At 72.9% G+C, this 57,671-nt stretch carries 33 protein-coding genes and 2 pseudogenes (2 of these 35 cut by a window edge); 15 read left to right on the plus strand and 20 right to left on the minus strand.

The window, feature by feature from the left end:
- The 3 genes in view from N6H00_RS03380 to N6H00_RS03390 are tightly spaced (at most 42 nt apart) and all read right to left on the minus strand, a layout consistent with a single transcriptional unit that may run on beyond the window.
- A protein-coding gene (locus N6H00_RS03380; protein WP_268970018.1) for a type I polyketide synthase crosses the window boundary here: on the minus strand, nt 1–6,724 show its 5' portion. It extends 5,405 nt beyond the left edge of the window; the window shows 6,724 of its 12,129 coding nt (coding positions 1–6,724); the start codon lies at nt 6,722–6,724; its stop codon lies off the left edge, out of view.
- Between the two features lie 41 nt (nt 6,725–6,765).
- Complete coding sequence (locus tag N6H00_RS03385) at nt 6,766–13,455, minus strand: type I polyketide synthase (protein WP_268970019.1); 6,690 nt, start codon at nt 13,453–13,455, stop codon at nt 6,766–6,768.
- Between the two features lie 42 nt (nt 13,456–13,497).
- Nucleotides 13,498–20,754, minus strand: a complete 7,257-nt coding sequence (locus tag N6H00_RS03390; protein ID WP_268970020.1) for a type I polyketide synthase — start codon at nt 20,752–20,754, stop codon at nt 13,498–13,500.
- Nucleotides 20,755–20,997: 243 nt separating this feature from the next.
- Between N6H00_RS03390 and N6H00_RS03395 the strand changes: the two genes are divergently transcribed.
- The 4 genes from N6H00_RS03395 to N6H00_RS03410 all read left to right on the plus strand — a co-directional run bounded on the left by N6H00_RS03395 (nt 20,998) and on the right by N6H00_RS03410 (nt 25,358).
- A complete protein-coding gene (locus N6H00_RS03395) occupies nt 20,998–21,810 on the plus strand; it encodes an SAM-dependent methyltransferase (RefSeq protein WP_268970021.1) in 813 nt (270 codons plus the stop codon).
- 627 nt (nt 21,811–22,437) lie between these two features.
- Entirely contained in the window at nt 22,438–23,193 is a 756-nt protein-coding gene (locus N6H00_RS03400; protein ID WP_432280534.1) for an AfsR/SARP family transcriptional regulator, read from the plus strand.
- A gap of 24 nt (nt 23,194–23,217) precedes the next feature.
- Nucleotides 23,218–23,448, plus strand: coding sequence for a DUF5988 family protein (locus N6H00_RS03405; RefSeq protein WP_268970023.1), 231 nt, complete (start codon nt 23,218–23,220; stop codon nt 23,446–23,448).
- 5 nt (nt 23,449–23,453) lie between these two features.
- Complete coding sequence (locus tag N6H00_RS03410) at nt 23,454–25,358, plus strand: Xaa-Pro dipeptidyl-peptidase (RefSeq protein WP_268970024.1); 1,905 nt, start codon at nt 23,454–23,456, stop codon at nt 25,356–25,358.
- A gap of 43 nt (nt 25,359–25,401) precedes the next feature.
- Here N6H00_RS03410 and N6H00_RS03415 read toward each other — a convergent pair whose 3' ends face one another.
- Entirely contained in the window at nt 25,402–26,253 is an 852-nt protein-coding gene (locus N6H00_RS03415; RefSeq protein WP_268970025.1) for a class I SAM-dependent methyltransferase, read from the minus strand.
- A gap of 227 nt (nt 26,254–26,480) precedes the next feature.
- Between N6H00_RS03415 and N6H00_RS03420 the strand changes: the two genes are divergently transcribed.
- The gene (locus N6H00_RS03420; protein ID WP_268970026.1) at nt 26,481–27,677 is read left to right on the plus strand and encodes a CapA family protein; all 1,197 of its coding nucleotides are present in this window, start codon (nt 26,481–26,483) and stop codon (nt 27,675–27,677) included.
- A 19-nt stretch (nt 27,678–27,696) separates the two neighbouring features.
- On the opposite strand, the gene N6H00_RS03425 is transcribed toward N6H00_RS03420, so the two are convergent.
- A complete protein-coding gene (locus N6H00_RS03425) occupies nt 27,697–30,312 on the minus strand; it encodes an ATP-dependent Clp protease ATP-binding subunit (protein ID WP_268970027.1) in 2,616 nt (871 codons plus the stop codon).
- Nucleotides 30,313–30,423: 111 nt separating this feature from the next.
- Nucleotides 30,424–31,482, minus strand: coding sequence for a PP2C family protein-serine/threonine phosphatase (locus tag N6H00_RS03430; RefSeq protein ID WP_268970029.1), 1,059 nt, complete (start codon nt 31,480–31,482; stop codon nt 30,424–30,426).
- A gap of 124 nt (nt 31,483–31,606) precedes the next feature.
- Here N6H00_RS03430 and sigJ point away from each other — a divergent pair, with 124 nt between their 5' ends.
- On the plus strand, nt 31,607–32,479 hold the full coding sequence (gene sigJ, locus N6H00_RS03435; protein ID WP_268970030.1) for an RNA polymerase sigma factor SigJ: 873 nt from the start codon (nt 31,607–31,609) through the stop codon (nt 32,477–32,479).
- Nucleotides 32,480–32,549: 70 nt separating this feature from the next.
- A complete protein-coding gene (locus tag N6H00_RS03440) occupies nt 32,550–33,686 on the plus strand; it encodes an NAD(P)/FAD-dependent oxidoreductase (protein ID WP_268970031.1) in 1,137 nt (378 codons plus the stop codon).
- Here N6H00_RS03440 and N6H00_RS03445 read toward each other — a convergent pair.
- The 4 genes and pseudogenes from N6H00_RS03445 to N6H00_RS03460 all read right to left on the minus strand — a co-directional run.
- Nucleotides 33,613–33,928, minus strand: a pseudogene (locus N6H00_RS03445) (aldehyde dehydrogenase family protein); the annotation flags it as partial. The gene N6H00_RS03440 and the pseudogene N6H00_RS03445 overlap by 74 nt on opposite strands.
- Nucleotides 33,929–33,963: 35 nt before the next feature.
- Nucleotides 33,964–35,724 carry an ABC transporter permease subunit gene (locus tag N6H00_RS03450; protein ID WP_268970032.1) on the minus strand — a complete coding sequence of 587 codons (1,761 nt, stop codon included), beginning with the start codon at nt 35,722–35,724 and terminating at the stop codon, nt 33,964–33,966.
- Nucleotides 35,721–37,262, minus strand: a complete 1,542-nt coding sequence (locus tag N6H00_RS03455; protein WP_268970033.1) for an ABC transporter substrate-binding protein — start codon at nt 37,260–37,262, stop codon at nt 35,721–35,723. The genes N6H00_RS03450 and N6H00_RS03455 overlap by 4 nt, the downstream gene beginning before the upstream one ends.
- An 86-nt stretch (nt 37,263–37,348) precedes the next feature.
- The gene (locus N6H00_RS03460; protein ID WP_268970034.1) at nt 37,349–37,894 is read right to left on the minus strand and encodes a GNAT family N-acetyltransferase; all 546 of its coding nucleotides are present in this window, start codon (nt 37,892–37,894) and stop codon (nt 37,349–37,351) included.
- Nucleotides 37,895–37,966: 72 nt separating this feature from the next.
- Here N6H00_RS03460 and N6H00_RS03465 point away from each other — a divergent pair, with 72 nt between their 5' ends.
- Nucleotides 37,967–40,378, plus strand: coding sequence for a tetratricopeptide repeat protein (locus N6H00_RS03465; RefSeq protein WP_268970035.1), 2,412 nt, complete (start codon nt 37,967–37,969; stop codon nt 40,376–40,378).
- A gap of 41 nt (nt 40,379–40,419) precedes the next feature.
- Here N6H00_RS03465 and N6H00_RS03470 read toward each other — a convergent pair whose 3' ends face one another.
- From N6H00_RS03470 to N6H00_RS03490, 5 genes are all read right to left on the minus strand, one after another.
- Entirely contained in the window at nt 40,420–40,710 is a 291-nt protein-coding gene (locus N6H00_RS03470; RefSeq protein ID WP_268970036.1) for a hypothetical protein, read from the minus strand.
- Between the two features lie 109 nt (nt 40,711–40,819).
- On the minus strand, nt 40,820–41,362 hold the full coding sequence (locus N6H00_RS03475) for a hypothetical protein (RefSeq protein ID WP_268970037.1): 543 nt from the start codon (nt 41,360–41,362) through the stop codon (nt 40,820–40,822).
- A gap of 155 nt (nt 41,363–41,517) precedes the next feature.
- Nucleotides 41,518–41,844 (minus strand): MmcQ/YjbR family DNA-binding protein, encoded by a 327-nt coding sequence (locus tag N6H00_RS03480; RefSeq protein ID WP_268970038.1) that lies wholly within the window; start codon nt 41,842–41,844, stop codon nt 41,518–41,520.
- 117 nt (nt 41,845–41,961) lie between these two features.
- Nucleotides 41,962–42,888, minus strand: a complete 927-nt coding sequence (locus N6H00_RS03485) for a pseudouridine-5'-phosphate glycosidase (RefSeq protein ID WP_268970039.1) — start codon at nt 42,886–42,888, stop codon at nt 41,962–41,964.
- Entirely contained in the window at nt 42,885–44,021 is a 1,137-nt protein-coding gene (locus N6H00_RS03490; RefSeq protein ID WP_268970040.1) for a PfkB family carbohydrate kinase, read from the minus strand. The genes N6H00_RS03485 and N6H00_RS03490 overlap by 4 nt, the downstream gene beginning before the upstream one ends.
- A gap of 187 nt (nt 44,022–44,208) precedes the next feature.
- On the opposite strand from N6H00_RS03490, the gene N6H00_RS03495 reads away from it, so the two are divergent.
- The 3 genes from N6H00_RS03495 to N6H00_RS03505 all read left to right on the plus strand — a co-directional run bounded on the left by N6H00_RS03495 (nt 44,209) and on the right by N6H00_RS03505 (nt 46,876).
- Nucleotides 44,209–45,153 carry an ATP-grasp domain-containing protein gene (locus N6H00_RS03495; protein WP_268970041.1) on the plus strand — a complete coding sequence of 315 codons (945 nt, stop codon included), beginning with the start codon at nt 44,209–44,211 and terminating at the stop codon, nt 45,151–45,153.
- Nucleotides 45,150–46,001 (plus strand): ATP-grasp domain-containing protein, encoded by an 852-nt coding sequence (locus tag N6H00_RS03500; protein ID WP_268970042.1) that lies wholly within the window; start codon nt 45,150–45,152, stop codon nt 45,999–46,001. The genes N6H00_RS03495 and N6H00_RS03500 overlap by 4 nt, the downstream gene beginning before the upstream one ends.
- 119 nt (nt 46,002–46,120) lie before the next feature.
- Complete coding sequence (locus tag N6H00_RS03505; protein ID WP_268970043.1) at nt 46,121–46,876, plus strand: thioesterase II family protein; 756 nt, start codon at nt 46,121–46,123, stop codon at nt 46,874–46,876.
- Nucleotides 46,877–46,894: 18 nt separating this feature from the next.
- On the opposite strand, the gene N6H00_RS03510 is transcribed toward N6H00_RS03505, so the two are convergent.
- Nucleotides 46,895–47,104 (minus strand): hypothetical protein, encoded by a 210-nt coding sequence (locus tag N6H00_RS03510; protein WP_268970044.1) that lies wholly within the window; start codon nt 47,102–47,104, stop codon nt 46,895–46,897.
- A gap of 150 nt (nt 47,105–47,254) precedes the next feature.
- Between N6H00_RS03510 and N6H00_RS03515 the strand changes: the two genes are divergently transcribed.
- Nucleotides 47,255–48,409, plus strand: coding sequence for a baeRF10 domain-containing protein (locus N6H00_RS03515; RefSeq protein ID WP_268970045.1), 1,155 nt, complete (start codon nt 47,255–47,257; stop codon nt 48,407–48,409).
- A gap of 159 nt (nt 48,410–48,568) precedes the next feature.
- On the opposite strand, the gene N6H00_RS03520 is transcribed toward N6H00_RS03515, so the two are convergent.
- Nucleotides 48,569–49,783, minus strand: a complete 1,215-nt coding sequence (locus tag N6H00_RS03520) for a DUF4032 domain-containing protein (RefSeq protein ID WP_268970046.1) — start codon at nt 49,781–49,783, stop codon at nt 48,569–48,571.
- 139 nt (nt 49,784–49,922) lie between these two features.
- On the opposite strand from N6H00_RS03520, the gene N6H00_RS03525 reads away from it, so the two are divergent.
- A complete protein-coding gene (locus N6H00_RS03525; protein ID WP_268970047.1) occupies nt 49,923–50,699 on the plus strand; it encodes an SDR family NAD(P)-dependent oxidoreductase in 777 nt (258 codons plus the stop codon).
- A 22-nt stretch (nt 50,700–50,721) separates the two neighbouring features.
- Nucleotides 50,722–50,905 (plus strand): annotated as a pseudogene (locus N6H00_RS03530) (helix-turn-helix domain-containing protein); the annotation flags it as partial.
- A gap of 15 nt (nt 50,906–50,920) precedes the next feature.
- Here the strand turns inward: N6H00_RS03530 and N6H00_RS03535 are convergent.
- From N6H00_RS03535 to N6H00_RS03545, 3 genes are all read right to left on the minus strand, one after another.
- Nucleotides 50,921–52,789, minus strand: coding sequence for a CASTOR/POLLUX-related putative ion channel (locus tag N6H00_RS03535; RefSeq protein ID WP_268970048.1), 1,869 nt, complete (start codon nt 52,787–52,789; stop codon nt 50,921–50,923).
- Between the two features lie 83 nt (nt 52,790–52,872).
- A complete protein-coding gene (locus N6H00_RS03540) occupies nt 52,873–55,548 on the minus strand; it encodes a SpoIIE family protein phosphatase (RefSeq protein WP_443073192.1) in 2,676 nt (891 codons plus the stop codon).
- 361 nt (nt 55,549–55,909) lie between these two features.
- A complete protein-coding gene (locus N6H00_RS03545) occupies nt 55,910–56,284 on the minus strand; it encodes a hypothetical protein (RefSeq protein ID WP_268970049.1) in 375 nt (124 codons plus the stop codon).
- A gap of 181 nt (nt 56,285–56,465) precedes the next feature.
- On the opposite strand from N6H00_RS03545, the gene N6H00_RS03550 reads away from it, so the two are divergent.
- Nucleotides 56,466–57,671 carry the 5' portion of a Gfo/Idh/MocA family protein gene (locus tag N6H00_RS03550; protein ID WP_268970050.1) on the plus strand. Its footprint extends 153 nt past the window's final position, so 1,206 of the gene's 1,359 nt are visible here — the first part of the coding sequence; it begins with the start codon at nt 56,466–56,468; its stop codon lies beyond the right edge, outside the window.

Consider the following 57,671-nt stretch of genomic DNA (forward strand, 5'->3'; position numbering starts at 1 on the left):
GCCGGGGCCGCTCGGTCCGTGGCCACTCGACCGCCTCGGTCAGCAGCCGCACTCCGCCGTCGTCCCATTCCACATGCGGACTGGGTTCGTCGATGTGGAGCGAGGCGGGCAACAGCCCGTGGCGCATCGCCATCACCATCTTGATCACACCGGCCACGCCCGCGGCGGCCTGGGTGTGGCCGATGTTGGACTTGATGGAACCGAGCCACAGTGGCCGGTCCTCCGGTCGCTCCCGCCCGTAGGTGGCCAGCAGCGCCTGGGCCTCGATGGGGTCGCCCAGGGTGGTTCCCGTGCCGTGCGCCTCCACCGCGTCCACCTCGGCCGGGGACAGCCGGGCGTTCGCCAGCGCCTGGCGGATCACCCGCTGCTGCGAGGGCCCGTTCGGCGCGGTGAGCCCGTTCGACGCACCGTCCTGGTTGACCGCCGATCCCCGGATCACCGCCAGCACCTCACGGCCGTTGCGGCGGGCGTCCGACTGCCGCTCCAGGACGAGCAGGCCGATGCCCTCGCCCCAGCCGGTGCCGTCGGCCGCCGCGGCGAACGGCTTGCACCGGCCGTCCGGGGCCAGTCCGCGCTGGCGCGAGAACTCCACGAAGGTGTTGGGGGTGGCCATCACCGTCACTCCGCCGGCCAGGGCCAGGGTGCACTCGCCCTGCCGCAGGGCCTGCGCCGCCAGATGCATGGCCACCAGCGAAGAGGAGCAGGCCGTGTCCACCGTCACCGCGGGCCCCTCCAGGCCGAAGGTGAACGCCACCCGGCCGGAGGCGATGCTCGGTGTGCTGCCGGTCATCAGACGGCCCTCGACGCCCTCCGGGGTGCGGCCGAGGAAACGGCTGCCGTAGTCGTCGTACATGACCCCGGTGATCACCGCGCTCCGGCTGCCCCGCAGGCTCACCGGGTCGATGCCCGCGCTTTCGAACGCCTGCCACGCGGTCTCCAGGAGCAGCCGCTGCTGTGGGTCGGTCGCCAGTGCCTCGCGGGGGGAGATGCCGAAGAACTCGGCGTCGAACCGTGGGGCCTCGTAGAGGAATCCGCCTTCGCGGGCGTAGCTGGTGCCGGTGTGGTCGGGGTCGGGGTCGAAGAGGCCCGCGAGGTCCCAGCCGCGGTCCCCGGGGAACGCGCCGATCGCGTCCACGCCGTCGGCCACCAGCCGCCACAGCTCCTCGGGCGAGCCGGCCCCGCCCGGGTAGCGGCAGGCCATGCCGACGATGACGATGGGATCGTCGTCGGCCGCCCCGGCGGTGACCTCCGGCGGGAGCGGCGCCGCGGCCGGTGCGCCGGTCAGCCGCTCCCGCAGAAAGCCCACGAGGGCGTCGGGGGTCGGATAGTCGAAGATGACGGTGGCGGGGATCCGGATGCCGGTGGCCGCGTTGAGCCGGTTGCGCAGGTCCAGTGCGGTGAGCGAGTCGAAGCCGAGGTCCTGGAAGGCCCTGTCCGGTTCGATGGCCTCCGGTGCCGGATGGGCGAGCACGGTGGCGACCTGATCGCGCACCAGCTCTTCGACGAGACGGTCCCGTTCCCCGGCGGGCAGCCCGGCCAGCCGCTCGGACAGGGAGTGCGCCCCAGTGGTGCGCGGGGCCCGTGTGGGGACGTGCACCAGCCGTCGCAGCACGGGCGGAAGCGGCCCGGTGGCGGCCCGGGTGCGCAGCGCCGCGAGGTCGAAGCGCGCGGGGACGAGCGTGGGGTGGTCGGTGGTGAGTGCCGTGTCGAGCAGGGTCAGCGCCTGCTCGTTGGAGACGGGGGCGATACCGGAGCGGGCCATCCGGGCCAGGTCCGCGTCGTCCAGGTGGCCGGTCATGCCGCCGGCGGACGCCAGCAGCCCCCAGGCCAGCGCGTGGGACGCCCGCCCCTCGGCGTGGCGGTGTTCGGCGAGGGCGTTGAGGAACATATTGGCGGCGGCGTAGTTGGCCTGGCCGCCGTTGCCCATGATGGCGGCGGCGGAGGAGAACATCACGAACGCGGCCGGATCCATGGTCCGGGTCAGCCGGTGCAGATGCCATGCGGCGTCGAGCTTCGGGGCGAGTACGGTGTCGAGCTGCTCGGGTGTCATGGAGGTGACCACGCCGTCGTCGAGCACCCCGGCGGCGTGGACGACAGCCGTCAGCGGATGTGCTTCGGGGAGGGTGGCGAGCAGCGCGGCCAGCGCCTCGGGGTCGGCGGCGTTACACGCGGTGACGCGTACGTCCGCCGCGCCCAGCGAGGTCAGTTCGTCCGCGAAGGCGTCGATGTCCTCCGTGATGCCGCCGCGCCGGCTGACCAGCAGCAGATGGCGCACGCCGTGCGCGGTGACCAGGTGCCGGGCCACCAGCCGGCCCAGCGCTCCGGTACCTCCGGTGATCAGTGCCGTGCCGTCCGGGTCGAGGGCGCGGGCCGGGGCGTCCCGGTCGGGGCGCACCCTGACCAGACGGGGCACATGGGCCGTTCCCGCCCGTACCGCCAGCTCCGATTCGGCATCGGCCATCGCGGCCGGGAGGGCGGTGCGCAGGGCATCGCGCGACGCGGTGTCGTCGTCCAGGTCGAGCAGCCAGACGCGCTGCGGGTGTTCCGCCTGGGCGGCGCGGACCAGCCCCCATACGGGCGCGGTGGCCAGGTCGGCGGGCGCGTCCCGGGGGCCGGTGGCGACCGCGCCGCGGGTGGCGATGACCAGCCGGGCCCCGCTGAACCGCTGGTCCGTCAGCCAGGCGCGCAAGGCGCCGAGGACGGGATGGACCGCCGCGCGGACCCGGGCGGGCGTCTGGTCCGGGTCGTCCGCCGAGGTGTCCGGTGCGCCGGGGCATACCAGGACGACGACGTCGGGGACCGGCTCTCCGTCGTCGAGGGCGGCCCGCAGGGCGGCCAGATCCGGATGTGCCGGGAGGCCCAGGTCCGGCTCCCGCGCTCCGACGAGCACCCAGCGCGCCGTGGGCGCGGCCGCTTCGGCGGAGACCGGGTACGGCTGCCAGTCCAGGCGGTACAGGGGGGCGTCGGCGGTGGCGGAGCGGGCTGAGCGCCAGCGGTCGGCGGGGACCTCACGCAGCCCGAGGGAGTCGATGGTGGCCACGGGCGCGCCGTGGTCGTCGGTCAGCCTCAGGGTGACGGTGTCCGGGGCGGTCGGGGTGATGCGCACGCGGAGCCGGGTGGCACCGGGGGTGAACAGCCGCACCCCGCCGAAGGAGAACGGCAGTCGGACGGTCGCCTCCGGGCCGTCCGGCACACGGCCGCCGTGGAAAAGCTCCTCCACCGGGTGCAGGGCGCTGTCGAGCAGGGCGGGGTGTACTCCGTACGCGTCGGCCTCGCCGCGCCGTTCCGGGGCCAGTCGTACCTCGGCGAACATCTCCTCGCCGAGCCGCCACGCGGTGTGCAGTCCGCGGAAGGCGGGCCCGTAGGCGTATCCCTGGGCGGTCAGGCGCTCGTACAGGTCCGCCACGTCGACCGGGACGGCCCCGGCGGGCGGCCAGGCCGTGGTGGGCGGTTCCGCCGCGGGCGGTGGCGTGGCCGCGTCGGCCAGTACGCCGGTGGCGTGGTGGCGCCAGGCGGCCGCGGTGTCCGGGCCGTCGTCGCCGTCGTCGGCGGGACGCGAGGCGATGGTGACGGTCCGCCGCCCGGTTTCGTCGGGGGCGGTGACGGCGAGCTGGATGCGTACCGCGCCGGAGGCGGGCAGGATCAGCGGTGTCTCCAGGGTGAGGTCCTCGATCAGCTCCCGGCCGGTGTGCGCGGCGGCGAGCAGGACCAGCTCCAGCAGGGCCGTACCGGGCAGCGGGACGCTGTCCGCGATGGTGTGGTCGGCGAGCCAGCTGTGGGTGTGCGGGGACAGCCGTCCGGTGAGCAGCAGTCCGCCGTCGGGTGTCTCCACGGCGGCCTGGAGCAGGGGGTGGTCGGTGGTACGGAGGCCGACGGCGCGTACGTCGGCGGTGGCGTTCGGGGCGGGCCGCCAGTATCGCTGCCGCTGGAACCGGTAGGTGGGCAGGTCGACCCGGCCCGCGTCCTCGGGGAGGGCGGCGGCGAAGTCGACCGTGGCGCCGTCGATGTGGGTCAGGGCGAGCGCGGTCAGCAGCGTGCGGGGCTCGTCGCGGCCGGGGCGCAGGGCGGTGGCGAACACGGGGGCCGGGTCGGGGGCGTCCGAGGTGTCCTGGGCTCCGGGTGTGCCGGTGGCGAGGGCGTCCTGGGCCATGGTGGTGAGGACGGCGTCCGGGCCGAGTTCGAGGTAGCGGGTCACGCCCTCGCCGTGCAGGGTGCGCAGACCGTCGTGGAACCGTACGGGCCGGCGGACGTGGCGTACCCAGTACTCGGGGTCGCGGAGCTGTTCGGGGTCGGCCTGCCGGCCGGTGACGCCTGAGATCACCGGGATGCGCGGTGGGTGGTAGGTGAGCCGCTTGGCCACGTCGCGGAAGTCGTCGAGCATGGGGTCCAGGAGCGGTGAGTGGAAGGCGTGGCTGACGCGGAGCCGCTTGGTGCGGTGCCCCCGCTCCTTCAGGGTGCGGGCGATCTCATCGACGGTTTCGGCGGCTCCGGACACGACCACCGAGGTGGGGCCGTTGACCGCGGCGAGCGCCACGCGGTCCTCGCGGCCGGCGAGCAGCGGGACGACCTGTTCCTCAGTGGCTTCCACGGCGGCCATGGCGCCACCGGACGGCAGCGCCTGCATCAGCCGGCCGCGGGCGGCCACCAGCGCGCAGGCGTCCGGAAGGGACAGGACGCCCGCCACGTGCGCGGCCACCAGCTCGCCCACGGAGTGGCCGGTCAGGAACGACGGGGTGAGGCCGAACGACTCGACGAGCCGGAACAGCGCCACCTCGACCGCGAACAACGCGGGCTGGGCGAACGCGGTCCGGTCCAGCTCCTCGGCGTCGTCCCCGAACGCCACGCTCTTCAGGGGCCGTTCGAGATGCGTGTCCAGCGCGTCGCAGACCGCGTCGAACGCCTCCGCGTACACGGGGTAGGCGTCGTACAGCCCACGGCCCGTGCCGGGGCGTTGGCTGCCCTGTCCGGTGAACATGAGGGCGGTGCCGCCGGAACGGGTCGCCGCCGTGCTCCGGGTCAGTCCGGTGTGGCTTCGGCCGTCGGCCAGCGCCCGCACGGCGGCCAGCAGTTCGTCATGGTTGTCGCCGATGGCCACGGCCCGGTGTTCGAAGGCCGACCGGGTCCGGGCGAGCGACCAGCCCACATCGGTCACGGGCAGCCCCGGGTGGGCGGTGAGATGTGCGGCGAGGGCCTCGGCCTGGTCCTGTAACGCCTGGCCGGTGCGGGCGGACACCACCCAGGGCACCACGCGGCCGCCCAGTGGCGGCGCGGTGTCCAGTGGCGGTGCGGTGCCCGCGGCGGTCGGCCCGGGGGTCCGGTCCGGTGCGGGGGGCTCGTCCGCGGGGGCCTGTTCGAGCAGCAGGTGGGCGTTGGTGCCGGAGATACCGAAGGAGGACACCGCGGCCCGGCGGGGCCGCTCGCCACGCGGCCAGCCGACGGCCTCGGTGAGCAGACGTACGGCACCGGTACCCCATTCGACATGGGGCGTGGGCCGCTTGACGTGCAGGGTGGCGGGCAGTGTCTCGTACCGCATCGCCATGATCATCTTGATGACGCCGGCCACGCCCGCGGCGCCCTGGGTGTGTCCGATGTTGGACTTGACCGAGCCCAGCCACAGCGGCCGGTCCTCGGGCCGGTCCCGGCCGTAGGTGGTGAGCAGCGCCTGGGCCTCGATGGGATCGCCGAGCCGGGTCCCGGTGCCGTGCGCCTCCACCGCGTCCACCTCGGCCGGGGACAGCCGCGCGTTCGCCAGCGCCTGGAGGATGACGCGCTGTTGGGAGGGTCCGTTGGGCGCGGTCAGACCGTTGGAGGCGCCGTCCTGGTTGACGGCCGAGCCCCGGATCAGCGCCAGCACCCGGTGGCCGTGGCGCCGTGCGTCGGACAGCCGCTCCAGCAGCACCAGGCCCACGCCCTCGGAGAAGGCGGTGCCGTCGGCGTCGGCGGAGAACGCCTTGCACCGGCCGTCGGGCGCCAGTCCGCGCTGCCGGGAGAACTCGGTGAACACGTTCGGGATGGCCATCACCGTCACCCCGCCGGCCAGGGCCAGGGTGCACTCGCCCTGCCGCAGCGCCTGGCAGGCCAGGTGCATCGACACCAGCGAGGACGAGCACGCCGTGTCCACGGTGACCGCCGGCCCCTCCAGGCCGAGGGTGTACGCGACCCGGCCGGAGAGCACACTGGGCGCGTTGCCCGTCACCAGATAGCCCTCGGCGCTCTTGTCGATGTGCGGGGTGCCGAAACCGGGGAGCGCCGTCCCGGCGTACACGCCCGTCGAGGAGCCTTTCAGCGAGACCGGGTCGATTCCGGCGCGTTCGAGAAGCTCCCAGGCCACCTCCAGCAGCAGCCGCTGCTGCGGGTCGATCACCAGCGCCTCACGCGGGCTGATCCCGAAGAACTCCGGGTCGAACCGGTCGGCGTCATAGAGGAAACCGCCCTCACGGGCGTGGCTGGTGCCGGGGTGGTCCGGGTCCGGGTGGAACAGCCCCTCCAGGTCCCAGCCGCGATCGGTGGGAAACTCCGCCATCGCGTGTGCGCCGGAGGCGAGCAGCCGCCACAGCGCCTCGGGCGAGTCGGCCCCGCCCGGATAGCGGCAAGCCATGCCGACCACGGCCACCGGCTCCTGGGAGCGGTCCTCCATCTCGCGCAGCCGCTGACGCGTTTCGTGCAGATCGCCTGCCACTCGCCTCAGATAGTCGACCAGCTTCTCTTCACTAGCGTGCGTCACAGAGGGTCACCCGGCCTTCAGCGAAGGGCGCGCCACGTTGTTCATGACAGGCCAAGTTCGTTGTCGATGAATTCCAGAACCTGATCGGCGGTCGCCACCTGCAACCGCTCCACGGCGTTGCCGTCGTCCGCCTCCGCCGACGAGCACAGCGCCTTCCACTTCGACAGCAAGGTCTCCAGCCGGGCGGTGACCGCGCCGGAGTCCACGTCCTCGACGACCACGGCCGACAGGCTGTTCTCCAGCCTGACCAGCTCGTTGAGGACGGGGTGGGGTACGTCGGGGCCCGAGGCGGCCGACTCACCGTCCGGTGAGAGCTCCCGGCGCAGATGCTCGGCCAGCACCGCCGACTCCGGGTGGTCGAAGACGAGGGCCGCGGGCAGCCGCAATCCGGTGGCGGCGGCCAGCCGGTTGCGCAGCTCTACGGCGGTCAGCGAATCGAAGCCGAGGTCCTTGAACGACGCGTCCGGCTGCACCACACCCGGATCGGCGTGGCCGAGCACCGTGGCCGCGTGGGTACGCACCAGGTTGAGCAGCAGCCGGTGCTGTTCGGCGGGCGGCAGTCCCCTGAGCCGGCCCGCCCAGTCGGTGGGCTGCCCACCGGCGGCCGCCGTGGGCCGGGCCCGTCCGCTGCCGCCGACGGTGGCGAGGGCCCGCAGCGGACTGGGCAGGGTGCCGGGGTCCTGGGCGGCGAGGGAGCCGGTGTCCAGGCGGAGCGCCAGCAGATGCGGGTGGCCGTGCCGGCAGGCCGCGTCCAGTAGCGCCAGACCCTCCTCGGTGCTGTTGGCCTTGATGCCCAGACGGCCGATCCGGGCCAGGTCGGCGTCGGCCAGCCGCGCGGTGAGACCACTGGTGGCCGCCCAGAGACCCCAGGCCACCGAGACCGCCGGGAGGCCCATGGCCTGGCGGTGGACGGCCAGCGCGTCGCAGAAGGCGTTGGCGGCGGCGTAGTTGGCCTGGCCGGGGGTGCCGAGATCCGAGGCGAAGGAGGAGAACACGACGAACATGCCCAGCCGCAGATGCTCGGTGGCGGTGTGCAGATGGGCCGCGGCCGCCGCCTTCGCCGCCCAGGCCCGCGCCAGACGCTCCGGGGTCTGCGCGGGGAGCATCGCGTCGTCCAGCACACCCGCCGCGTGGACGACACCGGTCAGGGGGTGTGCCGGGTCGACGCCCGCGAGCACCTCGGCCACCTGCGCCGCGTCACCGATGTCGCGCGCCAGGATCCGTACGTCGGCGCCCAGGCCGGTGAGCCGGGCCGCCAGCTCCCGCGCGCCCGGCGCGTCGGGACCGCCCCGGCTGACCAGCAGCAGACGGCGAATGTGCCGGCTGCGCACGAGGTGCTCGGCCACATGCCCACCGAGGGTGCCGGTGCCGCCGGTGATGAGCACGGTGCCCTCGGGGTCCACCGGGGCGGGCACGTCCAGCACCAGCTTGCCCGTGTGCTTGGCCTGACTCAGATACCGCAGCGCCTCACGCGCCCGGCCGAGCGGCCACGCCCGTACCGGAGGCGGCACCAGCACACCGGAGGCGAACAACCCGCCCAGCTCCCGCAGCATCTCACCGATACGGGGGGGACCGGCGTCGGCGATCAGATCGTACGCGCGGTAGCGGACACCGGGGTGCTCGGCCGCGGTCCGCTCCGCGGCACGGACATCGGTCTTGCCCATCTCCAGCAACCGGCCGCCCCCGCCCAGGAGGCGGAGCGAGGCGTCCACGAACTCCCCGGCGAGGCTGTTGAGCACCACATCGACGCCCCGGCCACCGGTGGCCTCCCGGAACGCCTCTTCGAAGGCGAGGTCGCGCGACGAGGCCCGGTGGGCCGCATCGATGCCCATCTCCTCCAGCACCCCGTGCTTCGCCGGGCTCGCCGTCGCGTAGACCTCCGCGCCGAGATGCCGGGCGATCCGCACGGCGGCCGTTCCCACACCACCGGTCGCGGCATGGATCAGCACGCGCTCGCCCGCCTGGAGTCCCCCCAGCTCCACGAGCCCGTACCAGGCGGTGAGGAACACGACGGGGGCGGCGGCCGCCTGCCGGAACGTCCAGCCTTCGGGGATGGGTACGACCGTACGGGCGTCCGCCACGGCCAGCGGGCCGAACGCGCCCTCGAACAGGCCCATCACCCGGTCGCCCACGGCGAGACCGGTCACGCCGGGGCCGACGTCCCGCACCACACCGGCGCCCTCGCTGCCACCGAACACCGCGTCCCCGGGGTACATCCCCAACACCATCAGCGCATCGCGGAAGTTGACGCCCGCCGCGTGGACATCGATCCGAACCTGGCCCTCCCGCAGAGGTGCCAGGACCTCCGGGCACGCCACGGGCCGCACACTGTCCACCGTCCCGGCGCCCTCGAGTCCGAGCCGCCAGGCGGACTGCTCCACCGGGGCCGCCAGGACCGCGCTCGGCGCGGCGCGCACCAGTCGAGGCATCAGCGCCCGCCCGGCGCGCAGGGCCAGCTGCGACTCGTCCATCTCGATGGCGCGCGCCACGGCGTCGGTCACGAGGTCGGCGGACACCTCGGCGTGGGGGTCGAGATCGAGCAGCAGGAAACGGCCGGGGTTCTCGGTTTGCGCACTGCGCACCAGACCCCAGACGGCGGCGCCCGCCACATCCACACTGTCGGCCACGGGGTCACCACCCGGGTCGCCGGTCGCGACGGCGCCACGCGTCACCACCACCAACCGGGCCTCGGCCAGGCGCGGCTCGGCCAGCCAGCTCCGCACCAGCTCCAGGACCCGTTCCGCCGAGGCCAGCCCGTCGGCCGCCATCCCGCCGTCTCGGGCACGGACCGCCTCGGCGGGCTCGAGTGCCAGGACGACGGCGGGGGCGGGGGCGCCCGCGTCGAGCGCGCTGATCAACGCCCGCGGATCCGGATGGCATACGGCGGCGGACCCGGCCGGAGCCCGGTCCTCGGGCCCCAGGATCACCCAGCCGGTGTCGTCGGCCGTGTGATCCGCGGACCGCCCGTCGCCGTTGGGCGGCGCGGGAACCGGCAAGGGGGCCCAGTCCATGACGAACAGCCCATCCCCGACCGGACGTTGGGCCGTACGGAGCTGCTCGGCGTCGGCGGACCGCAGCACCACCGCGTCGGCGCTCAGCACCGGGGCGCCCAGGGCATCCGCCACGGTCACCCGCAGCGTACGTTCCCGCTCCGCGCTCGGCCCGTACGGAGAGATCCACACCCGTACCGTGCTCGCCCCGGCCGCCCACAGCGACACCCCGTTCCAGGTGAACGGCAGCCACACTCGGCCATCGGGCGACTCGGCGTCGCTCGGTGACCCATCGGTCAGCAGAACGGGATGCAGGGCGGCGTCGAGCAGCGCCGGGTGGATGCCGAACTGCGTCCGCTCCCCCGCGGCCTCGGGCAACGCCACCTCGGCCAGCAGATCCGCGCCGTCCCGCCATACCGCGCGCAGTCCCTGGAAGGCCGGACCGTACGCGTACCCCGACGCCGCGATGTGTGCGTAGAAGTCCACGGGGTCGATCGGTTTCGCACCCGCCGGTGGCCATGCCCCACCCAACTCCGCTACTGGCGTGGAGCCGTCGGGAGGTGGGCTCAGGACGCCTTCCGCATGGCACACCCACCCGGCCGCCGTGTCGGCGTCGTCATCGGGGCGCGAGTACATCCGCACATCGCGCCGGCCATCGGCGCCCGGCCCGCCGACGACCACTTGCAGGCGGACCCCGCCGTCGGGCGGCAGCACGAGTGGCACCTGGAGCGTCAGCTCCTCCACCCCACCGCAGCCGACCTCATCGGCGGCCCGCAGCGCCCACTCGACCAAGGCCGTCCCGGGCACCAGTACCGCGCCCGCCACCACATGGTCGGCGAGCCAGCCATGGGACCGCACCGAGAGCCGTCCCGTCAGCAGATGCCCCTGGCCGTCGGCGAGCTCCACGGCGGCGCTCAGCAGCGGATGGCCCGCGGCGACCAGTCCGAGGTCGGCGGGGTCGGCGCCCCGGCCACTGAGTCCGTCGAGCCAGTAGCGCTGGTGCTGGAAGGCGTACGTGGGCAGGTCGACGGTACGAGGGGTCGGGTCGGCCGGAAACGCAGCCTTCCAGTCGACCCCGACCCCGGCGATGAACGCCTGGCCGAGGGAGTGGAGGAGCTGGGCCCGGCCACCATGGTCACGGCGCAGCGTGGGCACCGCGACCGCCTCCACACCCGCCTGCTCGAAGGTCTCCTGCATCCCCACGGTCAGTACGGGATGCGAACTGGCCTCGATGAACACCCGATGCCCATCCGCCAGCAACGCCTCGACCGCATCGGCGAACCGCACCCGCTCCCGCAGATTGCGCACCCAGTAGTCCGTGTCCAGGCCAGTCGCATCGACTCGGCCACCGGTCACCGTTGAGTAGAACGCCACCTCATCCGCGCCACCGACGACCGGCCGGACACCGGCCAGAACCTCGTTCAACTCCTCACGGATCTGATCCACCTGAGGACCATGCGAGGCATAGTCCACCTCGATCAGCCGGGCACGCTCCCCCACGTCCTGGCACGCGGCCACCACACCGGCCACCTGCTCCGGCGGACCAGAAACCACCGTGGACGAGGGCCCATTCACAGCGGCCACACCTACTCCACCGGCCCGATCACCAAGCCCCGACAGCAGTTCCCCCGCCCGCTCCTGACCCACGCCGAGCGACGCCATCGCCCCGCCCCCGGCCAGCCGCCGCAACGCCCTGCTCCGCAACGCCACGACCTTCGCACCGTCCTCCAAAGACAGCGCACCCGCCACAACAGCCGCCGCGATCTCACCCTGGCTATGACCCACCACCGCCGCAGGACGCACCCCATACCCCGCCCACACCGCAGCCAACGACACCATCACCGCCCACAACACCGGCTGCACCACATCCACCCGCCCCAGATCCACCGCACCCTCCGCACCGCGCAACACATCCGAAAGCGACCAATCCACAAACGGCGCCAGTGCCCGCTCGCACTCCGCCGCCCGTGCCGCGAACACGGGCGACGCTTCCAGCAGCTCCGCCCCCATACCGGCCCACTGCGCACCCTGACCGGGGAAGACCAGCACCGGACCCACATCACCCGTCAACGCCGCCGCACCCGACTGCACCACACCCGGATGCGACACACCTCCCGCCAACGCCTCCACACCCGCCAACAACTCCACGCGGTCAGCACCCACCACCACCGCCCGATGCTCAAACACCGACCGCGCCGTGACCAACGACCACCCCACATCCACCGACGACAGCTCGGACGCATCCCCCACCCACTCAGCCAACGCCGCAGCCTGCCCCCGCAACGCCTCCACACCCCGCCCCGACACCACCCACGGCACCACCTCACCCATCTCAGAGGACGCCGCCGACACATCCTCCTCCGGGGCCTGCTCCAGGATCAGATGGGCGTTCGTGCCGGAGATGCCGAACGAGGACACCGCCGCACGGCGGGGGCGTTCCAGCCGGGGCCACTCCACCGACTCGTTCAGCAGCCGCAGCCCGCTGTCCGCCCAGTCCACATGCGGGGTGGGCCGGTCAAGGTGCAGGTTCGCGGGCAGTCGCGGGTGCCGGAGCGCCATGACCATCTTGATCACACCCGCGACACCGGCCGCCGCATGCGTATGGCCGATGTTGGACTTCAGAGAGCCCAGCAGCAGGGGCCGGTCTGCGGGACGGTTCTGGCCGTAGGTCGCGATCAGGGCCTCGGCCTCGATCGGGTCGCCGAGTTTGGTGCCCGTGCCGTGTGCCTCGACGGCGTCCACATCACCCGGCGTCAACCGCGCGTTGGCCAGTGCCTGCCCGATGACGCGTTCCTGGGCCACGTCGTTGGGTGCGGTGAGGCCATTGCTGGCGCCGTCCTGGTTGACCGCCGAGCCCCGGATCACCGCCAGCACCCGGTGGCCGTTGCGCCGCGCCTCCGACAGCCGCTCCAGCACCACCATGCCGACGCCTTCGGAGAAACCGGTGCCGTCCGCGTCGGCGGCGAAGGACTTGCACCGGCCGTCCGGGGCCAGTGCGCGCTGCCGGGAGAACTCGGTGAACATGATGGGGGTGGCGAGTGAGGTGACACCGCCCGCCAGGGCCAGGGTGCATTCGCCCTGCCGCAGCGCCTGCACCGCCAGATGCATGGCCACCAGCGAGGCCGAGCACGCGGTGTCCACCGTCACCGCCGGCCCCTCCAGGCCGAAGGTGTAGGCCACCCGGCCCGAGATCACGCTGGTGAGTCCGCCCGTGGTGGCGTAGCCCTCGAATCCCTCGGGGATACGCGGTGCCCGGGACAGATAGTCCTGGCTGGACACCCCGGCGTAGACACCGGTGCGGGTTCCCTTCAGCGACACCGGGTCGATACCGGCCCGTTCCAGGGATTCCCAGGCCGTCTCCAGCACCAGCCGCTGCTGCGGGTCCATGGCCAGCGCTTCCCTGGGGCTGATGCCGAAGAACGCCGCGTCGAACCGGTCCGCCGCGACGAATCCGCCCTGGCGGACGCAGCTGGTGCCGTAGTGCTCCGGATCGGGGTGGTAGAGGCGCTCCAGATCCCAGCCGCGGTCCGTCGGGAAGTCCCCGATAGCGTCGACACCCGAGACGAGCAGTTCCCACAGCTCCTCCGGGGAGGTGACCCCGCCGGGGAAACGGCAGGCCATGCCGATCACGGCCACCGGTTCCTGGGCACGCTCCTCCACTTCGCGCAACCGCAGACGCGTATCGTGCAGATCGGCGGAAACGCGCTTGAGGTACTCGACCAGCTTCTCTTCGTTCGCCATGAGGGGTCACCCGGCCTTCAGCGATCGTCGCGCCCGGCACATTCAGGACACACCAAGCTCGTTGTCAATAAACTCAAGGACCTGGTCCGCGGAGGCGGACTCCAGTCTTTGGGCCGCGCTCATTTCATCCGTCGGCTGCCGTGGCAACTGCGTGCTCGGCGGGTGAATCGCGGTGGGGGCGGGGGTGGCGGCGGTGTCGTCGGAGGACAGCCGTCGCACAAGGTGGTGGGCGATGCCTTCCGGCGTCGGATATCTGAAGATGAGGGCCGCGGGCAGCCGCAGCCCCGTGGCGGCCGCGAGGCGATCGCGCAGTTCGACCGCGGTGAGGGACTCGAAGCCCAGTTCCTTGAAGTTGGCGTCGGCGTGCACCGCCTCGGCATCGGTGTGGCCCAGCACGGTGGCGGCGTGGTCGCGTACCAGCCCCAGGAGTGTGCGATACCGGTCGACGGCCGACAGCCGCGCCAGCCGGGCGGCCCAGTCGGCGGACGAGGCCCCGGCGGCGGCCGCGGCGCGCCGCCGTACGTTTCCGCCACCGCCGGTTCCGGCGGCCACATGGCCGGTGTTCGCCGAGCGCAGCTGCTCGGCCTCCGCGGGGCGCAGCACCAGCGCGTCGATCGTCAGGACCGGGGCGCCCACGGCGTCGGCGACGACGACCCGCAGTTCACGCTCGCCCTCAGCGGTCCGCGGACGGGGGGTGAGTCGGACCCGTACGGCCGTGGCCTCGGCCGCCCACAAGGACACACCGCTCACGGTGAACGGCAGCCACATCCGCTTCTCGTCCGCCTCGGGGCCGGGGCCCGCGCCGAGTTGGCCGGTCAGCAGCGTCGGGTGCAGCACCGCGTCCAGCAGGGCGGGGTGGATACCGAATCCTCCGGGCTCTCCGGCGGCCTTGGGCAGAGCCACCTCTGCCAGCAGGTCCGCGCCGTCCCGCCACACCGTGCGCAGCCCCTGGAACGCGGGGCCGTACCCGTAGCCGGATGCGGCGATCCGCTCGTAGAAGCCGTCGGTGTCCACCGGCCGTGCCTGTGGCGGGGGCCATGTCCCGGGCAGCTCCCCTGCTCGGCTCTCCGGTACGGCGGGGCCGAGTACGCCCACGGCGTGGCACCTCCAGTCGGCGTCCCCACCGCTGCGAAAGCCGTCGCCCGGTCCGGAGTAGACCGCGATGTCGCGGCGTCCGTCGTCGGCGGACGGGCCCACCACCACCTGGACGCACCGCCCGCCCGTCGCGGGCATCACCAGCGGCAGCCGCAGCGTGAGTTCCTCCACCGCACCGCAGCCGGCCTCGTCGGCCGCCCGCAGCGCCCACTCCATCAGCGCTGCCCCGGGCACCAGGGCCACGTCCGCCACCACGTGGTCGGCGAGCCAGCCGTGTGTCTGCGGGGAGAGGCGTCCGGTCAGCACATGGCCGCTGCCGTCGGCGAGCCGCACCGCGGCGCCCAGCAGCGGATGGTCCGACCCGACCAGGCCGAGGGCGGCGGGGTCGCCGCCGGGTCCGCCGGGGGCGTCCAGCCAGTAGCGCCGGCGCTGGAAGGCGTAGGTGGGCAGGTCGACCGTATGAGGCGGGGGGTCGGCCGGGAACGCCGCCCGCCAGTCGACCTCGGCCCCGGCGAGGAACGCCTGCGCGACGGACCTGGTCAGCTGGTGCAGGTCCCCGTGGTCCCGCCGCAGCGTGGGCACCGCGGCGGCGTCGCTCTCCGCGTGCTCGAAGGTCTCCCGCATACCCATGGTGAGGACGGGGTGGGTGCTGGCCTCGATGAACACCCGGTGCCCGGCACCCAGCAACGCCTCGATCGCCTCCGCGAACCGCACCCGCTCACGCAGATTCCGCACCCAATAGCCCGTATCCAGGACAGAGGCATCGACCCGGCCACCGGTCACCGTGGAGTAGAACACCACCCCGGCCCCGGACACCCCGACCGGCTCCACCCCCCTGAGCACCTCGCACAACTCCCCGGCGATCTCATCAACCTGCGGACTGTGCGAGGCATAATCCACCTCGATCATCCGCGCCCGCTCCCCGATGTCCCGACAAGCGGCCACGATGGCGGCCACCTGCTCCGGCGGCCCGGACACCACAGTGGACACAGGACCATTGACCGCGGCCACCACCACAGCCGCGCCCCGGCCACCCAACCCCGACAACAACTCCTCCACCCGCTCACAACCCAACGCCAACGAAGCCATGGCCCCACCACCAGCCAGCCGCCGCAACGCCCGGCTGCGCAACGCCACAACCCTCGCACCGTCCTCCAAGGACAACGCCCCCGCCACCACAGCCGCCGCGATCTCCCCCTGACTGTGGCCCACCACAGCGGCAGGACGCACCCCGTACCCGGCCCATACAGCAGCCAGGGACACCATCACCGCCCACAACACCGGCTGCACCACATCCACCCGACCCAGATCACCCGCGCCATCCACCCCCCGCAGAACACCCGTCAGCGACCAGTCGACATACGGCGCCAGCGCCCGCTCACACTCCGCCACCCGGACCGCGAACACCGGCGAGACATCCAGCAGACCGGCACCCATACCGACCCACTGCGAACCCTGGCCAGGAAAAACCAGCACCGGACCCACACCACCACCACTCACCGCCACCCCAGGGCCCACCACACCCGGATGACCCTCCCCTGCCGCCAACGCCTCAACAGCAGCACTGAGTTCGGCACGACTCCCGCCGACCACCACCGCACGGTGGTCGAACACGGTCCGGGTGGTGGCCAGTGACCAGCCCACGTCCCGGGGTGACAGCGTCTGGTCGGCGGCCGTGCGAGCGGCCAGTGCCCGTGCCTGTCCCCGGAGCGCCTCGGCGCCGCGGGCGGACAGCACCCAGGGCACCGGCCCGTCGCCGCCGTCCGGCTGTGCGCCGGTGGAAGCGGTTTCCGGCTCGGGGGCCTGTTCCAGGATCAGGTGCGCGTTGGTGCCGCTGATGCCGAAGGAGGACACACCGGCGCGGCGTGGGTGTTCGCCGCGCGGCCACTCCACCGGGTCGGTCAGCAGGCGCACCGCACCGCTGTCCCAGTCGACATGCGGGCTGGGCGTGTCGATGTGCAAGGTGGCGGGCAGCAGTCCGTGCCGCATGGCCATCACCATCTTGATGACGCCCGCCACGCCGGCCGCCGCCTGGGCATGGCCGATGTTGGACTTCAGCGAGCCCAGCCACAGGGGCCGGTCGGCGGGACGCCGCTGCCCGTAGGTGGCGAGCAGGGCCTGGGCCTCGATGGGATCGCCCAGGGTGGTTCCGGTGCCGTGCGCCTCGACGGCGTCCACGTCGGGCGGCGACAGCCGGGCGTCGGCGAGGGCCTGGCGGATCACTCGCTGCTGGGAGGGGCCGTTGGGCGCGGTCAGACCGTTGGAGGCGCCGTCCTGGTTGACGGCCGAGCCGCGGATCACCGCCAGCACCTCATGACCATTGTGCCGGGCATCCGACAGCCGCTCCAGCAGCAGCAGACCCACGCCTTCGCCCCATCCGGTGCCGTCGGCGGCCGCCGCGAACGGCTTGCACCGCCCGTCGGGGGCCAGCCCCCGCTGGCGGGAGAAGCCGGTGAACATGCCGGGTGAGGCCATCACCGTCACCCCTCCGGCCAGGGCCAGCGCGCACTCGCCCTGCCGCAGTGCGCGCACCGCCAGATGGACGGCCACGAGCGATGACGAACACGCCGTGTCCACCGACAGGGCGGGTCCCTCCAGGCCGAAGGTGAACGCCACCCGGCCGGACGCCACGCTCACGGTGCCACCGGTCAGCAGATGGCCGTCGAGTCCCTTGGGCGCCTCGTGCAGCCGGGGTCCGTAGTCCTGCTGCGTCACTCCGACGAACACCCCGGTCGGGCCGGCCCGGAGGGTGGCGGCGCGGATGCCCGCCCGTTCGAAGGTCTCCCACGCGGTTTCCAGCAGCAGCCGCTGCTGTGGATCGGTGGCCAGCGCCTCCCGGGGGCTGATCCCGAAGAACTCCGCGTCGAATTCCGCTGCGTCATACAGGAAGCCGCCCTCGTGGGCGGTGCTGGTGCCGGCACGGTCCGGGTCGGGGTCGAGGAGTCCGGCCAGGTCCCAGCCGCGGTCCCGGGGGAACTCCCCGATCGCGTCGACGCCCTCGGACACCAGCCGCCACAGCGCCTCGGGCGAGTCGGCCCCGCCCGGGAAGCGGCAGCCCATGGCCACCACCGCGATCGGCTCGTCATCGTCGCGCGGTGCGGGCGCCGCCCACGCGGGTGGGGTGGCCGACGGACCGGGGGCGGGGGTGGTGCGGGCCCGCAGATGTTCGGCGACGGCCAGTGGTGTGGGGTGGTCGAAGGTGAGCGTGGCGGTCAGGGACAGTCCGGTGGCCGCGCCGAGCCGCTCGCTCAGTTCGGTCGCCGCCAGCGAGTCGAAGCCCAGCTCCTTGAAGGTGAGGCCCGGATCGACGGCGGCCGGATCGGGGTGCCCGAGGACGAGGGCGACATTCGTCCGTACGGTGTCCAGCGGATCGCGGTCCCGCTCCGTGGCGCCGGATCCGGCCGTTTCAGCGGCCGGCGCGGGGCCCGGTGTGGCGCCCGGCTGGGCGGCCGGGGTGGCCGGCGCGGTGGCTTGCGTGCCGGGCCAGTAGCGGTCCCGCTGGAAGGCGTACGTCGGCAGGGGGACCCGCCGCCGGGGGTGCCCGGCGGCGCGTTCCCAGGCCACCTCGGCACCGCGGACATACGCCTGGGCCATGGCGGCGGCGAAGGTGCGCGCCTCGGGCCGGTCACGGCGCAGCGCCGCCACGGTGGCCGGCCGCGGCCGGCCGGGGGCCGGTGCGGGCCGTGCGGTGAGGCATTCGCGGGTCATGGCGGTGAGGGCGGCGTCCGGTCCGAGTTCGAGGAAGGTGGTGACACCGTCGTCCAGGAGGGTGTGCACGCCGTCCATGAACCGCACCGCGTGGCGGGCGTGCCGGGCCCAGTAGGCCGGTGAGGCGAGTTGGGAGGCGGTGGCCGGCCGTCCCGTCACATTGGAGACGAGGGGGACGGCCGGCGCGGCGAAGGTCAGTCCGGAGGCGACGGCGCGCAGTTCGTCGAGGATGCCGTCCATGTGCGGCGAGTGGAAGGCGTGGCTGACCTTCAGCAGCCGGACCTTGCGGCCGCGCTCGCGCCAGGCGGCGGCGGTCTCGTGTACGGCGTCGTGGTCGCCCGAGATCACCACGGACATCGGCCCGTTGACGGCGGCCAGGTCCAGCCGGCCCTCCCGTCCGGCGAGCAGTCCGGCGAGCAGTCCGGCGGCCTCGTCCGGACCGGCCTGCAACGCGGCCATGGCGCCCGCCGCCGTGACCGACTGCATCAGCCGGCCGCGGGCGGCCACCAGGGTGCAGGCGTCGGGCAGCGTGAGCACACCGGCCACGTGGGCGGCGGCGATCTCGCCGACCGAGTGGCCCATCACACGGTCGGGGGTGAGCCCCCAGGATTCGGCCAGCCGGTACAGGGCCACCTCGATGGCGAACAGCGCGGGCTGGGTGTACGAGGTCCGGTCGAGCAGGGCCGCCCGCGACGAGGGGTGCCGGGCGAACATCACCTCGCGCAGCGGCTCTTCCAGATGCGCGTCCAGGCAGTCGCACACCTCGTCCAGCGCCGCGGCGAAGACCGGGTAGGCGGTGTACAGCTCGTGGCCCATGGCCGGGCGCTGACTGCCCTGGCCGCTGAAGAGGAACGCCAGGCCGCCGTCCGTGGTGCTGCCCCGGACCGCCGCGGCGGTGTCCGCGCTGTCGGCCAACGCGTCCAGCCCGCTGAGCAGTTCGTCGGCGCCGTCGCCGAGGATCACGGCGCGGTGGCCGAAGGCGGTGCGGGTGGTGGCCAGGGTGTGCGCGATGTCGGCCGGGGGGAGGCCGGGGTGGTCCGTCAGGTGGTCCCGCAGGCGCCGGGCCTGGGCGCTGAGCGCCGCGGGGGTCTTCGCGGAGAGCGGCCAGGCCAGCACGGGCGGCGCGGCGCCGGGGGCGATCGGCGCCGGCGCGGATGCGGCTGCGGGTGCTTCGCCGAGTACGAGGTGGCAGTTGGTGCCGCCCATGCCGAAGGAGCTGACCCCGGCGAGCAGTGGCCGGTCCGGGCGTGGCCAGTCGGTGAGCCGGTCCTGGACCCGCAGTCCGAGTTCGGTCAGCGGGATCCGCGGGTTCGGGGCGGTGAAGTGGAGGCTGGGCGGGAGCTGCCGGTGCCGGATGCCGAGGGCGGTCTTGAGCAGTCCGACGATGCCGGCGGCGCCCTCGAGGTGGCCCACGTTGGTCTTGGCGGAGCCGACGAGCAGCGGTGTGCCGTCCGTCCGGGCGGTGCCGAGCGCGGCACCGAGCGCGGCCGCTTCGACGGGGTCGCCGACGGGGGTTCCGGTGCCGTGCAGCTCGACGTACTGGACCTCGTCGGGGGAGACTCCGGCGCGCCGGTGGGCCGTGCGCACCACCTCCTCCTGGGCCGCCGGGCTGGGGGTCGTCAGTCCGTCGGTGGCGCCGTCGTTGTTGACGGCGCCGGCGTGGATGACGCAGTACACCGGGTCGCCGTCGCGCACGGCCGCGGCCAGTGGTTTGAGGAGGACCACCGCGCCGCCCTCGCCCCGGACGAAGCCGTTGGCGCGGGCGTCGAAGGTGTGGCAGCGCCCGTCCGGGGAGAGCCCGCCGAACTGGACTGCGGCGGCCGCCATGCTGTCCTCGGTGAGGATGAGGTTGACACCGCCGGCCAGCGCCAGGGCGCACTCCCGGCGCCGCAGGCTCTCGCAGGCCGTGTGCACGGCCACCAGCGAGGAGGACTGCGCGGTGTCGACGGTGAGGCTCGGGCCGCACAGACCGTAGCCGTAGGAGACCCGGTTGGCGATGATGCTGCGGTGGACGCCGGTCATGGCGTGCCGGGTGGCCTCGGCGGGGGTGTGCCGGCCCAGCAGGGTGGCGTACTCGTCCCAGATGGCGCCGACGAAGACACCGGTCGCGGTGTTCTTCAGCGTTCCGGGTCGGATGCCGGCGTCCTCGAACGCCTCCCAGGCGAGTTCGAGCATCAGCCGTTGCTGGGGGTCCATGGCCGTCGCCTCGCGGGGCGAGATGCCGAAGAAGGAGGCGTCGAAGGTGTCGACGCGGTCCAGGAAGCCGCCGTACCAGGTCGGTTCCGGCCGGTCGGAGCCGTCGGGGCGGTCGGGCCGGTCGGCGGTGGTGCCGGTCCGGCGGCGGTCCTCCGGCATGGTGGTGACGGCGTTCCCGCCTTGCCGCAGCAGCCGCCAGAAGGCTGACGGGCTGGGTGCCTGCGGCAGGCGGCAGGCCATTCCCACCACGGCGACGGGTTCCGTGTGCTGAGGTGTCCGGGTGGCCGCGGCGCTATCCATCGCACCCCATACGGCGCTCGGAGAACATCGGCGTGTTCTTGGTCATGGGCGGCACTCCCGCTCCGGATTGATGATCGGTGCCAGCACGTGGCCCATCGTGCGGCGCTGTTCTAAAGCAAGACCAAATAGGTCACGGCCGGTGACTTTAGAGACGCGTTACCGGAATCCCTGACCATCGCTGAGCGGGTGAGCCTTTATGCGTCCTTGGCCGACCCCATCCAACGAGCACACAGGAGGAGTGCCATGACCTCTTCATCGGCCGTGCCGCCGGGCGGCACCGTGTCGGACTACTACAGCTCGCTGGGACCGCTTCTCCAGATGGCGTGGGACGACAACTTCCACTTCGGCTACTGGGACGGCCCGTCAGATACCAGTTCGGTCCAAGAGGCCACCGACCGCTTCACGGATCTGCTCACCGAACGGCTGCGGGTGGGGCCGGGGGCCCGGGTGCTGGATGTCGGGTGCGGAATCGGGAAACCGGCGATGCGGGTGGCGTCCACCACCGGAGCCAATGTCCTGGGCATCACGATCAGCGAGCTCCAGGTCAAACAGGCGACCGAATCCGCCCGGGTGGCCGGACTGTCCGGCCGGGTGGCATTCCAATACGCCGACGCCATGGCCATGCCTTTCGAAGACGCGTCTTTCGACGCCGTACTCGCATTCGAATCGATCAATCACATGGACCGCCCGACGGCGCTGCGCGAGATGGCCCGGGTGCTGGCGTCCGGAGGCCGGCTGGTGCTCACCGATGTCACCGCGCCGGAGGACGGCAGTTACCAGCCGGACGGCGATCCCGGCGTGGTCACCTCGCTGACCCGGCTGGACGACTGGCCCGGTCTGATCGGCGACGCGGGGCTGGTGCTCGACGAACTGGCCGATGTCACCGAGAACACGAAGGACACCGCGAACCGGATGATCGACGGGATCCTCCGCTGTCGCCGCGAGTTCGAGGCGCGACACGGCGTCAGCGTGCAGGAGGTGCTGGACGCCGCCAAGTCGGCACTGCCCACCGTTCCCAGTGCCGGCTGTGCGATCGTGGTCGCCCACAAGCCCTGAATCGACAACAAACCACGGATATTCGACCAGCCGTTCATGAGTGCCACGCAGCCGGAATTTCCCCCTCCTCATCAAAGCGGCGCCAAGGGACCCACGAACTCGCAAGACACGCTTGTCCCGCCGGACATCATCCGCGTATTCTCTTTCGCGACTACAGCACCTCATGTGCAGGTATCCGGACTCCGATCTTCCGGAACTGTTTTGCGAATACTCGCTCCGCACCGTCGAGGAGACGCCTCGAGGGCGCTTATATCCGGATTCTAGGCGAGGTGGGTAGTCATAGGACTCGCTTACGATGTGGGACACCTGCCGACGACATCACTTTCCTCCGTTCTCTGATTCCTCGGCAGGCCGCGACAAAAGAGGGGTGAGTAATGGCAGTCGCGAACGGCGTGCGTCAGTGGATCCGGCGGCACCACCCGTTCCCGGACGGCGCGGGACGACGATCCGCACGGACCGCCGGAGCCCACCCCGTACACGCGTTCACTTCCAGAACCAGACGGACCTCGCCCTTGGCATCGAGAGAAATCACAGACAACCCCGCGGGCACTTCCGGCAACGGCGCCGACTGTCCCATGACCGCACTCGTCGGCGACTCGGATGGGGCACATTGTGCGATATGAGATCATGGGTCCCCTTCGTGTGGTGGAAGGGGACAGGAAATTAACCATCAGGGCGCGCAAGATCGAGGTCCTGCTGACGGTCCTCCTCGTCCGCGCCGATCAGGTGGTCCCGATCGACCAGCTCATCACCGAGATCTGGGGGGAGGACCCACCGCGCCGGGCGATCGCCGGGCTGCATGTGTATGTCTCCCAGATCCGTAAGTTCCTGCGCCGGCCCGGCCAGAGCGAAAGTCCCGTTCTCACCCGCCCGCCGGGATACGTTCTGCGGCTGGGGCCCGATCATCTCGACTTCCACTGCTTCGAACGACTGGTGTGCGAGGGCCGGGACCAGCTGAGGGAGCGGCGTTATCAGCAGGCCACAGCCACTTTCGAGGGCGCGCTCGATCTCTGGCGCGATCCGTTGCTGGACGACGTATGCCACGGGCCGATCCTCGAGGGCTTTCAGACCTGGCTGAAGGAAGCCCGCCTGGAATGCATTGAGATGCTGACGGATTCCCGGCTCATGCTCGGCCGCCACCGCGAGCTGGTGAGCGATCTGTACCAGCTGACCACCGAACACCCGCTGCGGGAGGCACTGCACCGTCAGTTGATGCTGGCGCTCTACCGCTGTGGCCGCCGGGCGGACGCCTTGCATGTGTATCAGGCGGCGCGCAAGACGCTCAACGAGGAACTCGGGCTCGAGCCGTGCCGGGCCCTACAGGACATGCAGCGGGCCATCCTCACCTCGGACGACCGACTGGAACTGCATGTGCCCGCATGAGAAAGACGTGGAGGAGGTGGGCGTATGAGCGATCACATCAGTTGTCTGTCCGACGGCAGCCCGATCGAGGTCGTCCTCGAAGGGGGACCGGACGATCTGCCCCGGGCATTCCGTACCGGGCGGTCGACCCTGACCACCAGGAAGCTCAAAATCCAGCACCGCAATGGATACGAGCATTTCGAACTCGTCAACGAATCCGCTGACATCACCCCAGCGATCTTTCGCTGGACCATGCGGACGAAAATCGCCGAGTAGCGTCCATGGTCACCTCACGATGGCGCGGGGCCGTGGTCGCCGTGCTCGCGATCGCGGCATCCCTCGCCGCACCGCCCGCCGGACCCGCGTCGGCCCGGACCTCGGCCGAGTCCGCCGGCCCGGCCGGGGTCCGGGTCGTGGACGGACGTACCCAGCCGGTCTTCTCGTACTCGGACGCCGTGCGTGAGCACCTCATGGTCCAGGCGCCGGTCGACAGTGACGGCGATGGGCGCCGGGACCGGATCGCGGTGGACATCATCCGGCCGAAGGAGACGCGGCAGGGGCTCAAGGTGCCGGTCATCATGTCGGCCAGTCCCTACAACGACACCGTGGGCCGCGGATTCGAGTCGGAGCGCAAGCTCTACGACGCCCAGGGCGCCCCGGTCAGGTTCCCCCTCTTCTACGACAACTACTTCGTGCCGCGCGGCTACGCCGTGGTCGATGTCGACATGACCGGCACCGGCAGATCCGACGGCTGTCCGACGGTCGGCGGCGCCTCCGATGTGGCGGCCGCCAAGGCGGCGATCGACTGGCTGGGCGGCCGCGCCACGGCGTACGCGGCCGACGGCAGCGAGGTGAAAGCCTCCTGGTCCACCGGCAAGGTGGGCATGATCGGCCACTCCTACGAGGGCACACTGGCCAACGCCGTGGCCGGCACCGGGGTGGAGGGGCTGGAGACCATCGTCCCGATCTCCGGGATCAGCTCGTGGTACGAGTTCGCCCGCTCGGGCGGCGCCAAGCACTGGAACGGCTTCGCCTCCTGGCTGACCACTGCGCTGGACTCCGACCCGCCCCAGAAGTGCCAGGCGGTGCGCGACCGGCTACAGGCCGGTGAGGACGACGCCACCGGCAACGACAACGCCCACTGGCACGAGCGCGATTACATCGCGCGGCCCGCGCCCGAGGTGAACAAGGTGCGCGCGAGCGTCTTCGCGGTGCATGACACCAATGACTACAACGTCAGGATCGACCAGTTCGCGAACTGGTGGGCCCCGCTGGCCGAGCGCGATGTGCCACGCAAGCTGTGGCTGGGCCGCTATGGGCACACCGATCCGTTCGACTGGCCCGGCCGGCGCGCGCTGTGGGTCGACACCGTGCACGGGTGGTTCGACCACTGGCTGTACGGCCTACGGAACGGAATCATGGACGAGCCGCGGGTCGATCTCCAGACCGGCCCGGCCACCTGGACGACCCAAGCCGACTGGCCCGCGCGCACCTCCCCGGTCTCCCTGCGCCCCGGCCCCGACGGCTCACTGGCGCTGGGCCCCACAGGCGGCACCGGCACCTTCACCGACACCAAGCTGAGCGAGGCGGACCTCACCGCCGACCCGTCGGCGAGCCGTCCGGGCCGGCTGGTGTTCCGCACCCCGCCGCTGCGTACCGGGGTGCGGCTCTCCGGCACGCCCATCGTGGATCTGCGGGTCACGCTCGACAGACCGACGTCCAACCTCACCGCGCTGCTCGTGGACTACGGTGAGGACGAACGCATCGACTGGAACCGCAACGAGCCCGCGAACGGGATTCACGACGGTCTGCGGGGGCTGGACGAGGAGTCCTGCCACGGGGAGAGCACCGCCCAGGACGACGCCTGCTACCGCAAGACCGCCAATGTGACGGCGCGCAAAGCCTCCGAGGTGATCGCCCGGGGCTGGCTGGACGCCCAGAACCGCCACTCGGTCACCACCCCCGAGCCGCTGACCCCCGGCCGGTCCTACCGGATCACCTGGAAGACAACGCCGGACGACTACGAGATCAAGCCGGGCCATCGGCTGGGGCTGGTCCTGGGCGGCACCGACGCCGACTTCCTCTACTACGAGGACCCGACCGGGGCGAAGGTGACGGTTGACCTGGGCGGCAGCCGCGTCACCGTACCGGTGACCGCCGCTGACGGGCTCCGCGCCTCCCGGTAGCCGCCCGCGCGTTGACGGGTCCCGGGCCGCCGCCGGTCCGGGCTCAGCCCGGGATCCAGGCGTGGATCACATGGGCGCCCAGGTCGGGGTGTCCGGTGGCGGTGCGGTGGCCGCTTGCGTACCGGTCCGTGAGGTCGCGGTAGCGGATGTCCTCGCGCGCGGAGAAGCCCAGCCGGCCCAGTTCGGCGGCGAGTTCCCCCGGGGTGAAATAGCTGAGGAAGGGCTCGCCGGCCTGGGCGGCCCATGCCGCGCGGGCCTCATGCACGGCGCGTTGCTCCGGTGGCAGCGCGTCCGGCGGCTCACCGTAGTCGAAGACCACTCCGGAGCCGCGCGGCAGGGCGGCGATGAGGCCGAGCGTGCCCAGCACGGCGGTGTGCGTCAGATACGGCACCACGCCGAGCCAGACGAAGAACGCCGGACGGGCCGGGTCGAAGCCCACCGCCGTCAGCCCGTCGGCCAGGCCCTGCCGCTCGAAGTCGACCGGTGCGAACGTCAGCGACGCCGGTACGGGGATCTCCACGGCGGCCAGCCGGTCCCGCTTCCACTCCTGGGTCGCGGGATGGTCCACCTCGAACACCCGTAAGCCCTCCGCCTGGTACGGGTTGCGGCAGCCGAAGGTGTCCAGCCCCGCGCCCAGTGCCACCGCCTGCCGCACACCGCGCGCCACGGCGGCCGCGACGGCGTCCTCGGCGTACCGCGCACGGGCGGCCACGGACAGCCGCACATCCTCCCGCTCGGGCCGGAAGGCCGCCTCGAGGGCGGGGTCGTCCGCGTCGGCGGCGAGGATACGGAGCGCCAGCGGATCGTGGAACACCCGGCCGCCCTCCAGCTTCTGGTGGGCCGCGCGGAACGCGGCCGCGCCGCGTGCGGTGATGCTGGGCCGGCCGATCCGCATGGCATGTCCTCCCCCGGGATCGCGCGCCACCACGCGCGCGACACACCCCATGGTGTCAGCTCCGCACCCCACGCACACCGCCAACGGGCGACCGGTTCCACGGGCGCGCTGTTCCAGTCGGGTGCAACCGGTCGGCCGATCCGGTGAAGCCGCGCACCGCTCCGCGCGTCTCCTCTCCGCCGGGCAATAAATATGACAATCCGACAATCAGAACAAAACGGTCCGGCATGACCCGGACCAGTGCGGAGCGCACCGTGTCCCATCACCCTCACCCTCGGACGGCACTGCTGGCCGTCGCCCTGCTCGGCGCCGTCACCGCGTGCGGCAGCGGGACACCGGCCACCCCCAAGGCCGAGGAGAAACCCTCGAAGAAGGCGGGAGTCACCAAGAGCGGGTCCCCACACGACTTCACCCTGGTGGCCACCGGCGATCTGCTGGTGCACGCCTCGGTCATCCGGCAGGCACAGGCGGACGCGGGCGGCGACGGATATGACTTCCAGCGCATGATCAAGGCGGCCGCGCCCGTTGTCGCCCAGGCCGACCTGGCCATCTGCCATATGGAGACGGTCTACGGGGCCGCCCAGGGCCCGTTCACCGGCTATCCGACCTTCAAGACGCCCCCGCAGCTCGCCTCGGCCGTGAAGAGCCTCGGCTACGACTCCTGTTCCACGGCCTCCAACCACACCCTCGACGCCGGTCCGGAGGGGGTGGTCCGCACCCTCAAGGCCATGGACAAGGCCGGGCTCAAGCACGCCGGATCGGCCCGGTCCGCCGCGGAGAGCGGCCGTCCCACGATGCTCGAGGCCGGCGGCGCCAAGGTCGCCCAGCTCGCCTACGCCTACGGCACCAACGGCATCCCGGTCCCCGAGGGCAAACCGTGGCTGGTCAACCTGATCGATCCGGCGCGGATCATCAAGGACGCGCGGGCCGCCCGGCGGGCCGGGGCCGATGTGGTCGTCGTCAGCATGCACTGGGGCACCGAATGGCAGCAGGCACCGGACAAGCTCCAGCTCTCCCTCGCCAAGAAGCTCACCGCCTCCCAGGACGGTGGCCGGCGCGACATCGACCTGATCATCGGCACCCACGCCCATGTGCCGCAGGCGTACGAGAAGGTCAACGGCACCTGGGTGGTCTACGGCATGGGGGACCAGATCGCGGGTGTGATGCCCGACAAACGCGGTCAGATGGGCTCGGCGGCCCGCTTCACCTTCGCCCCGCCCGCCGCCCCGGGCAAGGCGTGGAGGGTGAAGAAGGCGGAGTACATCCCGCATGCGGTGGACAACGATCCGATCAGCCTGGTGAACCTTCCCCGGGCCCTGGAGAAGAGCCCCGGCAACCCGGGCTACACCAGCAGCCTGAGCACCATCCAGGAGGCGGTGCTCAGCAGGGGCGCCAAGAAGGACGGCCTCACCATGGGCCGCTGACCCGGCGAGGGCTGCCTGCTTACTCCCTCTGCTCCCTCTGCTCCCCCTGGTCCGGCGGCGGGCCGAGCCCTTGTGTCTCCTCGGTACGCCGGGTACGGAAGGCCAGCTTGTCGTTCTCCACCTCGACCCGGACCTGGCTGTGCGCGGGCAGCGTGCCGCCGAGCAGCATCCGGGAGAGCGGGTTGTCGACCTCGCGCTGGATCGTCCGGCGCAGCGGCCGGGCGCCGTACTCCGGCTGGTGCCCGTGCCGGGCCAGCCATTCGACGGCGGCCGGGGTGAACTCCACGCCGACGTCCTGGGCGTGCAGCCGGCGCCGGGTCTCCTCCAGCAGTACATCGGCGATCTGCCGCAGCTGGTCGTCGGCGAGCCGGCGGAAGATGACGGTCTCGTCGATGCGGTTGAGGAACTCCGGCCGGAAGTGTTCCCGCAGCGGGCGCAGCACCCGCTCCCGGCGCGCCGCCTCGTCGGCCTCCTCGTCACCGCCGCCGAAGCCGAGGCGGCCGCCGCGGCCGGTGATGGCCTCCGAGCCGAGGTTGCTGGTCATCACGATGACGGTGTTCTTGAAGTCGATGGTGCGGCCCTGCGAATCCGTGAGCCTGCCGTCGTCGAGCACCTGGAGCAGGATGTTGAAGACATCGGGGTGCGCCTTCTCCACCTCGTCCATGAGCAGCAGCGAGTAGGGCTGGCGGCGCACCGCCTCGGTGAGCTGCCCGGCCTCCTCGTGCCCGACGTATCCGGGGGGCGCGCCCACCAGCCGGCTGACAGTGTGCTTCTCCTGGTACTCGCTCATGTCGAGGCGGACCATGCGGTCCTCGCTGCCGAAGAGCGCCTCGGCCAGTGCGCGGGCGAGTTCGGTCTTGCCGACGCCGGTGGGGCCGAGGAAGAGGAAGCTGCCGCTGGGGCGGTTGGGGTCGGCGAGCCCGGCGCGGGCGCGGAGCACGGCGTCGGCCACGGCGGACACGGCCTCCTCCTGCCCGACGACCCGCCGGTGGAGGTGCTCCTCCAGGCCGAGCAGGCGTGCGCGCTCCTCCTGGGTCAGGCTGGAGACGGGGATTCCGGTCTGCCGGGAGACGATCTCGGCGATGTCCTCGACGGTGACCTCGGCGACGCGCCCGCCGTGGTAATGGGTGCCGGACGCCTCCGCGATCCGGGCGTTCAGTTCGGCGATCCGGTCCCGCAGGGCGGTGGCGCGTTCGTAGCTCTCGGACGCGACGGCCTGGTCCTTGTCCCGGGTGAGCTGCTCGACCTCCCGCTCCAGGGCGCGCAGATCGGTGCCGCGGACGCTGGAGCGCAGCCGTACCCGGGCCCCTGCCTGGTCCATCAGGTCGATGGCCTTGTCGGGCAGGAAACGGTCGGTCAGATAGCGGTCGGAGAGCTCGACGGCCGCGAACAGCGCCTTGTCGGTGTAGCGGACCTGGTGATGGGCCTCGTAGCGGTCGCGCAGGCCGTGCAGGATGGCGACGGCGTCCGTGGGGGTGGGCTCGGGGACCATGATGGGCTGGAAGCGGCGGGCGAGCGCGGCGTCCTTCTCGATGTACTGGCGGTACTCCCGGAGCGTGGTCGCGCCCATCACATGGAGTTCGCCGCGGGCCAGCGCGGGCTTGAGGAGGTTGCTCGCGTCCATCTGGCCGCTCTCGCCGCCACCGCCGCCGCCCGCGCCGACGACCGTGTGCAGCTCGTCGATGAAGATGACGAGCTCGTCGGAGTTGCCGCGGATCTCGTCGATGATGCTGGTGACGCGTTGCTCGAAGTCGCCGCGGAAGCGGGTGCCGGCCACGACGCTCGCGATGTCGAGCTGGACGACCCGGCGGCCGAGCAGGATGTCCGGCACATCGGCGTCGGCGATCCGCTGGGCGAGCCCTTCGACGACGGCGGTCTTGCCGACGCCCGCCTCGCCGATGAGGACGGGGTTGTTCTTGCCGCGCCGGGCGAGCACCTCGATGCTCTGCTCGATCTCCTCGTCGCGGCCGATCACCGGGTCGATCCGCCCGTCGCGGGCCAGTTCGGTCAGGTCACGGCCGAACCGGTCGAGGGTGGGGGTCTTGGGCTGCTCCGCGACGGGCCGCTGGTCGGCCGCGGGGGCGCTCGGTGTGAGGCCGCCGGTTTTGGGTGGTCCGGTGGGCCGGGGCTCGAAGCGGGCGGCGTTGAGGATCTGCCCGGCCGTGGACTCGCGGTTGGCGGCGAGCGCGATCAGCACGTGTTCGGGGCCGATGTAGGACGATCCGCGCGAGCGGGCTATCTCATGGGCGTCGAGCAGTGCCCGCTTGACGGCCGGGGTGACGGCGACCGAGTTGCGCGGCGGCCCGTCGCCCGCCTCCCGGTCGATGTCGGCGGCGATCCGGTCGGGGTCGGCTCCGGCGCGCGAGACCATGGTCCGGGTGGGTTCGGCGGTGAGCGCCGCCCGCAGCAGATGCTCGGTGTCGAGGTCGGTGCTGCCGTGTTCGGCGGCGTAGGACGCGGCGGCGGAGACCAGGTGCCGCGCGTTCTCGCTCATCAGCCGGCCGAAGTCGACATGGCGTGAATCGGGCCGCTGCCCGGCCGGCCCGGTCCCGAGGAAGCGTGCGAGGAAATCGCCGAGTGGGTCCGGCCCGAAGTCTTCAGGGCCCTGGGGCGGGCCCTCGTTCCCACTGCCCATATGGCCATTTTAATGGCGATCGACCCTGATGTCCGTTCCGGATCGGTTTCACGGACCGTTCCCCGGCGGTTTCCCGGGCGGGCGGAGCGTCGAGGCGGCCGCCCGGCGGCCTCAGCGCCCGGCCAGGTGGCGTTCGAGGACGACCAGAGCGGCGTCATCGCCCTGGTGGCCGCCGATGTGGCTGAGCAGATCGCGGTGCAGACGGTCGACGAGGTGCTGGGGACCGCCGACGTCCCATCCGGGGAGCCGCTCGGCGAGCGGGTAGAAGGTGCCCTCGGCGTCCCGCGCCTCGACGACGCCGTCCGTGTAGAGCAGCAGCTGGTCGCCCTCGCCGAAGGGGAAGTCCGCGGCGCGGTAGCCGTCGGACGCCAGGTGGCCGAGGCCCAGCGGCAGGGCGGGCGCCGGGCCCGCCAGCTCCTTGACCTGGGAGTCGCGCAGCAGGATCGGCGGTGGATGCCCGCAGTTGACGAGGCGGACCACCGGCTGGTCGTCGGGGATCTCCAGCACCGCGGCGGTGACGAACGACTCCCCCGCCCCGGGCGCCTTGTCCAGGGGATCGGTCCGCTCGACGGACAGGGTGGTGTCCAGGTAGGCCACCAGATCGGTCAGCGGTACCGGCCAGTGGGCGAGCGCGCGGAAGGCACCGAGCACCAGGGAGGCGTCCGCGACAGCGGTCAGCCCGCTGCCCCGGACATCGCCGATGATCAGGCGGGTGGTGTTCGAGGTGCGCGCCACCGCGTACAGATCGCCGCCGATCTCCGCCTCCGGCTCGGCCGCCAGGTAGACCGACCCGATCAGCAGCGGGCCGATCCTGCCGGGCAGCGGGCGCAGCAGCACCCGCTGCGCCACGTCGGCCACCGCCCGCACCCGGTTCAATTCGCGTCTGTGCCGGTCCAGGACCGCGCGGAACAGCACGATCAGCGCGGAGGCCAGAACCAGGGTGATGACCTCGGTCAGCCGGCCGGGCCGGCCGAGGAAGCCCATCGAGGCGTTGGCGCTGAGCTGTGCGACCACGGCCAGCCCACCCACGCACGCGGTGAGCAGGGGTCCGGCGAACGACGCGGTCATGGCGGGGGCCGCGATCAGCAGCGGGCTGAGCCGCACGCTGGCCGGGGTCAGCACATCGCCGAGCGTGATCGCCACGATGGCCAGCAGGGGAATCACGACCAAGACGTGGGTCCGCCACCTTGGCCGGCGCAGATCCGAGGGACCTTGCCGCGTGTGCACATGTCTTGCTTACGCCTGTCCACGGCCCCCGCGCCAGCCGGACCACCCGGGACGAGAAGATCAGTGCATGGCGGAGCTGACAGACTTCGAACAGCAGCGCGACCGGCTGTGGGCCGTCGCCTATCGCATCACCGGCTCGGTGGCCGACGCCGATGACGCGGTGCAGGAGACCTGGCTGCGCTGGCAGGCGCTGCCAGGGGACGAGGTCGCCGATCCCCGTGCGTATCTGACCACCGTCGTCAGCCGGATCTGCTACGACCTGCTGCGCTCGGCACGGGTGCGGCGCGAGGCGTACATCGGCCCCTGGCTGCCCGAGCCGGTGGTGACGGCCGACGGTCCGGAGGACCGGGTAGCGCTCGACGAGTCGGTGGGGCTCGCGATGCTCACCGTGCTGGAGCGGCTGACCCCGGCGGAGCGGACCGCGCTCATCCTGCACGACGTCTTCTCGGTGCCCTTCCCCGAGATCGCCGAGGTGGTGGGCCGGAGTCCGGAGTCCGTACGGCAGCTGGCCTCGCGTGCCCGTAAGCGGGTCCGGGCACAGGCGCCGCGGCGCTCGGTCGACCGGGGGGAGCACCGCCGGGCCGTGGAGGCGTTTCTCCAGGCGGTCATGGGCGGCGACCTGGACGGGCTGCTGGAGATCCTGGACCCGGAGGTCGTCTGGCGTTCGGACGGTGGCGGCAAGGTGACGGCTGCCCGCCTCCCGGTCCTGGGCCACGAGAAGGTGGCCCGCTTCGCCCACCGGCTCACCCGTGCTTTCGACACGGGCACGATGGTGGTGCACCGGCGCGAGGTCAACGGCGCCCCGGGCGTGGTCATGGTCGACCACGCGGACGGGCAGGCCGCCGTCTTCGCGTTCACGGTGCACCACGGCCGGATCACCGAGATCGACGCGATCCTCAACCCCGACAAGCTGCGCCACCTCGACCCGCGGACCGTGTGACCGGTATCACCGTCACACCCCGGGCCGCCCTGCCGTCCTCCTCGTACACACCGCCCAAGGAGGAGTCGGCATGGACAAGCAGCAGGTCCTGGTACTCGGCGCGGGCTATGCGGGGCTGATGGCGGCCCTGCGCCTGGCCCCGCACACCCGCGTCACCCTCGTCGATCCGAGCACCGTTTTCACCGAGCGCATCCGGCTGCACGAGCGCGCCGCGGGCCGCCCCGATGTGACGCGTCCGCTCGAGGTGCTGACGCGGCGGGCCGGCCTCGTCCACGTGGCCGCCCGCGCCACCGGGATCGACCCGGCCGCCCGGCGGATCACCACCGACGACGGCCGCCGGCTCCCGTACGACCGGCTGGTGTACGCGCTCGGCAGCCGCACCCCCGGCCCCGGTGAGCGCGCCTACACCCCGGAGACGGCGGCCGAGCTGCACAAGCGGCTGCTGGACGGCTCGGGTGCGCTGACGGTGGTCGGCGGCGGGCTCACCGGCATCGAGTTGGCGGCCGAGATCGCCGAGTCCCAGCGCGCCTGGCAGGTCCGGCTGGTCATCGGTGGCGAGATCGGCACGGGACTGTCCGCGAAGGGCCGCGCCCATGTCCGTACGACGCTCACCGGGCTCGGTGTCCGTATCGAGGAGGGCCGCCGGGTGGCGGGTCCGGAGGACGTCGACGCCGACGCGGTGGTCTGGGCCACCTCGATGACCGCGAACACCGCCCTGGCCGAGGCGGCCGGGATCGCGCTCGACCCCAGCGGCCGGATCCGCGTCGACGACGCCCTGCGCTCGGTGTCCCATCCGGAGATCTACGCGGTGGGCGACGCCGCGGCCATGGCCACAGCGGCCGCCGGCCCGCTGCGCATGGCCTGCGCCACCGCGCTCCCGGCGGGGGTGCACGCCGCCTCCTCGATCATCGCCGAGACGCGGGGGCGGCAGCCGGAGCCGCTGCGCTTCCGCTCTTGGATGCAGTGTGTGAGCCTCGGCCGCCGCGACGGGCTGATCCAGCTGGTCCGGGCGGACGACTCCGCGCGCGAGCGGGTGCTGCGCGGTGGCCCGGCCGCCCGCGTCAAGGAGCAGGTGGTGCGCTCCACCGTCAGCGCGCTGCGGCTGGCGGCGCGCCGCCCCGGGGTCGTGCCGTTCATCCCCGGGATGAGCGGCAGGGGTCGCACCGTCGCCGGAAGGGGTGGTGGGCGTGCTGGATGGCGAGGGTGATCCAGCGGGTGTCGCTGAACGCCTCGATGCCCCAGCGGGCCGCCGAACCGCCCGTACCCCGACTGTTTGACGCCACCGAACGGGGCCTGTGGCTCGTCCGCCACCGACTGGTCGTTGACATGCACGATGCCGGTGCGGATACGACGGGCCACCTTGAGCCCATGGGTCCCGTTCTCGGTGATGATGCCGCAGGTCAGGCCGTGGTCGGTGGCATTGGCCAGGGCCACGGCGCGATCGTCGTCGCGGGCCGCGGGTGTCCGACGCGTCCCGGACGCTGTCAATCGAGGCGCCGGCGCGGGCGGGGCCACCGGACGCCGCCGGACGCCGTGACCGCCAGGACGCCCAGGAGGGCGAGTGCGGCGGCGGGGGTGAGGACCGCCCAGGGGGCACGCTCGGCGTAGGGGTGGTTCTCGGCCAGCAGCCGGCCCCACTCCGGGGACGGCGGCTGGGCGCCCAGGCCGAGGAAACCCAGCGAGGCGAGGGCGAGCGCCACGGACGGCAGCCGCAGCAGGGCGTGGCGGACGACCGGGGGCAGGACGGCGGGCAGAACGTGGCGGCGCAGCAGATGGCGGCGGGAGGCGCCCAGCGCGCGGGTGGCGGCCAGATGTGTGGCGGCGCGCTCCTGCCGCAGCAGGGCGGAGGTGTGCGCGGCCAGCGGCGCCCAGGCGACGGCGGCCACGGCCAGCGCGGGGGTGTACGGGCCGCGGCCCGCCGCCCCGGCCACCAGGAGCCCGGCGAGCACGGGCGGCACCGCGTTCACCGTCTCGACGAGTCCGCCGGACAGCCGGGGCAGCAGCCCGAGCACTACCCCCGCCACCAGTGCGGCGGCGCTCACCGCCACCGCGAACGCGAGCGTGGACAGCGCGCCGTGTGCCACCCGGGCCAGCAGATCGCGGCCGAGCGCGTCGGTCCCGAAGGGGTGCGCCCAGGTCGGGGCGGTGAGCCGGGCGGCGGTGTCCACGGCCAGCGGGTCGCGGAAGGCGCCGAGCACCACGACGGCGAGCAGGAGAGCTCCGTAGAGCAGCGGAAGGGAGCGGGCGGACGGCACGGACGGCCGGTCCAGCGAGGGCAGCGCCCCGTCCCGCAGCGCGGGCCCGAGCAGCGGCCGGGCCGCGAGCCGGGCGAGACCACCGGCGGCGGCCGCGAGCAGGACGAGGACGAGGGTGCCCGCCTGAAGCATCGGCAGGTCCTGGGCGATGGCCGCCTGGAGGGTGAGCCGGCCGAGCCCGGGGATGTCGAAGACCTGCTCGACGGCGACCGCGCCCCCGGTGAGCCCGACCACGAACAGCCCGATGTTCGGCAGCGCTCCGGGCACGGCACGGCGCAGCGCCTGGCGGGCGATCCGCCGGGCGGGCAGTCCGCGCGCGGCGGCGGCCCGTGCCCAGGGTTCGGCGAACGCGCCGGGCAGGGCGTCGTCCAGCACCCGGCCCAGCAGCGCGCCCGCGGGCAGGCCGAGCGCGAGCGAGGGCAGCACCATCCACCGTGGCCCGTACCAGCCGACCGCGGGCAGCCAGCCGAGCCGCACCCCGACCACGGCCGCCAGTACGGACGCCAGCAGGAACTCCGGCAGCGCGGCGAGCAGCGCGCCGCCGCTTCCGGCACCGGCCCGGCGCCGGGCGGCCCGCCGCCGCGGCCCGAGCCACAGCGTGCGTGCGCACACCGCGGCCGCGGTGACCGCCGCGACCACCAGCGCCCCGCCCATGAGCAGCAGCGAGACGCCGAACGCCTCGGCGACCGTCGGGGTCACGGCCGTCCCCGAGAGCCAGGACCGGCCCGCGTCGCCGTGCGGCAGTCCGGCGAGCCACCGGCCGAGCAGCCGCAGCGGACCCGCGTCGAGCCCGAGTTGGGAGCGCACGGAGTCCAGGAGTTCGGGGGTGGGGTCGCGTTCGGCGTCGCGCGCTGTGAGGACGGTGCGGGCGGGGTCGGTGCGGGACAGCCAGGGCAGCAGGCCGATGGCGCACAGCAGTGCCGCCGCGAGCGCGACGCGCCACAGCGCGACCAGCCCGGTGGACCGCTCCCGGTCCCGTGCGCCGCTCACCGCCGGGTACCGGTGCCGACGAGCGTGCGCTCGTACGGATCGAGGATCACACCCCGCACCGAGGCGCCGACACCGTGCAGGATCCGCTGATGGACCAGCGGGACGACCCCGTCCGTGCGCAGGACGGCGGTCTGCGCGGCCAGGGCGGCGCGGTGGCGCGCGGCGGCGTCGGCCTGGGAGCCGGCCTCGGCGACGGCGCGGTCCACGGCCTTGTCGCACACCCCGGCCAGGTTGTAGCCGCCGTCGCAGGTGAAGTCGTCGGCGAGGTAGGAGACCGGGTCGCCGGTGTCGAGCATGGTGTTGCGGGCGGCCACCACGGCGTCGAACTTCCCGGCCAGGGCGTCGCTTTCCAGCCGGGAGTACTCCCGCACCTCCAGCCGCACGCTGAACCCTGCCGTGCGCAGCTGCTGTTGCAGCACCTGGGCGACCTCGGGCAGCTCGGGCCGGTTGTCGTAGGTGGCGAGGGTGACCGAGGTGTGGTCGGCCCGCGCGGCGGCAGGGCGGCCGGACAGCCGGGGGCGCTCGCCCGCGGCCCAGGTGAGGGCCGGGCCGAACAGGCCGCGGCCGGTGTCGGCGTGGCCCTCGTACACGTCCTCGGCGAGGGCGGCGGCGTCGACGGCCTGACGGGCGGCGGCGCGGACGGCGGGGTCGGCGAAGGGCCCGGACCGGGTGTTGAGGAAGAGGGCGGTGGTGCGGGCGGTGGGCACCTCGCGCAGGGTGGGCCGGTCGAGGGTGGCCGCCTGGGAGACCGGGACGGCCTCGGCTATGTCCACCTCGCCGCTGCGCAGCGCGTTGGTGCGGGCCGTGCCGTCGGCGATGAACCGGACGTCGATGCCGGAGGCGTGGGCCAGACCGCCCCAGTAGTCGTCGAAGCGGTGGAGGGTGGCGCGGGTGGCGCCGGTCGCCTTCGCCAGGGTGAAGGGCCCCGTGGCGGTGCCGGCCGGATCGACCGCCGCTTCCCGGCCCGCCGTGCCGCCACCCGCCTTGGGCGTACCGGCCTTGGTCCGGTACGCCTTGGGCGACAGGATGGCCAGGCTCGGGCTGGACAGCCGCAGCGGCAGCGCGGAGTCGGCGGCGCCGGTCGTGATCCGGACCCGCCGCTCGCCGACCGCCTCGGCGGTCAGCGTGACCCCGGTGAGCGCGGCGGGCAGGGGATCGGCCTGGCCGGCGTGGGTGAGGGCGCCCGCCACCGCCGCCGGGGTGACCTCGGTGCCGTCCTGGAACCGCGCCTCGCGCAGGGTGAACACCCAGCCGCGCGCGCTCTGCCGGGTCCAGGACTCGGCGAGTGCGGGTCCCGCGGCGCCGTTGCCGTCCAGCCGGGTCAGCCCCTCGGTGACGCCGAGCCGGCTGAGCAGGGTGGCGTCGGCGCCGTACGGGGAGAAGCGCTCGGCCGGCGGGAAGGCCAGCGCGACCCGGAGGCGTCCGCCGCCCGCCCCGGCCCCGGCGTCGTACGGCGAACCGTCACGGGCCGCGAAACAGCCGGAGAGCAGCGGGAGGAACAGCAGCGCGGCGGCCCACCGGCGGCGGACAGGGTGCATGGGCGTGGTTCTCCAGGGGCTGCGCGGACACGGGCGTGCGCGGAGGCGGCGGAACAGAACGCTATCTGATTATCATTTCCATCAACTCACGGGCCCCCGAGGGGCATGGGGACCTCGAAGTGGACGACGCCGTTACCGCCTCCGGGCGCCTCCCGCTCATCGCAGACCACCTTTCCCAGCGACCGCCAGAACAGCTCGGCGCCCGGCACCCCCGGATCGGTGTGCAGATAGACCGCGCGATAACCGCCGTCCGCGGCGGCGAAGTCCAGCAGCGCGCCCACCAGCCGCCGGGCCAGCCCGTTGCGCCGGTGCGCGGGACGCACGTAGACCCGGCGCAGCTGGGCGGTCTCCCCCGACGGATAACGCTCGGCCAGCCACGCGGGGTTGGGCGGATGGGCCGGGCCCCGGGAGTCGAGCGCGGCGGTCGCCACGACCGCCCCGTCGCCCTCGTCCACCGCCACCAGCAGGGTGTGGCGCCCATGGTCCAGATACGCGGCGGCGGGATCGACGATGTCGGCGTGCCAGCGCGGCACATAGCCCGTGCCGAAGTCGCGGTAGACGGTGTCGAGCATCACGCTGCGGGCAGCGTCGAGGTCGTCGGGGGTCGCGGTCCTGATGCGGTAGCTGGGCACCTGCACATCGTACGCAATAAGCGGGTGCGATCACCGTACTGGCAGACTGGGCCGGGAGCGGAGGAGGGGCGGATGGGGCGGGCACGGCCGTCGCTGCAGGAGCTGATCCAGCGGCGCGAGAACGCCGGATTCGTGGGCCGGCGCCGGGAACTGGACGCGTTCCGGGACAACTTCGGGCTGCCGCCGGAGGAGGGTCGGCACCGCTTCGTCTTCCATGTGCGCGGCCATGCGGGCGTGGGCAAGACCTGGCTGGTGCGCCGGCTGGAACAGGTCGCCCGCCAGGAGTACGGCGCGCTCACCGCCCGCGTCGACGAGACGGTGGGCTCGGTCCCCGAGGCGATGGCCGCGATCAGCGCCCAGTTCCACCGGCAGGGGAAGGAGTTCACCGCCTTCGACCGCCGGCTCGCCACCTATCGGCAGCGCCGCCACGAGGCGGAGTCGGCACCGGACGCGGCCGAGCGGCCGGGGCCCAGTACCGGCAGCATGGTCGCCGCGCGGACCGGTCTGGCCGGCCTCGGCCTGGTGCCGGGCGTCGGGGCGCTGGCCGGCGCGGTCGACCCGGTGCCGCTCGCCGAGGGCACCGACCGGCTGCGGGCCGCGCTCAGCTCACGGTTCCGCGACCACAAGGACGTCCAGCTGGTGCTGGACCCGGTGGAGGCCCTGACCCCGCTGCTGGTGCGGGAGTTGTCGGAGGCGGCCGCGGCGGTCCCGTGGCTGGTGCTGTTCTTCGATACCTACGAACGGGTCGGCGCACTGCTCGATCCCTGGCTGCACACCCTGCTGACCAGCGAACGCCTGGGCAGGCTCCCCGCGAACACCGTGCTGGTGCTGGCCGGGCAGACCCGGCTGGACCCCGGCCGCTGGGGCGAGCTGGCCGATGTGGTCGCGGAGCTGCCGCTGGAGCCGTTCACCGACGCGGAGGCCCGACACCTGCTCGCCGCCAAGGGCATCACCGAGGAGCCGGTGGTGCGCGAGGTGCTGCGGCTGTCGGGCCGGCTGCCCGTCCTGGTGTCCACCCTCGCCGAGAACCCGGGGACCTCCGGCGACCTGGACGACCCCAGCGCCACCGCCGTCGAACGGTTCCTGAAGTGGGAGCCCGATCCGGTGCGCCGCGCCGCCGCCCTGGCGGGCGCGCTGCCCCGGCGGTTGAACGAGGACGTCTTCCGGGCGGCGGTGGGTGAGGAGGCGGCCGGGGCCGGTCTGTTCGGCTGGCTGCGAGCGCTGCCGTTCGTGGGCGGTCGCACCGGGTCGGCCCGTTACCACGACGTGGTCCGCGCCCCGATGCTGCGACTCCAGCGGACCACCTCACCACAGCGGTGGAGCGAGGCGCACACCCGGCTGGCGGAGACCTTCGCCGGGTGGCGGGAGACGGCCGCCGGAGGGCTCGACCCGCGCGACGGGTGGAAGCTGGACGCCTGGAGCGGACCGCGTCTGGAGGAGTGGTACCACCTGCTGTGCGCACGGCCGTCGGCGGCACTCCCCGGAGCGCTGCGGGACGGCATCGACGCCTGCGACGCGGGACCGGCGGTGGCCCGGCGGTGGGCGGCCACCCTGGCCGAGGCGGGCGAGGACGCCGACTCGGAGGAGGTACGCGCCTGGGGGCGGCGCCTGGAGGGGGCGCTACGGGACGAACGGCGGCGCGGCATCGAGGCGATGGGACTGCTGCTCGCGCGGGCCGGACTGGACACCGCCGGCCGGGCCGCGGCGCACGTGGTCCGGGGCTGGCACCGCCGGTCGGCCGAGGAGAACGACGCGGCGCTGGAGGACTTCCGCCGAGCGATCGAGCTGGACCCCGAAGATGTGCGGGCGCACTTCGGATGCGCCGCGATCCACCGGCTGACCGGGGACTTCACCGCGGCGATGGACGCGCTGGACCGCGTGGACGCGCTGGAGCCGGGCGCCACCTGGGTCCAGCGGGAGCGCGGGGAGACCTGCCGCCGGGCGGGCCGGTACGAGGAGGCGCTGGCCCTGCTCGACCCGGTGATCGAGGCCGATCCGGGGGACCATGTGGCGCTGGGCAGCCGCGGCCGGATCAAGGCGGTGCTCGGCCGGCCCCGGGAGGCCCTGGCGGACCTGGACCGGGCCATCGCACTGAACGGCGACTACACCTGGGCCCTGGTCCGGCGGGCCCGTGTCCGCAGCGCCCTGGGCGACACGGCGGGCGCGCTGGACGATCTGGACCGGGCGGAGGAACTCGCCCCGGACACCCCCGGAACACTGGGCGAACGCGGTGATGTCCACCGCTTCGCGGGCCACTACGAGGAGGCCATCGCGGCGTACGACCGGGCACTGGCCCTCGACCCCGGCTACGCCTGGGCCCTGGGGAGCCGGGCGATGGCCCACGAGGGGCTGGGCAGACGGGCACAGGCGCTGGCGGATCTGGCACGTGCGGTGGAGCTGAATCCCGGCTACGCCTGGGCCGTGGCGCAGCGCGAGCGTTTGCTGAACTCACCGGAGGGCGGACGGCATGACGGACCGGTGTGACCTCCCGGCACCCGTGTCCCGCGTCCTGTCGTCGCGGCCGGTCACTGGCTCTGTCGTGAGGTGCGCCCGGTGAAGCAGGACGACACGATGCCGCGTAGCGCGCGCAGCACGGCGCGGCAGCACGCCAGGCACCGGGACGGGCGAGCCCGGCGGACCGGGTGCGGCGCGGCCGCCGGAGCCGGTACGGCCTCGGGGCCGGACACGTCCTGAGCGGTGGCGTCGACCGCGGCGGCCGGGGGCGGTGAGGGATCGGCGGTCTGCGGGACGGCGGGGCGGCGGGCGGCCTCCGCGCGCATCATCGCGCGCATGGCGGCGTAGACATCGGTGGGCATGCGGATACTCCTGCGGTCTCGGACGTCCGACGGCTGGCCGGGCAGGGCACACCGCATCCGGAATCCGCGGCACGGCCGCGGAAACGGATGGCGGAGGACCCGGGCCCGGTCAGCAGCGCAGTACGACGGACCGCGAGGAGAGCCGCCCGGCCGGGACGTCACCCCCGGCGCCGAACGCGCCGACACCGGTCGCGTGGCCGGCGAGGCGACCACGAACCACGACGAGCACGAGGGGGCCGGGGGACGTCGAGAGGGACCGATGAGCGCCCAGCGAAGCACCGTGCACCAACCGCCCGGCGTGCCGCGCCGGATGCCCGCCACCGTCCCGAGCGGAGAACACGGCCGACGCCGACGCCGAACGCTCCTCCTCGACATCCGGCACGACCGGAGCGAGGACGGGAGCGCCCGCGGGGACGGATGTGGCGAGGGCCGGGGCCGGGACGGAACCGGGCACGGCCGCATCCGGAGCACCGGGTGCGGCCGGAAGCGTGGTGCCGGGCGCGGGCCGGGCGAGGCCCGTGGTGGGCGAGTCGCGGACGGCGCCCAGGGGCAGTACGGCGTGCAGCAGCGTGACCGCCAGCAGCAGAAGGACGGCGGCCGCGCACGGGCCGCCGCGCACCGCGGGGCGGTTCATCCTGCGGCCGTGCACCATGCGGCCTCCCTCGCTGATCCCCCTCCAGGGAACCCCGCACAGCGGAAGACGGCACTCCGATTACCGGGAAAAGTCCGTACTTTCACCCGTGTCAGTTATCTCCTCGAACACGCATATCGTCGCATTTCGAGGAGTCATCGGCCGCCCTGGGGCGGTCATTCGAGCAGCGTGGCCGGTGCCGCCTGCCGCCAGGAGTCGAGCAGGATGTCCCGCAACTCGTCCAGGTCGTCCAACGCCGCGAGCCGCACCCTCACCCACGCCGAGCTCGCCTCGTGACCGGCGACCCAGAACTTCTCCGGCTCGGCCAGCACCAGCTCCCCGCGCTCCTCCTTGGGGCATCTGACGGCCATCGAGGTCTCGTCCTCGGGCAAGGTGGCGAACATCTTCCCGGCGACCCGGAAGGTGGGCATCGACCAGGCGATCTTCTCTGTGGTCTGCGGCAGCGACAGGGCGACGGTACGGACATCGTCGGACGTGATCATGGCCCGACCGTAGAGCACCCCACCGACAACGCCGCCCAGCAGCCCAGTCGCCCACGCGCCCACGCGCCCACGGGAGGCCGGTCCGCCGCCTGGGCGCGGCAGGGCGGCGCGGTCGGTTCAGCCCTCCGACCGGGCGTAGTGGATCGCGATCCGCGCCCCGAGGCGCGCGTTGTTCTTGACGAGGGCGATATTGGTCCGCAGGCTCTCCCCTTCGGTCAACTCCACGATCCGGCCCAGCAGATACGGGGTCGCGTCCTTGCCGCCGATCCCCGCCTCCGCCATCTCGGCGAGGGCCCGCTCGATGATGCCGTCGATCCGCTCGGCGGGGATCTCCTCGGCCTCGGGGACCGGATTGGCGATGCTCAGCCCCGCCGTCATGCCCAGCTCCCACTGGGCGCGCATGATGGCGGCGATCTCCTCGGGCGAGTCGGCGCGCAGCGGGGAGCGGAAGCCGCTCACCCGGGAGTAGAAGGCGGGGAAGTCGTCGGTGCCGTAGGTGAGCACCGGAACGCCGAGGGTCTCCAGCTTCTCCAGGGTCAGCCCGATGTCGAGGATGGACTTGACCCCGGCGCTGACGACGGCCACCGGGGTGGTGGCGAGTTCGGTGAGATCCGCGCTGATGTCGAAGGAGCGCTCCGCTCCCCGGTGCACCCCGCCGATGCCGCCGGTGACGAAGACCCTGATCCCGGCGAGCGCGGCGAGCCGCATCGTGGACGCCACGGTGGTCGCGCCGTGGCCGCCGCGCGCCATGACATGGGCGAGGTCGCGCACGCTGACCTTGGCGACGTCGGGGCTGGTGGCCAGCAGTTCCAGATCGGCCCGGCCCAGACCGGCGCGCGGGGTGCCGTGGAGGACGGCGATGGTGGCGGGGACCGCGCCCTCGGCGCGGATGATCTCCTCGACCTCGGTGGCCATCCCGACGTTCTGCGGATACGGCATGCCGTGGCTGATGATCGTGGACTCCAGCGCGACCACGGGGCGGCCGTCGCGCAGGGCCTGCGCGACCTCCTCGGTGAGGGTCAGCCGGGGGTGGGGCGTGGTCATGTGGTCCTCCGCAGCGGGGCGTTCAGCGCGTCCTCGATCAGACGCGGGGTCAGGTCGGGTCGTACGGTGGCGGGGGTGGCCACGGTCAGCGCGGCGGCGGCGTGGCCGTAGCGGGCGGCGCCGGCCGGGTCGGCGCCGGTGAGCAGGGCGTGTGCGAACGCGCCGAGCATCGCGTCCCCGGCCCCGGTGACGTCCTGGACCTCGGCCGGTGGCGCGTCGAGCGGCACCCGGTCCGCGCCCTCGGTGCTCAGCAGGGAGCCGCGCGCGCCGAGCCGCACCCACACATGGCGGACCCCGCGCTCGTGGAGGTCGGCCACGGCCCGCAGCAGCTCGCGATCGTCGCCGTCGGCCGTCCCGGCGAGGTCGCGGCCGGTGAGCGCGGCCAGCTCCGCCACGTTCGGGGTGACGGTGAAGACCGGACGCCCGGCGGCGAACAGCGGGGCCAGCAGGGCCGCCTTGGGGACGCTCACCGGGTCGATCAGCGTCCGCACCCCGGTGGCGGAGGCGATGTCCAGGACGTACGACAGGGTGCGGGGCGAGAGGTTCCCGTCCAGCACCAGCATGCCGGCGTGGCCGATGAGGTCACGCGCGCGGTGGAGGTGTTCGGGGCTCAGTGCGTCGGTGGCGGTCATGTCGGCGATGGCCACGACCAGTTCGCCGTCGGCGTCCAGCACCGCCGTATAGGTGCCGGTGGGGTGCGGGCCGCGGTGCACATGATCGACGCGCACTCCGGCGGCCTGGGTCTCCGTCAGCAGCCGCTCCCCCGCCGGATCCTGCCCGACCGCGGCGATGAGATGGGTGGGGGTGCCCAGCCGTGCGAGGTTCTCGGCGACATTGCGGGCGACTCCGCCGGGGCTGGTGTGGGACCGCCCGGGATTGCTGGTGCGGTAGGCGACGGGTGCCAGGCTGCGCACCTTGATGTCCACATTGGCCCCGCCGATGACCACCACCGCGTGCTCCTGGCGGAGGATGTAGCCGCGCCCCAGGATGGCGCCCTTCTTGCCCAGGTTGGAGAGGTGGACATTGACCGCGGCCCGGGTGGTGCCGAGGGCGTCGGCGATGGACTGGGCACCGGCCAGCGGGTCCCGCCGCAGCAGCGCGAGAATCTCGCGTTCCCTGCGCGTCAGCGTCATGTTCAGCAGAGTAAAGAACTCTTGGCCCGGTAAACAGACCGCCGGCGCCCGCCGGCCGGCCCAGGAGGTCCGATGATCGGCCCTGGAGATCGTCGCTGAACGGCGGATGACATCCTGGAAGGCCATGGCGCGCCGGACACTCTCGGCAGCGGCCCGGGAACCTGTCCGGTGACGAGGAAGAAGACCGATGAGACTCTGCTTTCTGGTGGAGGAGCGCTATCGCCATGACGGCATGCCCCGTGAGGTGATCCGTCAGCTCTCCGCCTGGGGGCACCAGGTGGACGTGGTCCGGCCGGGCAGTTCCCTGATGCGGATGTCGGACGCGGTGCGGGCGGGGAGCCATGACGCCTGGGTGCTCAAGACGGTGTCCGGTGGCCCGGGACTGACGCTGCTGGAGGCCGCGGCGGCGGTCGGGCTCACCACCGTCAACGACGCCCGTTCCATCCGTGGCGTACGGGACAAGGCCCTGGCGGCCGCGATCGGACGCAGCCGCGGGCTGCCGATGCCGCAGACCTACGCGGCGGCCCGGCCCGAGGCGCTGGAGAAGATACCGGAGGCGGAGTTCCCGCTGGTGGTCAAGCCCGCGAACGGCAGCTCCGGGCGGGCCGTGCGGCTGGTGCCGACACCGGACCGGCTGCGGGCGCTGCGGGCCGAACTGGCCGCGGAAGAAGGGATGCTCATCGCCCAGCCCTATGTGCCGAACTCGGGCATCGACCTCAAGGTGTACAGCGTGGCCGGGGAGTTGTACGCGACCGAGCGGGTGTCCCCGCTCTCCCCCGACCGGGGCGTACGGGGACGGCGGGTACCGCTGTCCGCCGAGGTGGCGGCCATCGCCGCCGAGGTCGGCACGGTCTACGGTCTCGATCTGTACGGAGTGGATGTGCTGCTGGGCCCGGACGGCCCGGTGATCGTCGATGTGAACGACTTCCCCAGCTTCAAGGAGGTGCCGGACGCGGCGGCCGAGGTGGGGCGCGCGGTACTGGAGTTGGCGCGCCGGGGCGGCGTCCGGGCCGGGGCCGGGGCCGTCGGCGTTCGCGCCGAGCCGGGACCGGCTCCGGAACCGGTCCCGGCGGCCACGGGCACGGGCCCGGCCACGGACCTGATGACCGCGACGGTGGGCGGCGGCCGATGAGGATCGGTCTGATCACCGCCGACCCGGACCATCAACTCCTCGCCGACACCACGGATCTGCTGACCCCCCGCCATGAGGTGGTGACGCTCGACCCGGGCGGCCACGTCTGCCCCGGGGAACTGGCGGATGTCTATCTGCTGAAGGCCCGGACACCGCGGGCGCTGGCGCTCGCGGCGTCCCTGGAGCGGGCCGGCGCCCCGGTGGTGAACTCGGCCGCGGCGACCGCGCGGTGCCAGGACCGGACGGTGATGGCCGAGCTGGCGCTCCGCGCCGGTCTGCCGTTCGCCCGCACCCGGACCGTGGCCTCCCTGGCCGGCCTGGCGGCGGAGCGGCTCCGCCGTCCCGTTGTCGTCAAGAGCCGCCACAGCCGCCGCCATGACCTGGTGGCCCGCGTGGACGACGCCGCGCGGCTGAGCGCGCTGAGCGCCGACTGGGCCGATGAGCCCGTGGTGGTGCAGGACTTCGTCCCGAACGATGGCTGGGACCACAAGCTCTGGGTGGTCGCGGGCAGGGTGTTCGCCGCGCTGCGCCGGTCGGAGCTGACGGCCGGCGGCCGCGGCCCGGCCCTGCCGCTCGCCCCGGACGCGCTGCCGCCCGGCTGGCTGGAACCGGTGCGCCGGGTCGGTCCGGTGTTCTCGCTGGACGTCTACGGCGTGGATCTGATCGACGCGGGTGGCGGCACCCCGCTGATCGTGGACATCAACGCCTTCCCGGGGATCCGCGGTCAGGCCGGCGCCCCCGAGGCACTGGCGGCCCTGGCCCTGCGGATCGCCGAACGGGGCGGGCGCAGCACCCCTCATGCCATGACCGGCACGACGGAAATACTGGGGGAGCCCCGTCCGAAATAGGGGTTGTCGCAGGTCGGACCGGACCGGCAGGGTGGTCTACTGGTCTCCGCGCGGTCCGAGGCACACGCGCGACAGCCCACGACAGCCGCCGCGGAACGCGCGGCACGAAAGGACATCAGGTGACCGCAAACCCCACCGGCACAAGCCTGTGGATCAGGCAGTTCCACCCCGCGCCCAACGCGGCGACGCGACTCGTCTGCCTGCCCCACGCCGGCGGGTCCGCCTCCTACTACTTCCCCGTCTCCAAGGCGCTCTCGCCCACGGTCGACGTACTGGCCGTGCAGTACCCGGGGCGGCAGGACCGGCGCAACGAGAAGTGCATCGACAACATCGCCGAGCTGGCCGACGCCCTGGTGCCCGAGCTGCTGCCGTTCACGGACAAGCCGCTGGCCCTTTTCGGCCACAGCATGGGCGCCACCCTCGGCTTCGAGGTCGCGCTGCGCCTGGAGCAGAAGGGCGTGGTGCCGCTGGCGCTGTTCGCCTCGGGGCGGCGCGCCCCCTCCCGCCACCGTGACGAGACCGTGCACCTCAGGGACGACGACGGGCTGATCGCCGAGATGAAGGCGCTCAGCGGCACCGAGGCGCAGGTGCTGGGGGACGACGAGATCCTCCGGATGGTGCTGCCCGCGATCCGCAGCGACTACAAGGCGGCCGAGACCTATCGCTACACCCCCGGTCCGCAGCTGGCGGCGCCGATCCACGCGCATGTGGGGGACGACGACCCCAAGGCGAGCGTCGAGGAGGCCCGCGCCTGGGGCGAGCACACCACCGGCGGATTCGACCTCCAGGTCTACTCCGGCGGCCACTTCTACCTCAACGACCAGGCTCCGCGGGTCATCGCGTCGATCCGGGACGTGCTGACCGCGACGTCCTGAACCACCGCCCGGCCAGGATCACGGGGTGACCGCAGAGACGGCGCACGGGGCGATATCGCCGTAGGTGGTGCGCGGAACCCGCGCTCGCAGGTGCCGCGGCGGCGCGGCCCCGCTCCTGGCCGAGCTCTTCCAGGCGCCGATCCCACGGTTGCCGTCGAACGCCTCCAGCCGGTGCCGGGCGTGGCAGCGGATATGCGCCTCCACGGCCCGGCGGAGGTTCTCCCGCACACCGTCCGTACCGGCGACGGCGGCGGTATTGCCACTCGAGCGGCCGCTCCGGTTACGAGTCGGTCCCCGGGTTGCGTTTGCCTCTCCCGCGACCACCGCGTTACCTGGAATGAGGCGCAGTGAGGCTCACCGTCGCGGCGAGGAGCGGCCATGATCACGCAAGAGCAGGTCGACCGGGTCCTGCGGTTGAGCGGGAACGGTCTTCCATGTGTGTCCCTCTACGTCCCCGTACTGCCCGAGCAGCCCGGCCGCAGCACATTCATGACCCGGGTGGCCAGTCTGCTGGACCGCATCCGGCCGCTCTCGCTGGACAGCTCGCTCGATCATGCCGCGCGGCTCTCGCTCCGCGAGGACATCGTGAAGCTGGAGAAGTCGCTGGCCTTCGAGCCGCACCAGCCCGGCGCCGTCGCCGTCTTCGCCTGCAGTGGCAAGGATGTGTACGAGGAGGTGTGGCTGCCACGCCCCACCCGCGAGCGCGTCGTGGTGGACTCCGATCCGTACGTCCGCCCCATGCTGGCCGTGCTGGATGAGTACGACCGCGCCTGCGCCGTCATCGTGGAACGGGGGGCCGGCCAGATCTGGGAGCACTACCTCGACCAGGCCCGGGAGCTGGACGAGATCCGCGACCGTACGCTGCGCAAGCCCGACTACGCTGCGGGGCTCGCCGAGGACAGGGTCCGCAACAAGGCCGATGAGCTGAGCAAACGCCACTTCCGGAAGCTCGTCGGCGAGCTCAAGCAGCTGTTCGGGAGGCGGGCCTTCGATGTGCTCGTGGTCGGCGGGCACTCCCACGAGGTGCCGAACTTCCTTCAGTTCCTCCCCGGTGACCTGCGGGAGCGGCTGATCGGCGACTTCACCGTCGACCGTGAGACCGCGACCCCCGCGGACATCAGGAACCGGGTGCAGAAGATCGTCTCCGACCACGCCCACCAGAAGCAACGGCAGCTCGTGGGCGACATCCTGGAGGCCAAGGCGGCCGGGCGGCCGCTGAGCGCCGTGGGGCTGGACGAGACGCTGTGGGCGGCGTCGCTGGCAGCGGTCGGCACCCTGGCGGCGGACGAGGAGGCGGCCGCCCCCGGGGTCGTCTGCGACCGGGACGGGCTCCTCGCGCGCTCGGGCGAGAGCTGTCCGCTGTGCGGCGATCCGCTGCGCGAGGTCCCCGACATCATCGACGCGCTGGCCGAAACCGTCATCGACGACGGGGGCGAGATCCGCCATATCGAGCCGGAGACGGAGCTGCGCACCCATCTGACCGGGGCCCTGCTGCGCTTCGAGCTCCCGCCGCGGCCGACCGCCGCGGGATAGCCCGCGCCGCCCCGGGGCGGCCACGACGGGCGAGCCCATTCGGCCAGGCCGCGGCGGGCTGAGTGCGGGTGCGCGCGCAGTGCCTCCGCCGTTCGCAGGGCCTCCTCGCCGAGCCGGTCGGCGGCGACGGCCCGGCTCACCGGTCCGGGGGCGCGGGCGTCAGCCGTGGGGCCGGTCCGCCAGGACCGTCCGTATGTAGTCCTCGACGGTGGCCTCCAGGCCCACGTCATGGCCGGCCCGCTCGCACAACAGCCAGCGGTGTTCCAGCAGTTCGTAGTAGATCTGCGCGGTGTCGGTGGTACCCCGCAGCTCCCGGGGGATCATCCGTACGGTGGGCCGGAAGACATCGCGCACCCAGCGGTGGGCGAGTACCTCCGGGCGCGCGCCGAGCGGATCGCCGGGCGCGTAGTCGTCCTGGGTGGCCATCCAGGTCTCCAGGTCGTTCAGGAGGCTGCGGGCCTGGTTCTCCTCCGCGTCCAGTCCGGTCAGCCGCAGCAACTGCCGCTGGTGGTGGCCCGCGTCGACGACCTTGGGCACGAAGGTGACCGTGTCGCCGTCGGGTGAGCGCTCGATCTGCATCTCCGCCACGTCGAACCCGAGGTCGTTCAGGCGCCGGACGCGCTGGTCGATGGCGTGGCGCCGGGTGAGCGGATAGACCGACTGGCGGGTCAGTTCGTGCCACAGCTCGCGGTACCGCTCGACGATGGCCTGGCCGAAGAGCACCGGGTCGACCGAGGGGTGCAGGGAACCGCTCGCCTCCAGGTCCATCAGCTCGCCCGCGATGTTCACCCGCGCCACCTCGACGTCGTACTCCCGCTGTCCGCTGGTGAGTTTGGGCTGGATCTGCCCGGTCTCGGCGTCCACCAGATAGGCGGCGTAGGCGCCCGCGTCGCGCCGGAAGAGGGTGTTGGACAGCGAGCAGTCGCCCCAGGCGAAACCGGCCAGGTGCAAGCGCACCAGCAGCACGGCGAGCGCGTCGAGCAGCCGTCTGATGGTGCCCGGCCGCATCGTCGTCTGGAACATCGACCGGTAGGGCTGCGACCCCACCAGGTGACGGGTGATCAGTGCCGGTTCCAGCGGTTCGCCGTGCTCGTCGGTGCGCCCGGTCACCACGGCGAGCGCGTCCACGGCGGGGACCGCGAGCCGGTCCAGGTCGCGCAGCAGCCCGTACTCCCGTACGGCCGCCCATTCGCCGACCTCCTTGACCGCGACGATCTCGCCGCCCGCCTGGGCGAAGCGGACGACATGGCGGGAGATGCCCCGGGGCAGCGCGATCAGATGCTCATCCGGCCACTCCTCCAGCGGGATGTGCCACGGCAGATCGAGCAGGGACGCGGGATGCTCCGGCGACGTGGCGGTGATCTGCAACTCCATGGCATCCCAGTGTGCGGCACGGATAACCACAAGTGGACAGAATCTGTCCAGATACATACGCTGAAGATCCAATCGGACAAGATCTGTCCGTTTAGGGAGGCCGCCACGACAGGACCGAGACCCGAAAGGAGCCCCTGCCATGAGCCATCTCGCCGGCACCACCGCGGTGATCACCGGGGGCGACGAGGGCCTCGGCTACGCCATCGCGGACGCCTTCGCCGTGGAAGGCGCCGATCTGGTGCTGCTCGCCCGTGACCGGGACACGCTCGACCGGGCCCGACAGTCCCTGGCCGGACACGGCACCACCGTGCGCACCCTCTGCGTCGACCTGGCCGACCCCGGCGGCGCGACCGCCGCCGCGCGGCAGGTACTCGCGCTCACCAGGCGGGTGGACACCCTGGTCAACAACGCGGGCACGGCACACTTCAGCCCGCTCGCCCAGACCTCGGCCGAGTCCTTCGACGCCATGCTCCATCTCAACGTCCGGGTGCCCTTCCTCCTCGCCCAGGCGCTGCTGCCCGCGCTCATCGAGGGCCGCGGCAGCATCATCAACATCAGCAGCTACTGGGCCCACAAGATGTCCGCCGACGGCCCGTCCGCGGCCTACTCGGCCACCCGCGGCGCGGTCAACGCGATGACCAGGGCGCTCGCCAGTGAACTGGGCCCCTCCGGCGTCCGGGTCAACGGCATCGCCCCCGGCGCCGAACGCGCCCCGGCCTGTGAACGGGACCGCCTCGCGGCGACGTACACCGAGGAGCACGGGACCGCTGACGGCCACGCCCCGGACGCCCGTCTCCCGGGCCGGACCGGCGAACCCCGTGAAGTGGCCGCCGCGGCGGCCTTCCTCGCCTCCCCCCAGGCCGGCTGGACCACCGGCACCATCATGAACGTGGACGGCGGGCCCACCGTACGGTGACGGCCCTGGCAGGCTCCGGCCGGGAAAAGCCTTCCCGCAGTGGCGCACCCGGCCGCGGCCGCACCACGCCCTGCGGGCTGCCGGCCGATGACTGCTCCGTCACGGCCGTCGCCCATCGCCGCGGCTGGGCGTCCAGCAGCGCCTTCACCGACGTCTTCCGGCGGGCCTTCGGCCACACCCCCGGCGCCCACCGTGCGCTCGGCTGACCGGCGCGCCTCCGTTCAGTCCTCGGCGAGGACCACGACCGTATCGCCCTCCTCCAGGGTCAGCGGTGCGGTCTTGGACGGGTTGAGGTGGACGCCGTAGAGCGGTGGCTGGTCACCGTGCCGGGCCAGCCGGTAGCCGATGGCCGTCTCGCCGCGCTGGCGGGCGGCCTCGATGACGGTGGCGAAGTTCGCCTCCGCGCCCGGTATCAGATAGCCGGCCGCCGGCTTGAGGTAGATCTCGGAGCCCTGCGGGTCGAAGAGGTCGGCGAAAACCGCGTACAGATGGCGGTTCTCGGTGAGCTGGGTGAGCAGCAGGCTGATCACCTTGGTGGAGACGATGAAGTCGTCGGCCTTGGTGACCTGTGCCACCTCGCGGTTGGCGTCGTCGTGCATCTCGGTGACGATCGAGTACGGATCGCCGAGCTGGACCTCGATGTCGCGCAGGTGCAGCAGCGTGACCAGGGTGCGGTCGTCGGCCCGCCCGGGGTCGATCCCGTCGTCGGTCAGCACCACGATATGGCGGTAGCCGTCCAGCCCGAGCGCCTCCAGCGACGGGCGGCGGGTGGGTTCGCAGTGCTTGAATCCGACCGTGAGGTTCCGCAGCTGCCGGTTCATCTCCTCGCGGGGCGGGCGCGGGGCCGCGATGTCCACCACCGATCCGGGCTTCACCAGCAGGTCGAGCTGTTCGATGATCTTCTCCGCGCGGGAGTTCCAGCCGATCAGCAGCGTCCGGTCCGGGACCGGCGGCCGGACCTCGGCCGCCGCGATGGCCTCGCGTACGATCCGGGGCCGGGCGGCCACCGCCTGGATGAGCAGATCGTCCTCCGCGAGCATCAGCAGCCGGTCCCCGTGCCCGATCACGGTGTCCGTGGCGGGGTTGACCAGCGCCTCGCCGTCCGCGCGGTGCAGACCGATGGGCACCCCGAGTGCGAAGGCGTTCAGCGACTCCCCGTAGGTGGAGCCGACCAGCGCGGGCTCGTCCCAGGGGTAGATCTCATTGCCGACGAAGCTGAGCAGTTCGTTGAAGACGGTGGACAGACCGGACTGCCGGTGGGACTGCACGATCAGCCCGACCGCGATGTCATCGGCGTCGATCACCAGCGCGGTGTCCCCGGCGGCCAGCCGGGCGGCCGCCAGGTTCGCCGAACTCTGCACGGCGGCCACCACATTGGGGCGCGGCCCGGACCAGGTGCGGCTGTTCAGCAGCAACAGCGACTTGATGACGTCGATGTCGCTGTCGTCCCCGACCGGGGAGAGCACCATGATGGACTTGGCGGTGTCCGGGCTCACCAGCTCCAGGTCGCCGCGCTGGAGCGGATTGCCGGAGCGGCAGATCACCCGGGTCTTCCCGGTGTCCGGGATACGGCGCCGGATCTCGTCTTCCATATCGACCTTGTCCCGGTCGGCGAGGATCACCACACAGGAGCGCCGCTCGCTCTGGTTGGCCTCCACCAGCTCGGCTATCACCGTGAAGACCTGTTCCGACCAGCCCAGCACAATGGTGTGGCCGTGCTCGATCAGCCGTGATGTGCCCTTGCGCAGCTCGTGGATGCGGGCCTCCAGGCCGGTGGTCATCACACCGATCAGCGCGCTGACGATGAAGATCCCGCCGATGGTCACGATGAGCATGAGGATCAGGAACAGCGGCCGGCCGGTGTCCCCGCCCATCGTCCCCGGGTCGAGGGTGCGCAGCAGGCTCATCCAGACGATGCCCAGCCAACCGCCGTTGTCCTCGGTGTCCTTGCGGGCGAAGGCGACCACCACACCGGAGACCAAGGTGATCAACGCCAGGGAAGCCAGCCCCAGCCAGCCGATCAGCGCCGGGGTGCCACGGTCCATCGTCCCGTCGAACCAGTACCGCAGCCGCTCCCGCAGCCTCTTCATGCCGCACTCCTCCATCGCCCACAACGCCGCCAGGGGCCCAACGGCCCCTGGTGAGCGGTGTTCCAGGCGCTGGTGCGCGGCGGTCAGCCGGGGAGGTCGTCCCACTGGTCGAGGAGGTCGTCGCCCTCGAGGTCGCCCAGCGCGGCCACCGGGTCGGTCAGGGGCTGTTCGGCCCAGATGATCTTACCGTTGGGGGTGTAGCGGGTTCCCCAGCGCTGGGCGTACTGGGCGACGAGGAAGAGCCCCCGGCCGCCCTCGTCGGTGGTGGCGGCGCGGCGCAGATGGGGCGAGGTGCTGGAGCCGTCGGCCACCTCGCAGACGAGGGTGCGGGCGCGCAGCAACCGGACGCGGAGCGGGGCGGATCCATAGCGGACGGCGTTGGTCATCAGCTCGCTGAGGATGAGTTCGGTGGTGAAGCCGAACTCCTCCAGCCCCCATGCGGTGAGTCGCCGGGCCGCCTCGTTGCGGATGCGGGCGACCGCGGCGGGGTCGGCGGGCAGCTCCCATTCGGCGACGTGTCCGGGGTCCAGACGGCGGGTGCGGGCGACGAGGAGGGCGATGTCGTCGCCGGGGTGGTCGGACGTCATGGCCTGGAAGACGGCCTGACAGGTCTCCTCCGGGGTGGCCTCGGGGAGCCCGGCGAGGGTGGTGCGCAGCGCCTCGAGCCCCTCGTCGGCGTCCCGGCCCCGGTCCCGGACCAGTCCGTCGGTGAACAGGGCCAGCCGGCTGCCCTCGGGCAGCTCCAGCTCGGCGGTCTCGACGAGTTCGCCGCCGAGGCCCAGCGGCGGGGCGAGGGGGACGTCGGGGAGGGTGACCTCGCCGTCGGGGAGGACCACCGCGGGGCCCGGGTGACCGGCGCCCGCCACCGTGCAGCGGCCGGAGACCGGGTCGTAGACGGCGTACAGACAGGTGGCGCCGCCGATCCCCGGGGCGTCGGAGCCCGCGGCGGCCTGGTCCTGGTCGAACCGGCTGACCAGCTCGTCGAGATGGGCGATGAGTTCGTCGGGCGGCAGGTCGAGGGCGGAGAAGTTGTGCACGGCGGTGCGCAGCCGGCCCATGGTGGCGGCGGCGTGCAGTCCATGGCCGACGACATCGCCGACGGCGAGGGCGACCCGGGCGCCGGGGAGCGGGATGACGTCGAACCAGTCGCCGCCGGCCGAGGACCGGGCGGGCTGGTAGCGGTGGGCCACGTCCAGGGCGTCCTGTTCGGGCAGGCCCTGGGGCAGCAGACTGCGCTGGAGGGTGACCGCCATGGCGTGTTCGCGGGTGTAGCGGCGGGCGTTGTCGATGGCCACGGCGGCGCGGGCGACCAGCTCCTCGGTGAACGCCACGTCGTCCTCGTCGAACGGCGCGGACTCCGCCGAGCGCCAGAAGGTGGCGAGGCCCAGGGGGACGTCCCGGGCCCGCAGCGGGACGGTGATCATCGAGTGGATGCCATAACGGACGATCTTGGCCGCCTGTTCGGGGTCCTGCTCCCGCCATTCCGCGCGGGTCCGCAGATCCGCCTCGAGCACCGGCCGGCCCGCGCCGAAGACCAGCGCCTGGGGCGCGGTGCCGGTATAGGTGATCATCTTGCCGGTGCGCCACAGCGGATGGTCGGCCCGGACGCCACGGATGGCGGTGCGGCGCATGGCGCCGTCCGCGGGCTCGTCGCCGCGCAGCACGGGGTCCACGAGGTCGACGGTGGCGAAGTCGGCGAACCACGGGACGGCGAACCCGGTCAGCTCCTCGGCGGTGCGCACCACATCGAGGGTGGTGCCGATCTTCGCACCGGCCTCGTAGAGCAGCCTCAGCCGCCGCTCCGCCACTTCGGCCTTGCCGGACAGCGCGCGCAGTTCGGTGGAGTCGCGGAGGGTGGCGACGCTCCCGGACACCCCGCCGTCCCCTCGGGTGGGGCGCTGGTTGACGACGAGCAGCCGGTCCCCGGCCGGACGCACCTCGTCGGTGGCGACCCGGCCCGAGGCGAGCAGGTCGGCGGTGCCCGGTTCGAGGCCGAGCTCGGTGACGGGGCGGCCCTCGGCGTCCGGGGGCAGCTCGAGCAGGCGGCCGGCCTCGTCGTTGGCGAGGACGAGACGGCCCTGGCCGTCGACGATGAGCACACCTTCCCGGACGGAGTGGAGCACGGCGTCGTGGTGCTCGTACATGCGGGTCATCTGGGCGGGGCCGAGTCCCCGCGTCTGCCGCCGCAGCCGTCTCCCGACCAGCGCCGTGCCGCCGGTGGCGAGCGCGAGCGCGCCGGCCGCGGAGCCGAGGACGAGCGGCAGCTGGTGCTCGACCCGGCCGGTCGCGTCCGAGCCGGTCAGGCCGGCGCAGACCACACCGGCCACGGTGCCGTCGCTCCTGGTGACCGGGACGGTGGCCTGGACCTCCCGGCCCAGGGGCCCCTGGACGGACTCGGTGACGATCCTGCCCCGGGCCGCGGACCGGAAGTCGGCGACGAGCCGCTTGCCGATGAACTCCGGCCTGGGGTGGGTGTAGCGGATTCCCTTGGTGTCGGCCACGACCACGAAGTCCACACGGGCCTGCCGCCGGGCCTGCTCGGCCCGCGGCTGGAGCCGGGCGGTCGGATCGTCGGTGCGCAGCGCGGCCACGACCTCCGGGGAGGTGGCGAAGGTCTGGGCAACGGCGGTCGCGCGGCCCATGGCCTCCCGCTCGCTGTCGCTGCGGGCCTGGAGGACGAGCGCGGTGGTCGCCGCGGCGATGAGCAGGCCGACGAGCACCACCTGGACGGCGAAGACCTGTCCGGCGATGCTGCGCACCCCCAGCAGGGAGCCGAAGCGCTTCCGGGAGGGGGCGGGCGGGGAGAGCCTTGATCGACCGAAATCTCCGATCACGTCCCCCTTACTACCATTCGCCACCTCGTGGTCGTGCCGACGGGTGGGGCCGGACCAGGGGCGTTCCGGTCTCCGATACGCATCGGTACGGCGGGTGACGGCTCGCACACGCAACGCTCACCGGCCACGCCTGGCCACATGACGCCGGTCACACATCAAGCCGACCGGCCACGTCGCCCATCGTGGCCCGGGTGGCATCCAGGTCCACCCGCGCCCGGTCGGCCACCAGACAGTGGCGGCTCGCACACGCAACGCTCACCGGCCGCGCCTGACCACATGACGCCGGTCACACATCAAGCCGACCGGCCACGTCGCGCATCGTGGCCCGGGTGGCATCCAGGTCCACCCGCGCCCGGTCGGCCACCAGATAGAGGAAGACACCCTGGCGGGCGCGCCGACTGAGCGGGCGGATCACGTGGTACTCGGTGTCCAGTGTGACGACGATGTCCTCGAGGCGCTCCGGGTCGTAGCCGAGCAGCTCCAGGGTGGACAGCTTGGCGCGCAGCACGTCGGTGTCCCCGTAGGCCACCTTCTCCAGGTCCGGTCCGCGCGGGGCCTGGACGGCGCCCAGGCTGATCCGGCTCAGATAGTCGACGAGCGAGGCCGCCAGCGCTCCCTCGCACCCCATCACCTCACGCAGCGACTCCTGGATGTCGGTCATGACCGCCGCCCTCCCGGGACCTGCATGTCCATACATTTCATCCTCGCACAGGGTTCGTTGGCGCACCCCCGCACGCGATCCCCCCGTCCCGGACGGCACCACCCGTGGTGGCCGGCCGCCGATCGTCCTATCCTGCCCAGGCACGACGCAGGATTGAATCGTTTTTCCCGCTGGAGGGCGCATGACCGTCGGCAGCACCCCGTCCCGGGCCGTGGTGGTGGGCACCGGATCCCGGGCCCAGATGTTCACCGAGGCACTGGCCCGCCGTCCGCAGCTGCGGGTCGCCGCGCTGTGCGATCCGAACCCGGTGCGCATCGCCCACCACCAGCGGCTGCTGAAGGATGCGGGCGAACCGGAGGCGGCCGCCTGGGGCCCGGATGAGTTCGAGCGGCGGCTGCGCGCGGACGACATCCAGGAGGTCGTGGTGACCTGCGTGGACGCGCTGCACGACGCGTACATCGTGCCCGCCCTGCGAGCCGGCTGCCGGGTGGTCACGGAGAAGCCGATGACCACCGACGCGGCCAAGTGCCGCCGCATCCTGGAGACGGTCGAGGAGACCGGCAACCATCTGGCGGTCGCCTTCAACTACCGCTTCAACCCGGTCCACGAGGAGGTTCACCGGCAGCTGTCCGGCGGTGCCATCGGCCAGGTGCTGTCGGTGCACTTCGAGTGGCTGCTGGACACCCGGCACGGGGCCGACTACTTCCGCCGCTGGCACCGCGAGAAGGAGCACAGCGGCGGACTGATGGTGCACAAGTCCAGCCACCACTTCGACCTGGTCAACTGGTGGCTGGGGGCCCGGCCCGAGGAGGTGTTCGGCTACGGCGGGCTCGGCTTCTACGGCCGTGCGGCCGGCGAGCGCAGCGGCTACCGGCGCGACTACGAGCGGGCCCACGGCGCCGCCGCCGCCAGGGACGACCCGTTCGCGCTGGAACTGGCCGGGAACGACGCGCTGCGCTCGCTGTACCTGGACGCCGAGGGCGCGGACGGCTACCACCGCGACCGCAATGTGTTCGGCGACGGCATCACCATCGAGGACGACATGGCGCTGCTGGTCCGCTACGACACCGGCGCCACCATGACGTACCACCTGACCGCCTACTCCCCCTGGGAGGGCTACCGGGTGATGTTCAACGGCACCCGGGGCCGGCTGGAGCTGGAGGTCGAGGAGAGCAAGTGGCAGCCGCCGCTGCTGGGCACGGCCTCCGGCCGCGGCACCATCCACGGCGACCAGGCGCTCGCCAACGCGGGCGGTCCGCGGCTGGTGCTGCGGCCGCTGTGGGAGCCGCCGCGGGAGGTGGAGCTGCCGGAGTTCGACCACGCCGGGCACGGCGGTGGCGACCAGCGGATGCTCGATGTGCTCTACGGTCCGGTGGACCCGGCCGCG

This window comes from Streptomyces sp. S465 (assembly GCF_026898115.1).
Lineage (GTDB): Bacteria > Actinomycetota > Actinomycetes > Streptomycetales > Streptomycetaceae > Streptomyces > Streptomyces luomodiensis.

Coding starts and splice junctions, on each gene's coding strand:
- N6H00_RS03385 (WP_268970019.1), bottom strand. CDS start 13,455: ATGGCGAACGAAGAGAAGCTGGTCGAGTACCTCAAGCGCGTTTCCGCC.
- N6H00_RS03390 (WP_268970020.1), bottom strand. CDS start 20,754: ATGGATAGCGCCGCGGCCACCCGGACACCTCAGCACACGGAACCCGTC.
- N6H00_RS03395 (WP_268970021.1), top strand. CDS start 20,998: ATGACCTCTTCATCGGCCGTGCCGCCGGGCGGCACCGTGTCGGACTAC.
- N6H00_RS03400 (WP_432280534.1), top strand. CDS start 22,438: ATGGGTCCCCTTCGTGTGGTGGAAGGGGACAGGAAATTAACCATCAGG.
- N6H00_RS03405 (WP_268970023.1), top strand. CDS start 23,218: ATGAGCGATCACATCAGTTGTCTGTCCGACGGCAGCCCGATCGAGGTC.
- N6H00_RS03410 (WP_268970024.1), top strand. CDS start 23,454: ATGGTCACCTCACGATGGCGCGGGGCCGTGGTCGCCGTGCTCGCGATC.
- N6H00_RS03415 (WP_268970025.1), bottom strand. CDS start 26,253: ATGCGGATCGGCCGGCCCAGCATCACCGCACGCGGCGCGGCCGCGTTC.
- N6H00_RS03420 (WP_268970026.1), top strand. CDS start 26,481: ATGACCCGGACCAGTGCGGAGCGCACCGTGTCCCATCACCCTCACCCT.
- N6H00_RS03425 (WP_268970027.1), bottom strand. CDS start 30,312: ATGGGCAGTGGGAACGAGGGCCCGCCCCAGGGCCCTGAAGACTTCGGG.
- sigJ (WP_268970030.1), top strand. CDS start 31,607: ATGGCGGAGCTGACAGACTTCGAACAGCAGCGCGACCGGCTGTGGGCC.
- N6H00_RS03440 (WP_268970031.1), top strand. CDS start 32,550: ATGGACAAGCAGCAGGTCCTGGTACTCGGCGCGGGCTATGCGGGGCTG.
- N6H00_RS03455 (WP_268970033.1), bottom strand. CDS start 37,262: ATGCACCCTGTCCGCCGCCGGTGGGCCGCCGCGCTGCTGTTCCTCCCG.
- N6H00_RS03465 (WP_268970035.1), top strand. CDS start 37,967: ATGGGGCGGGCACGGCCGTCGCTGCAGGAGCTGATCCAGCGGCGCGAG.
- N6H00_RS03470 (WP_268970036.1), bottom strand. CDS start 40,710: ATGCCCACCGATGTCTACGCCGCCATGCGCGCGATGATGCGCGCGGAG.
- N6H00_RS03475 (WP_268970037.1), bottom strand. CDS start 41,362: ATGGTGCACGGCCGCAGGATGAACCGCCCCGCGGTGCGCGGCGGCCCG.
- N6H00_RS03480 (WP_268970038.1), bottom strand. CDS start 41,844: ATGATCACGTCCGACGATGTCCGTACCGTCGCCCTGTCGCTGCCGCAG.
- N6H00_RS03485 (WP_268970039.1), bottom strand. CDS start 42,888: ATGACCACGCCCCACCCCCGGCTGACCCTCACCGAGGAGGTCGCGCAG.
- N6H00_RS03490 (WP_268970040.1), bottom strand. CDS start 44,021: ATGACGCTGACGCGCAGGGAACGCGAGATTCTCGCGCTGCTGCGGCGG.
- N6H00_RS03495 (WP_268970041.1), top strand. CDS start 44,209: ATGAGACTCTGCTTTCTGGTGGAGGAGCGCTATCGCCATGACGGCATG.
- N6H00_RS03500 (WP_268970042.1), top strand. CDS start 45,150: ATGAGGATCGGTCTGATCACCGCCGACCCGGACCATCAACTCCTCGCC.
- N6H00_RS03515 (WP_268970045.1), top strand. CDS start 47,255: ATGATCACGCAAGAGCAGGTCGACCGGGTCCTGCGGTTGAGCGGGAAC.
- N6H00_RS03520 (WP_268970046.1), bottom strand. CDS start 49,783: ATGGAGTTGCAGATCACCGCCACGTCGCCGGAGCATCCCGCGTCCCTG.
- N6H00_RS03525 (WP_268970047.1), top strand. CDS start 49,923: ATGAGCCATCTCGCCGGCACCACCGCGGTGATCACCGGGGGCGACGAG.
- N6H00_RS03535 (WP_268970048.1), bottom strand. CDS start 52,789: ATGAAGAGGCTGCGGGAGCGGCTGCGGTACTGGTTCGACGGGACGATG.
- N6H00_RS03545 (WP_268970049.1), bottom strand. CDS start 56,284: ATGACCGACATCCAGGAGTCGCTGCGTGAGGTGATGGGGTGCGAGGGA.